Raw genomic sequence first — 57671 nt, forward strand, 5'->3', positions numbered from 1 at the left:
CGCGCTCGACGCGCCGGGTGTCCATGTCGGCCGTGCAGGGTTCGTCCGGGACGTGGACGATGATGCGCGAGCCCCGTTCGGCGGCCAGCGGTTCGGTGAGGCCCACGACGCGTTCGACCACACCGCGCAGGTCGGCCTCCTCCACCTCCAGCACCGCGGCGCCGGCGTCGAAGCGGGAGATCTCCAGCAGGTCCACCAGCAGGCTCTCGAACCGGTCCAGCTGGGTCTGCAGCAGCTCGGCCGAGCGCGCCTGCACCGGCGGCAGGTCGCCGCGGGCGCGGTAGAGCACCTCGGCGGCCATCCGGACCGTGGTCAGCGGGGTCCGCAGCTCGTGGGAGACATCGGAGACGAACCGCTGCTGCATGCGCGAGAGGGCAGCGAGGCGCTCGATCTGATCCTGCAGGCTGGTGGCCATCTCGTTGAAGGAACGCCCGAGCCGGGCGAGTTCGTCGTGGCCACGCACCTGCATGCGTTCGGTGAGGTTCCCGTCGGCCAGCAGCTCGGCCGTGCGGGCCGCCTGCTGCACCGGGTCCAGCACCCGCCGCGTGATGTACCAGGTCATCACCACCAGCAGCAGTGCCAGGGTGACCGCCCCGACGGCGAGCACCCGCTGCAGCAGGTCGAGCTGGGCCTGCTGGGCGGCCAAAGAGTAGACCATGAACAGCTGGTAGTTGCCGGCCACCGGGATCGTGACCGGTGAGCCGACCGCGATCGCCGGGACCTGCTGCTCGCCCTCACCCAGCCCCACCGACTGCCACTGCTGGAAGCTGGACTCGGCAATCGCCTCCTGCAGCTCGTCGTCGATGATGCTGCGCAGCGACTGGTCGGTGGCCGGCGGGAGGATGGCCGCGCCCGCGGACGAGCCCGGCGCAGGCAGCAGCAGCGCGCCCTCGCTGTCGACCGCGGTCGCCTGGATGGACTCGACCATGTCGTTGGCGAGCAGCTGGGCGTCCTGGGCGGTGCTCACGGTCGCGCCGTCGAAGCGCTGCTGCGCCTGTTCGGCCCGGTTGGCCGCGTCGGCGAGCACCTGGTCGCGGCGCTGCTCGAACAACCCATCGCGTACCTGATCCGAGAGCACGGTGGCGAGCAGGGCCAGGGCGATCGTGCCGACCACCACGGTGAAGAACGCCACCCGCAGGCGCAGCGAGCGACCCCAGGCCAGGCGCCAGAACCGGGAGTAGGCGAGCGCCCGGGACCCCCCGCGGTGCCACCAGCGCCTCAGCCTCGATCGCAGGGCGGACCTCGCCGGCGCGCCGCCGGTCACTGGACCGGGGTGCCTGCCCGGTAGCCGACGCCGCGCACGGTCACGACGACCTCCGGGTTCTCCGGGTCACGCTCGACCTTGGCGCGCAGCCGCTGCACGTGCACGTTGACCAGCCGGGTGTCGGCCTGGTGGCGGTAGCCCCACACCTGCTCGAGCAGCACCTCGCGGGAGAAGACCTGCCACGGCTTGCGCGCCAGCGCCACCAGCAGGTCGAACTCCAGCGGGGTGAGGGAGATGATCTCCTCGCCGCGGGTGACCCGGTGCCCGGGCACGTCGACCACGAGATCGCCGATCAGCAGTCGTTCGGAGCCCTCGGTGTCACGGCCCCGTAGCCGGGCCCGGACCCGGGCGACCAGCTCGGTGGGCTTGGCCGGCTTGGTCATGTAGTCGTCGGCGCCCGCCTCCAGGCCCTCCACGACGTCGGCGGTGTCCCCCCGCGCCGTCAGCATGATGATCGGGACGCCGGACTCGACACGGATGCGGCGGCAGATCTCGATGCCGTCCATCCCGGGCAGCATCAGGTCCAGCAGGATCAGGTCCGGCTGGAGGGAGTGGAACGCCTCCAGCGCTGCTGAGCCGTTCGAGCAGAACTCGGTCTCGAACCCCTCCGACTGCAGGACGATGCCGATCATCTCCGCGAGCGCGGCATCGTCGTCGACCACCAGGACGCGTGCGTTCATGTGCCTATGGTGACACCTCCCGCACGAGGATGTCCGAACCGGCGCACGTGCGAAGATGGCAGCAGGGATCCGAAGCAGTGGGAGGAACGCCATGTCGTATCCGGGATCGCCGCCGCCCGAGGGCAGCGGATGGGGCGCACCGGACGCCGGTGGAGGCTGGGGAGCGCCGCGCCCGGGTGGCTATCAGCACCCGGATCACCAGCAGCCCGGCCCGCAGCAACCGGGTCAGCCGAGCCCCCAGCAGCCGAGCCAGTACGGGCAGCCGGCCGGGCCCCCACCGCCCCAGGGCGGGCCCGCGGGGTACGGGCAGTACGGCCAGGGCGCACCGGGCGGGCAGCCCGGCCAGCCTGGGCAGACCGGGCACGGCGGCTACGGCGGATTCGACCCCCACAGCGGCTTCGCCCCCCAGCCCGGAGTCATCCCGCTGCGCCCCCTGACCCTCGGTGAGCTCTACGACGGCGCGATCCGCTCCATCCGCGCCAACCCGGCCGTGATGTTCGCGCTCTCGGCGGTGCTGGTCTCACTCTCGGTGGCCGTTGAAGGGATCGCCACCTGGGGGATCATGGAGGAGCTCAACACCCTCCTGGCCAACCCGGAGGACCCGGCGATGTTCGAGGGGGGCATGTCCAGCCTGTACGCCACCCTCCAGAGCGCGTTGCTGGGCGCCGGTATCTCGGCGGCGGTCTCGTTCCTGGTGACCACGATCCTGACGGGCCTGCTCATCCACTCGGTGAGCCAGTCGGTGATCGGGCGCAAGATGAGCCTCGGTGAGGTCTGGGCGAGCACCCGCGGCCAGATCCCCCGGCTGCTGGGCCTGAGCCTGGTGATCTCGCTGATGCTGATCGCAGTGCTGGCGATCATGATCGGGCTGATCCTGCTGGCCACCCTGAGCCAGGAGGTCGCCGTCGTCGGTGTGGTGGGGCTGCTCTCGGCCCTGTTGGCCCTGGTGGGCGTGATCGTGATTGTCACCTTCACGCTGCTGGCCACCCCGACCCTGGTGCTGGAGCGGGCTGGCATCCTGACGGCGCTGCGCCGCTCCTTCACGCTGACGCGGCGGGCGTTCTGGCGGATCCTGGGCATCTACCTGCTCACCCAGTTGCTCGTGTTCGTGATCGCCTCCGCGGTCAGCTATCCGATCGGCGCGGTCGGGGGCCTCTTCGGCAGTGTCACCGCGATCGGTGTGGCGAGCCTGATCGGCAGCGCGATCACCCTCACCGTGACGACGCCGTTCGTGGCGGCCGTGACGGCGCTGCTCTACATCGACATCCGCATCCGCACCGAGGCCCTCGACGTCGAGCTCGCGCGCGCCGCGCAGGACTCCTGAGGGATGAGCGCGACCATCGTCCGCGAGGTGCCGCTGACGCCCTCCGCCGACGAGGCGCGCCAGTGGGCCGAGGAGGAGCTGCGCAAGGGGGTCTACAGCACCGAGCCGACGCTGCTCGAGCGCGTGCTGGACTGGCTGCGCGAATTGTGGGACCGCATCAACAGCCTGGAGGGGACCCTCGGCCCGGTGCTGATCCCGGTGGTGGTGCTGGTCGCCGTCGGGGCGGTGGTGCTGGTGGCGATGCTGCTCGGGGGCCCGGTGCGGCGACGCCGGGCGGCCGCGGCCGGTGGCGCGAGCATCACCGTGCTCGACGATGACGACCGCACCGCGGCAGACCTGCGCGCCGCCGCCGAGGCCGCACACGCGGCCGGGCAACCAGGGCTGGCGGTGCTCGAGCGGTACCGCGCGATCGTGCGCTCGCTGGACGAGCGGGCCATCCTCACCGACCGTGCCGGCCGCACCGCCCACGAGGCCGCGACCGACGGCGGCGCCCGCCTACCCGAGGTGGCGGACCAGCTGCAGGAGGCCTCCCGCCTCTTCGACGCCGTCGCCTACGGCGAGGCGGCCGCCACCGGTGAGCAGTACCTGTGGGTGCGGTCCGTGGACGAGCAGGTCAGCCGGACCCGCCCGCAGCGCCGCCGGCAGCAGGCGGTGATGAGCGGATGAGCACCATCACCGCGCGCGGGCAGCGGCTGGCCGAACCTCGCAGCGCCGACTCCGGTCGCCGGTCCAACCGCCGCGGCCTGCTCATCGCAGCCTGCGCCGTGGTGGTGCTGCTCGCCGGCACGGTGGTGCTGGGCATCCTGGTCCCGCGCGAGAGCAGCGAACCCCTCGCACCGGCCAATCCCGAACCGGACGGGGCCCGCGCCGCAGCCCAGATCCTCTCCGAGCGCGGTGTCGAGGTCCAGGAGGTCACCACCACCCGCGCGGTGCTGGAGGCGGCCGGCCCGGGCAGCACCCTGCTGATCACCGACCCGCAGGACCTGCGCGAGTCCCAGTTGCGCGCACTACGGGAGGTGGGGGCCGACGTCGTGGTCACGAATCTCGGCTTCTCCCCGATCGAGGCGCTCACCGAGCAGGTCACGGTCTCCGGTGGCGGCGCGCAGGGCACCTACGCCGCCGAGTGCGGCGACGAGCACGCGAGCGCCGCCGAGGAGATCACCACCGCCGGGCCAGGGGTGCTGCCGACCGGGAACGTGGAGGGCTGCTTCCCCCTCGAGGGCGAGGAGGGCGCCTATGCGTTCGCCACCTGGCGCGAGGGCGAGCAGCGCTGGTCCGTCCTGCCCAACCCCTACCCGCTGACCAACGAAGGGCTCGCGCAGGCCGGCAACGCCGCCCTGACGCTGCGCCTGCTCGGCCAGCACGAGCACCTGACCTGGTACGTGCCCGACCCCGCCGACCCGTTCGGAACCTCCTCCGACGGCGCACCCACCCCGGTCATCCCGACGGCGGTGTGGTGGTTCTCCGGCCTGCTCGCCCTGACTCTGGTGCTCTGGCGCGGCCGGCACCTGGGCCGCGTGGTCGTCGAACCGCTGCCCGTGGTGGTCCGGGCCACCGAGACCATCCGCGGCCGCGGCCGGCTCTACCGCCGTGCCCGCGCCTTCGGGCACGCCGGTGCCGCGCTGCGCGCCGGGACAGTGCGCCGGCTGGCCCGGCGCACCGGCCTGGCCCGCACCGCCCAGCCCGGGGAGGTGGTGGACGCGCTCGCCCGGGCGAGCGGACGCCGTCCGGAGGAGATCGACTCCCTGCTCTACGGTCCGCCACCCACCGACGACGCCACTCTGCTCACCCTGACGCACGCCCTGGACACCTTGGAAGGCGAGGTTCACCGCTCATGACCGTTCCTCCGGCAGCACCCGGCTCCGACTCCCCCGACCACCGGCCAGCGCACGAGCAGCCGCAGGACGGGCCGCCTCCGTACGGACAGCCCGCGCAGGGCCGGCCTGACGACGCGCAGCCACAGGAGGGCACGCAGCCGCACGGCTACCAGCAGCCCCAGGGGTACGGCCGGCAGCAGGAGAACAGCCAGCCGCAGGAGTACAGCCAGCCGCAGGGGTACGGACAGCCGCAGTCGTATGCACCGCAGCAGGGCCAGCAGGGCTACGCGCCGGTGGAGCACGAGCGCCGCCGCGAACCCGAACCGGAGTCCGAGGAGCAGCGCCGCATCCGGTCGGCACTGGCGGACGTGCGTACGGAGGTGGCCAAGTCCGTCGTCGGGCAGGACGCCGCCGTCACGGGCCTGGTGATCGCCCTACTGTGCCGCGGGCACGTGCTGCTCGAGGGGGTGCCGGGCGTGGCCAAGACGCTGCTGACCCGCACCCTCGGGGCCACGCTCGAGCTGGAGATGAAGCGCGTCCAGTTCACCCCCGACCTCATGCCCGGTGACGTGACCGGCTCGCTGGTCTACGACGCCCGCACGGCCGAGTTCTCCTTCCGGGAGGGGCCGGTGTTCACGAACCTGATGCTCGCCGACGAGATCAACCGCACCCCGCCGAAGACCCAGGCCTCGCTGCTGGAGGCGATGGAGGAGCGGCAGGTCAGCGTCGACGGTGACCCGCGCCCGCTGCCGGATCCGTTCATGGTGATCGCCACCCAGAACCCGGTCGAGTACGAGGGCACCTACCCGCTGCCCGAGGCGCAGCTGGACCGGTTCCTGCTCAAGCTGCTGCTGCCGCTGCCCGAGCGCACCGACGAGATCGAGGTGCTGAACCGGCACGCGCACAAGTTCGACCCGCGCGACCTCGCCGGCGCCGGCGTAGGCAAGGTGGCCGGCCCCGCCGACCTCGAGGCGGCGCGGGCCGATGTGGCGAACGTGGAGGTGGGGCCGCAGGTGCTGGCCTACATCGTCGATGTCTGCCGGGCGACCAGGACCTCCCCCTCGCTCTCGCTCGGGGTCTCCCCGCGCGGGGCGACGGCGTTGCTCGCCACCGCGCGGGCGTGGGCGTGGATGTCGGGGCGCCGCTACGTCACCCCCGACGACGTCAAGGCGCTCGCGCACCCGACCCTGCGCCACCGGGTGCAGCTGCGCGCGGAGGCCGAGCTCGAGGGCATCACCGCCGAGTCCGTGCTGGACGGCATCCTCGGGTCGGTCCCGGTTCCCCGCTGATGGCGATCACCGGTCGGACCGTCCTGCTGGTCCTGCTCGGCGCGGTGCCGGTGCTGCTGGCGCCCCAGGTCACCACGGTGGCCGTGTGGGCCGGCGCCGTCGCGCTGCTGGTTGCTCTCGATGTGCTGCTCGCCGCCGCGATCGGTCCGCTCGAGGTGGAACGCAGCACGGCCGGAGCGGTGCGCCGTGGTGAGCAGGTCGAATCGGTGCTCACGCTGACGAACCTCGGGCGGCGGACCGCTCGCGGGCTGGTGCGCGACGCGTGGCAACCCAGCGCCGGTGCGACCGGCAACCGGCACCGGCTGCGGATCCCGCCCGAGGACGGTCAGCGGGTACGGACCCCGCTGCGCCCGACCCGGCGCGGCGACGTCCGCGCCGACCGGGTGACGATCCGCACGTACGGACCGCTCGGTCTGGCAGCCCGGCAGGCCTCCCGGGACGTGCCCGGCATCGTGCGGGTGCTGCCCGAGTTCTCCTCGCGTCGTCACCTGCCCTCCCGTCTCGCCCGGCTGCGCGAGATGGACGGCCGGACGGCGGTCAACGTGCGGGGGCAGGGCACCGAGTTCGACTCGCTGCGGGAGTACGTGGTCGGCGACGACGTGCGCGCCATCGACTGGCGCGCGACGGCGCGGCGCTCGGAGGTGGTGGTGCGCACCTGGCGCCCGGAGCGGGACCGCCGAGTGCTGATCGTGCTGGACTCCTCCCGGCTGTCCGCCGCCCGGCTCGGGGATGCTCCCCGGATCGACGCCTCGATCGAGGCGGCGCTGCTGCTGACGGCGCTCGCGACCAAGGCCGGGGACCGGGTGGACCTGCTGGCCATCGACTCCAGCGTGCAGGCGCGGGTGCGCGGCACGCACGGGCCGGCCGTGATGGCTGCCCTGGCCGATGCGCTCTCGCAGGTGACGCCGTCGTTGGTGGAGCCCGACTGGGCGCGGATCACGCAGGAGGTGCGCGACACCCTCTCCCAGCGGGCGCTGGTGGTGCTGCTGACCGGCCTGGAGGCCGGGGCCACCGAGACCGGGATGCTGCCGGCCGTGGCGACCATCGCGCGCGACCACCAGGTGATCCTCGGCTCGGCGACCGACCCGGCCGCCGAGGAGCTGCGCCGCGGCCGGGAGACCTCGGCCGACCTCTTCGACGCCGCCGCCGCCGAGCGTAGCGACCTCGAGCGCGAGGCCCTCGCGGCCCGGATGCAGCGCGGGGGCAGCGAGATCGTCGAGCGGGTGCCCGAGGCGCTGCCGCCGGCGGTCGCCGACACCTATCTGGCGCTGAAGGCGGCCGGCCGGCTCTGAGGCCGGGCGCGCTGGGGACGGGCTCGGGCGCTGGCGTGCGGGCCGGTTCCGTCGCGCGCCGACACAGGTTCCCCGCCCCGACCCGACCTCAGGGCACAGACCCCACCTGCATCCCGCCTCCGTGCCCGGAAGGTGGGTCCGCGCGACTGTGCAGAGGCCCGGGCGCGCAGGGAGCCGGTGGTGGCAGGACCCGCCCCGGCCGGAACGTAGTATCACCGGGCGCAATGAGTTCCCGCGAAGCAGGAGGATGAGTGGCAGGCGAACGGACCGACAGTGCAGGCGGCGCGCGCCTCGCACTCATCGAGACCGGGATCCGGAGTTTCGGCCGGTCCGGATTCGGCGTGGGGCTGCGCGAGGTCGCGCTCGAGGCGGGACTGACGGCGGGTTCGATCACGTATTTCTTCGGGGGGAAGAAAGGGCTGGTCGCCGCCTGCGACGAGCACGTCATGGCCGAGGTGCGGGCACAGCTGCCCGCGATCCTCAGCTCTCGGAAGAAGACCGCACGGCTGCGCGGTGACGCGCAACGGCACCTCGCCAATCTCGAGTACCTGATGCGGGCGTTGCGGGAGTCCCCGGCGGTGCTGGCCGAGATGGAGGAGCTGCTGACCGGCGTCGCCTGCCGCCAGCTCGAGCACGCCTCGACGACGCCTCCGGATCGTGTCGAACTACAGGCGAGAGCGGCGGAGGTGGTCCGGCGATCACTCGGCATCGCCATGCTCGACCATGCGCTCGAGCCACCCCGCACGGCCGCTGACCTCGCCGCCTTCGTCACGAGCAGCCGGGACCTCTCCCAGCAACTCGCCAGTGAACTCGCTACGGATTCACCACCGTGAACGTGACCGAGTACCAGGCTCCCTCGCGGTCGGACTGGAGGTCCACATAGCGCACGGACATCGTGGCCGGCCCTGGCACGTGCGGGCTGCTGACGAAGGTCATCGGGGACCCGGAGGCCTCGTGCACGAAGGATGAGACCTGGTCGTCACGGCGGAACTGCATCCCCCAGCCGACATCGCCGACGGCGGTGACCAGCACGTCATCGAGGTCGCCGTTGCCATTGACGTCACTGGTCTCGAGCGGCACCTGCTGACCGTCGGCGATGTTCGTGATCTGCGGCGCCAGCAGATCGATCGGTGCACTCGTGCCCAGCGCGGAGACCTCGCCGTCGACGATCTGACGTGCTGAGAAGGTCACGCCCTCGGCCACGTCGATGCTCGGCGGCAGCACACTCCAGCTACCGGCGTCGTCGACCTGCGTGGTCGCGATGACCTCTCCCGCGGCCGAGAGGATCTCGACGGCGGCCCCGGGCTCGCCGCTGCCCGCGAGCGTGGGCATCACGCGCGAGACGGTCTCCTGGAACGGGTCGAAGGTGGGCGGGGACGGGGGCTCCGGGTCCTCGGTCGGGTCCTCGGTCGGGTCCTCAGTGGGGTCCTCGGTCGGGTCCTCAGTGGGGTCCTCGGTCGGGTCCTCGGTGGGGTCCTCGGTCGGGTCCTCGGTGGGGTCGTCGGTCGAGTTCTCAGTCGGGTCCGGGGCAGGCACGTCCGGCGCAGGCAGCACCGGCGGCGCAGGCAACTCCATCGCGGGAGGCAGGTCCAGTCCGGGGCTGGGTGCCGGTGCCGGAGCGCGTCCCGGGGCAGGTGCTGGGGCGGGTGCGGTCGAGTCCGGCGGCGGCCCTTCGCCGTCGTCCGGCTCGGCGTCCGGCTCGTCGTCCGAGTCGTCGTCCGGCTCGTCCTGGCCGTCAGGCGCCGACGGCGGTGCCGGAGCCGGTGCGGGAGGCGGCGCCGGAGCCGTGGCAGCAGGCGGCGCCGGCTCCGAGGCCTCGCCGAGCCCGCCCCCGAGCAGGGCGACAGCCGGGATCGCCACGATCACCACGGCCACCGCTGCGGCACCCGCGATCTGGCCGCGCGGCCTGGTCGCCAGCCAGGAGCCCGCGGCCAGATGTCCCACCTGAGGGACGGCACCCGCGAGGAGAAGCAGCATGCCGGCCTCGTGCAGGCGCGAGGACGCGTGGGACAGATCGAGCAGCACCGCCTGACAGTGCGTGCAGTCCTCGACGTGATCCTCGATGCCGCGGGCGCGGCGGTCGCTGACCTTGCCGCGCTGCCACCCGGCCAGACGAGCCACGAAGGGACGGCATTGCGCCGGAGCGCCGGTGCTGTTGAGGTGGGCACCGAGCCATTCGGTGCGCAGGCGCTCGCGGGCGCGATACGCGAGGGCCGAGGTGCTACCCGCGCTCAGCCCCAGATCAGCGCCGACCTCGCGCAGCGAACGCCCCTCGACGTCCACCAGCCAGAGCACCTGCCGCCAGCGCTCGGGCAGGGTCCGGAAGGCCGTCGTGAGCAGCATCCGATCGAGCACCGCCCCCTCGGACCCGGGGGCCGCCTGATCGGACAGGGTCTCGACCTCGAGCGCAGCCGTCTGACCATCCGGCCGGAGGCGGGCGGCCGCCCGCCTGACCGAGGTGGTGATGTAGGCGCGGACGTGCTCCTGCGGCCCGCCCCCCGAGCGCACGGCCTGCAGGACCTGCAGGAAACCCAGCTGGACGGCGTCCTCCGCATCCGTGGAGCTCGTCACGCGCCGGGCCGCCGCGAGCGCCGCCGGGCGGTGACGGCGGTAGATCTCCTCGAAGGCGCCGACGTCGCCGCCGCGGACCCGATCCAGCGCGGCCGAGTCGTCGGCGCTCATGCCGACGTCTGCGTCCTCAATCATCGCCGGCACCGGCTCCGCGGGTGCGTAGGGCATTCACCTGCCCAACATAACCCGGCCGCCGATCACCGCATTGATGATCCCGCCCCGGCGTCACGATTTCGTCAATAGCGCCACGCCCGGCGATCATGACGCGAGAGTGCGATATGTCACAGTCCGATCCCGCGAACTTCACGATCGTTCAGGAATGTCGTCTGACTTTTCCGGCCGTGCCGCCGCGCATTTCCCGAACAGGTACACGGCCGTTCAATTGCGGCTTTCCCCGGATATCCCGTCCGGCCCCACTCACGCTTTCCGAGAGCCCCTAGCCTCGAATTTGCCAGCCAGCCGCGCGGTCGCGGATGGGCACGCGTCGACGGAAAGTTCTCTCACACGATCATGCTGCACTCTGCCCTGCGCCTCCCGCTCGCCGCGGTTGCGACACTCTCCTTGGTCCTGACGCTGCTGGTGGCGCCCTTCGGCCTCGCCCCCGCTCAGGCCGACGGCACACCCGATATCCAGGTCTCGCAGAACACGCCCACCGAAGCCCTCTACGGCGGGCCCGTCCCGGTCACGCTCACCGCGTCCAACGACACCGAGACCGACGCATACAACGTCAGCGTCGTGGACGTCATCCCGGCGGGCGTGAGCATCGGCAACGCCTCCCCGGCGCCTACGCGCACCGTCGAGCGCGAGGACGGCAGCACAGTCGTCATCTGGAGCAACATCTCGGACCTGCTGGCCGGCACCGACGTCACCCTCACCTACGAGCTGGTGCCCGCCGCGGAGTCCTTCGTGATCGGTGACACGCTGACCAACGACGCGACCGTGCTGGCGCACTCCGACGCACGTGCCCTGCCCGCCTTCGACGCCGCCGGCAACCCGGTCGAAGGCAGCTTCACCTCCTTCGCCGGCACCTCCGCCGCCTCCGAACTCGTCCCGTTCCGGATCACCAAGTCCGAGCCCAGCCCCGAGGCCGAGCTGCTGCGCGGCGTGCACGACCAGCAGACCGTCTACACCCTCACCGTCGACAACAACCTCCTCCACGCCAGCGAGCACTTCACCGTGGTCGACTATCTGCCCGCGGGGCTGGAGTTCCTCGGCTGCGGCGAGGTCGACAGCTCCACCGCCGAGACCGAGGAGTACACCGGTTCCGGCCGGCTCGACACGATCACCGCCCCGGCCATGGAGTTCCCGTGCCCGGCCCCGAGCAACGTGCAGACCGTCACCACCGACCCCGACGGCCCGGGCCCGCTCGAGGCCGGCGTCTACACCCGCGTCACCTGGGACGCGGCGAGCCTGGCCGAGGCCCTCGGCTCGGCCTCCCTCGGCGCGGCCGGGTCCTTTTCCTTCCAGTACGTCGCCGCAGTCCCGCTTCGCGAGAACGTCCTGGCCGAGCTCGACGAACCGACCGCCAACCTGGACAACAACACCGGCGACCTGACCACCGACGAACAGGAACTGCGTAACGGCGCCTCCGCGCAGGGCACCACCCTGGGCACCACGGCCGAGGCTTGGGACGACCACGTCGTCACCGCCGAGGACGTGGCGATCGTGAAGTCCGTGGACACCGGCGGCGACGTCGAGCAGGGCTCGACCTCCACCTGGACCCTCGACATCCGCTCCAGCGAGTACGCGCAGGAGACCGGGACCATCACAGTCACCGACACCCTGCCCGCCGCACTAGACCTCACCGGGGCGACCCCCGGCGTCGCCTCCCAGGCCGAGCAGCCCGACGGCACGGTGCTGCTCACGTGGGAGCTGCCCGGGTTCACCGAGCCGAACAGCGACACCCGGATCACCTACACCACCGAGACCCGCCAGAACTACCGCGGCAGCGAGGCTCCGGTGGCAGCCAATGACAGCTGGACCAACACGGTCGACCTGGCCACCGACGCCACGATCATCACCGACAACGACGCGAGCACCGAGGTGCTCGGCATCGTCGATGACTCCGCCGCCGGGCAGAACACCCGCGGCCCCGCACTCAGCAAGGCCGTGGCCGACCGGACCGCCGCGATCGGCGACTGCACCGACGCCGCACTCACCTTCTCCGAGGACCAGGCCGACGGCCAGTTCCGTGCGGGTGACCGGGTGTGCTGGCGGGTCACCGTCGACTACCCCACAAACCTGGACACCCTCTCGCCGCTGGTGCGCGACTTCCTCCCGGAGGGCTTCACGTTCGAGGGCTGGGAGGTCACGGATGCGAACACCCTCTCCACCGACGGGATCGACTTCACCGAGGACGGCTCGGTCCTGACCTGGGACCTCGAGGACGTCGCCTCCACCGGCGAGACGTTCGAGGTGGTCGTCTCGACCATCGTCACCGACCCGAACGCCGCCAGCTCGGCCGACATCGTGGAGAACCTGGCCAAGCTCAGCTACCGCAACAGCGACGGCCGTGCCTTCCAGGACCGCGACATGGCGGACGTGGAGTACCTCGCGCCCACCGTCACCCTCGACAAGTCGGTCGACGTCGAGATCGTGCAGGGCGGTGACGTCGCCACCTACACGGTCGCCGTCAGCAACAGCGACGACCTGGACGCGACCAACGCCTCCGTGCGCGACCTCCTGCCCCCGGGCATCACCTGCGCGGAGGTCACCGACCCCGGGGCGACCACCTGCAGCGATGACGGCGAGACCGCGCAGCTGCAGTGGGACGGCCTCGACCTGCCCGCGGGCGAGACGCTCGAGCTCACCTACCAGGTGGCCTTCCCCGACACCTACGCCCCCGGCACGGCCCTGGACAACCACGCCGGCGTCCGCCAGTTCGAGACCGGAACCAACACCGGCGAGCCGTTCGTGCACGTCCCGGCCGAGAACATCGACCCCGAGCTCACGCCCAACACCACCCCGGCCGACGACCCGGCCACGGTGACCGTGACCGGCGCCGAGACCCTCAAGTCCCAGACCACCGGCCTGGACGAGGAGGGCAACGCCGGCGCCGACGAGGCCACCATCGGCGAGACGATCGACTACACCGTCACCGCCACCGTGCCCGAGGGCACGACCGTCGAGGGCGCCCAGCTGGTCGACACCCTCCCTGCGGGTGTGCGCCTCGAGGGCGGATCGGTCGCCACCCTCAACGGTGAGCCCCTGCCGGACGGCTTCGGCACCGTGGTCGACAGCACCGGGGCGGACGGCACCGTGGTGACCGTGACCTTCCCGGCCACCTACACCAACGCCGAGGGCAGCGGCGAGGACGTCCTCGAGCTGACCTTCACCGTCACCGTCCTCGACGACGCCGCGCTCACCGCCGGCGACGCCCTGACCAACACCGCTCAGCTCACCTGGGACGGCGGTGGGACCTCCCCGGCCGAGGTGACCACCACGATCGTCGAGCCCGACCTCGCAGTCGCCAAGAGCAACGACGTCCCCGACGGCTTCGTCGAGCCCGGGCAGCTCGTCGGCTACACCGTCGAGGTGACCAACGACGGCGCAGCCTCCACCGCGTACGAGGTCGCCGTGACCGACGTGGTGCCCCAGGACGTCACCCCCGTCGACGCCGAGGGCGAGGCGATCACCAGTGGCACCGCCACGCTGCCCGGGGGCGGGGAGTGGAACGCCTCCACCCGCACCATCACCTGGCAGCTGGCCTCGCTCGCCCCCGGCGACTCCGAGACCTACACCTACGACGCGCGCATCTCCGACCCGCTCACCAGCGGCTCCGAGCTGACCAACGCCGTCACGGTCACCGGCACCTCGATGCCCGGGACCACCGCCGACGAGCGGACCCCCGAGGCCGGTGTGCCCGGCTACCAGGACTCCGCCTCCTCCACCCTGGAGGGCCCGGTGGTCACCGTCGCCAAGGCGGTCGACCCGGCCGAGGCCACCGTCGGTGAGAACCTCACCTACACCCTGGACGTGTCCGTGCCGGCGCTGACCCGCGCCTTCGACACGGTCGTGCTCGACGAGCTGCCCTCGGGCGTCACCTTCGACGAGCTCGTCAGCGTGACCTGCGCCGACTGCGAACCGGCCATCGACGCCGATCTCATCGGCACCGACGGGCAGACCGTCGGCTTCTCCCTCGGCGACATCGCACCGGCCCAGACCGACCGCACCCTCACCCTCGTCTACACCGGGTACGTGGACTCGGCGGCCGGCGCCGGGGACACGGTGACCAACACCGCGGCCGCGTACTACAACAGCACCGACGAGGTCACCGGCCCGCCCGCTGAGGTTCCCTCCCCCGAGGACTTCGACTCCTCCACCCCGCCCGGCGAGGCGAGCGTGGACATCGAGGAGCCGGCGCTGAGCCTGGACAAGGACGTGAGCGGTCAGGTCGGCGACTCCGACCAGCGCCGCGCCACCCCGGGCGAGACCCTCACCTACACCGTGGACATCACCAACACCGGCGGTTCGGACGCCTTCGACCTGACCGTCGAGGACAGCCCGGACGAGCGACTGCTCGACCTGGCCGACGAGACCGACCTCAGCCAGGCCGGCGGCGTCACCGTCACCGACGGTGACCACACCGACGGCTCCCTGGCCTGGCAGGTCGCCGGGCCACTGGCCCCCGGGGAGACGCTCACCCTCACCTACTCCCTCACCATCCCGGCCGACTGGGACGAGTCCCAGGAGGTCGATGGTCCCGAGCTGACCAACACCGCCGTCGTGACCTCGGCCTACGGGCTGGACGAGGACACCCGCACCGACAACCCCGGGCGGGAGTACCCGGTGTACGAATCCGAGGAGGACGTCGTCGAGGTCGAGCTGGACCTCGCCTCGATCGGCGACACCCTCTGGTACGACGTGAACGGTGACGGCGTCATCGACGACGGTGAGCCCCGCCTCGGCGGCGTCGACGTGACGATCACCTACCTCGGCGCGGACGGGGTCCCCGGGGGCGGTGACGATGAGACGATCACCGTGACCACGAACGAGAACGGTGAGTACCTGGCCGAGCACCTGCCCGGCGGTGAGTACATCGTCTCGGTCGATACCGAGTCCGAGACCCTCCTCGAGCAGGGCCTGGCCCCGACCTACGACCTCGACGACGGCACGGACGGTGCCGACGCCGTCTGGCAGGGCTCCCTCGGCGAGGCCGAGGCCAAGCGGGACGTCGACTTCGGCTTCCGCGGCTCGGCCGGTATCGGCGACACGGTCTGGTTCGACCAGAACCGCGACGGCGTGAAGGACGCCGGCGAGGCCGGCATCCCCGGCGCCGCGGTCACGGTGACCTGGGCCGGCCCCGACGGCGACCTGTCCACCACCGAGGACAACGTCACCTACACCACCACCACCGACGAGTCCGGCACCTACCGCGTCGGGGCCCTCCCGGCCGGCGAGTTCAGCGTCGAGGTGGACCTACCGGACGGGTACGACAGCTACGTCCAGGTCAGCGGACCCGGCGGTGAGGACGACGCACTCGACTCCTCCTCCCAGGTCACCCTGACCACCGGCGAGGAGAACGAGGACCAGGACTTCGGCTACGCCGGCACCGGCTCCCTCGGTGACACCGTCTGGCTGGACCAGGACGGCGACGGCACCCAGAACGGTGACGAGCCGGGGATCGCCGGCGTCACCGTCGAGGCCGTGCTCACCGGCCCCGGCGGCGAGGAGACGACGCTCACCACCGTGACCGACGAGAACGGCGGGTACCTCTTCGAGAACCTGCCGGCCGGCGACTTCACCGTCACCGTCACCGGGCCGCTGCCCGGCGCCGTGGAGAACACGGGCTACCCCGACGGCGGCGGCGACTCCACCTCCGCCGGCACCCTGGCCGACGGCGAGGACAACCTCGCGCAGGACTTCGGCTACTACGCCGAGGGTCTGCTGGGTGACCGCGTCTGGTGGGACATCGACGCCGACGGCGTCCAGGACGACGACGAGCCGGGCCTGTCCGGTGTCACCGTCACCGCCACCGGCCCGAACGGCCTGTCGTTCACCACGACCACCGGCGAGGACGGGGAGTACCTCTTCGAGAACCTCCCCGACGGTGAGTGGACCGTGACCGTGACCGACGGCGTGGCCGAGGGCTTCGCGCCCACCTTCGACGCCGACTCCGGGACCGAGAACCCGGACGAGACCTCGACCGTGGAGCTGATCGGCTCCGACCTGGAGCAGGACTTCGGCTACACCGGCACCGCCGCCCTCGGCGACACCGTCTGGTTCGACCGCGACGGCGACGGCAACCAGAGCGACGGCGAGCCCGGCCTGCCCGGTGTGGGCATCACCCTCACCTGGGCCGGACCGGACGGTGAGCTGGGCACCGATGACGACCTGGTGCGCACCACCACCACCGATGCCGAGGGCCGGTACGGCTTCGAGAGCCTGCCCGCCGGCGAGTTCACGGTCTCGGTGGACCCGCAGACCCTCCCCGAGGGGATGCGCGCCACGTTCGACCGGGACGACGAGGCCGATGGCACCACCGACGTCTCGCTCGAGACCGGGCAGACGCTGGACGACGTCGACTTCGGCTACCGGGGCGCGTCCGCCATCGGCGACACCGTCTGGCTGGACCAGGACCGCGACGGTGAGCTCGGCCCGGACGAGCAGGGCCTGTCCGGCGTGGACGTCACCGTCACCTGGGCCGGACCGGACGGCCGGTTCGGCACCGGCGACGAGGAGACCTTCTCGACGACGACCGACGCCGACGGGCGCTACCTGGTGGACCACCTGCCCGCCGGTGAGTACCGCGTGGACGTCGACACCGACACCCTCGCCCCCGGCCTGGCCGCCACCTACGACGAGGACGGCGGGCTGGACTCCTCCAGCGAGCTCACCCTCGGGGCGGACGAGGTGCACGACAGCGCCGACTTCGGCTACGCCGGCGAGGGCGTGGTGGGCGACACCGTCTACCTCGACCTCGACGGTGACGGCAGCCAGGGCGGGTCCGAGCCGGGTGTGCCCGGCCAGCCGGTCGAACTCGTCTGGGCCGGCCCCGACGGCGAACCCGGTACGGAGGACGACCTCACCTTCACCACGGTGACCGACGAGGAGGGCCGGTACTCCTTCGAGGGGCTGCCCGACGGCCGGTACCAGGTGTCCGTGCCCGGCGGCATCAGCGAGGCCGCCGAGAACACGGCCGATCCCGACGGCGGAGCTGACTCGGTCGCCGAGCTCACCCTGGGTGAGCAGGAGGGCCGCGAGCGTCTTGACCAGGACTTCGGCTACCAGGGCCTGAACACCCTCGGTGACCGCATCTGGTGGGACGACAACGGCGACGGCGTCCAGGACGAGGGCGAGCCGGGCCTGCCCGGCGTCAGCACCGCCGTCACCTGGTTCGGTCCGGACGGCGAGCCGGGCACCAGCGATGACGTCCTGATCCCCTCCCCGCTCACCGACGCCGAGGGCCAGTACCTGGTCACCGGTCTGCCGGACGGCAGCTACTCGGTCGAGGTGACCGGCGGCGTGCCCGAGGGCCTGCAGATCAGCCACGACGCCGACGGTGGTGAGGATGGCCCGGACGGCATCTCCATCACCACCCTGCAGTCCGAGGAAGGCGTGGGCGTCGAGGACCTGGAGCAGGACTTCGGCTACACCGGCACCGGCGTGATCGGTGACACCGTGTGGCTGGACCTGGACGGCAACGGCGTGCGCGACGAGGGTGAGCCCGGCCTGACCGGGACCACGGTCACGCTGACCTGGGCCGGCCCCAACGGTGACGCCTCCACCACCGAGGACAACCGCACCTGGACCACGCAGGTCGACGCCGAGGGCCACTACTCCTTCGACGGCCTGCCGGCGGGCGAGTTCGGGATCGAGCTCACCGATCTGCCGGCGGGGCTGACCCCGACGGCGGACCCGGACGGCGGGGCGGACTCCTCCTCCGCCCTCACCCTGACCACGGGTGAGGAGAACCTCGACCAGGACTTCGGCTACACCGGCGATGCCAGCGTGGGTGACACGATCTGGCTGGACGTCAACGGCAACGACCAGCAGGACGCCGGTGAGCCCGGTGTTCCCGGGGTCACGGTGACCGTGGCCTCCCCCGGCTCCGACGGCGTGCCCGGCACGGCGGATGACCTGATCATCACCACGGTCACCGATGCCGAGGGTCGTTACCTGGTGGAGAACCTGCCCCCGGGGACCACGATCGTCTCCTACGACGCCGGTGACCTGCCCGAGGGCACCACGCCCTCCTGGGACTCCGACGGCGAGGACCCCACCACCACCACACAGCCGCTGGCCACCGGTGAGGACATCCGCACGGTCGACTTCGCGATCGTCGGCACCGCCACGGTCGAGGGCCTGGTGTGGGAGGACACCGACGGCGACGGCACTCAGAACGGCGACGAGCCGGGGATCGGTGACGTGACCGTCGTCGTGACCTGGCACGGGCCGGACGGGCCGGTCGAGCTCGAGGTGGCCACGGACTCCGACGGTCGCTGGGAGCTGCCGAACGTGCCCAGCGGTGAGTGGAGCGCCGTCGTGGATCCGGGGACCGTACCCGGCGGACTGGTGCCGAGCACGCCGGGCGAGGACTCCGTGACCGTGCCGCCGAACGGCTCAGGCTTCCTGGAGCACGGCTTCGTGCCGACCGGCAGCATCGGCGACCTCGTCTGGCACGACAAGGACGGCGACGGCGAGCGCGATGAGGGTGAGCCGGGCCTGAACGGGGTCACGGTGATCCTCACCGACGCCGAGGGCAACGAGATCGCCAGGACGGTCACCGACGAGAACGGGCACTACCTGTTCGAGGACGTGCCGCCGGGTGACTACACGGTCGAGCTCGACCGCTCGAGCCTGCCGGAGGGCTACGGCCCGACCAACGGGACGCTGAGCATCGACGTCACGGTCGGGCCCGGCGAGGACGTGCTCACGGCGGACTTCCCGCTGGCGCCCGGGTACGACCTGCCCAGCACCGGCGTGAACCCGCTCGGGATCGCGGTCGCAGCACTGCTGCTCCTCGGGCTCGGTGGCTGGCTGGTGACGCGCCGACGCGCTGGTGAGACCGCCGGCGCCTGAGTCACCGATGCGAACGGGCCCGGATCCTCGGCGATCCGGGCCCGTTCGCTTTCGGGTTGCTGTGGTTGCTCAGGCGGCGCAGGGGTGAGCGCTCAGCAGCGGGACGAACTCCTGCTCCCAGGCGGCCCGGACGAAAGCGTGCGCCTCGTCCTTGGTGCGTGGCCGCTTCGCGGTGAAGTCCAGCAGCGTGGCACCGAGCGCGTGGCGAACGATCTGCCGCGCGCGGGAGACGTCCTCGGGTGAGCCGGTGCCGATCAGGTACAGCACATGGGCGCTCAGCCGGGTGACGATCTGGTGGGCCAGCGGCGTGCCCAGAGCCAGGCTCCGGAAGGTGTAGTCCACGAACGGTGCCACCAGCACCGGGTCGTCGCGGTCCATCGCCGCCAGGCGGTCCGGGTGGAAGTGGCGCGGCACGGCCTCGTCGATCACCGTGTAGACCAGCCGGTCGCACTGCTCACGCAGGCCGGCCTTGCCCCCGAAGTGGTACTGCACGAGTCCGACCGCCACACCGGCGCGGGCGGCGATGGTGCGGATGCTTGCCTCGAAGCCGTCGCTACCGAAGGTCTCAACGGCGACGGCCAGGAGGTGCTCCCTGGTCGGGGTGCGGGAGGTCGGGGTCACGGAACTCGCTCGCGTCCTCGTGCCGTGGCACGGTCGGGGTCAGGATGTTCACTCAGACTACCCGCCGTTTACTAGAAATCTAAACTACCTTCGGCCCGCGCCCGGCACGCCTCTCTCCCCGGCCGGATCCGCTGACCGCACCGACATGCATGCGTGGAGTGCGGGGCCATGCCGCCGCAGACCGGCGCAGCCGTGTCTCTCCGGTCAGCGCGGGCGCGGCGGGGTGGCCCGGTCCACAGCGCTCATCGGAGCTCGGGTCTGCCCAGCACGCCGGCCCCGAGGATCAGCGGCAGGAACTCCTTCTCCCAGGCGCGGCGGACGAAGGCGACGGCCTCCTCCGGGCTCTGCGGGCGGGCGATCGCGTAGTCGAGGAGCGTCGCGCCCAGGCCGAACCGGACGGTCTCCCGCGCGTGCTGCAGCACCTGTGGGCCACCCTCGGGGCTCACCCCGGTCAGGCCCTGGACGTGCGCCGCCAGCCGCATGACGACCTGCGGGGCGAGCGGGCCGCCCTCCCCCAGGCTGCGCATCAGGTAGTGGAGGATGTGCCCCAGCAGCGGCAGATCGTCCGGTTCGAGCGCGACGAGGCCGGCGCGGTGGAAGTGGGTGGGCAGGGCGACATCGAGGGCGGCATAGACCTGCCGGTCGCAGGCGGAGCGCAGACCCTCCTTGCCGCCGAAGTGGTACTGCACGAGTCCGACCGCGGAACCGGCCCGGGCGGCGATCGCCCGGATGCCCGCGTCGAATCCCTCGCGGCCGAACAGCTCGATGCCGGCGTCGATCACTCGCTGCTTGGCCGGGGTGGCAGAGCGGGGGTAGGTCACAGTGGGCATTCCGTCTCTCGTCCTCGTGCCGGGGCACGGCGGTCAGGGCACGCCCGTGGGGGAAACGGGCGACTACCTGAAGAGACCTTGTTGAACGCTCGACTATGACGCGGAAATCGGAACTTTTCTCAGTCCGCCATCGCGACGGTGTCCTCGGCGTGCTCGGACCGGACGTCCCCGGTCTCACCGTCGCGCACCGCACGGCGGCCCAGCGCGATCGTGTAGATCCAGTAGCCGGCCAGGACCAGGGCGCCGATCGTGATCTTGACGCCGGTGGGCAGGGCCGAGGGGGTCACGAAACCCTCGACCAGCCCGCTCACGCCGAGCACCACCACCAGGCCGATGGCGACGGTGAAGACCGACCGGCCCTCCTCGGCGAGGGCCCGGCTGCGCGTGCGAGGACCGGCGAAGGCCCAGGCGAAGAACAATCGCAGGCCGGCCCCGGCGGCGATGAAGATGGCCGAGAGCTCCATCAGCCCGTGCGGGAGGATGAGCGCGAAGAACACGTCCAGGTACCCGTGCTCGGCCATCACCGCCCCGGCCATGCCGATCCCGACGGCGTTCTGGACCAGCACGTAGACCGGGAAGACCCCGGTGATCCCCCCGGCGATGCACTGGGCGGCGATCCAGGCGTTGTTGGTCCAGACCTGGGCGGCGAAGTCGGGAGCGGGATAGTTGGAGTAGTAGGCGGCGAAGGCCTCCTCCGCATACTGCTCGCGCTCGCTCGGCGTGCCCATCTGGGCGAGCAGCCCGGGATCGGCGCTCGCGCGCAGACCGGCGATCAGTGCGACCGCGCAGAAGAACACCATCGCGGCGATCGTCAGCCATCGCGCCCGGTAGAAGGCGGCCGGCAGGGAGATCACGACGAACCGGGTGATGTCGCTCCAGGCCGGTTCGTGCGCCCCGGCGACGACCCCGCGGGCCCGCGCCAGGAGGCCGCTGAGCCGGGCGATGATCTCGGGATCGGGTGCGCTCGTGCGGACCTGGGAGAGGTGGGTGGCGGTGAGCCGGTAGAGGTGGACCAGCTCGTCCGCCTCCGCACCGGTACGGCGCCGGGCGCGGGTGAGGCGGTCCAGCCGGTCCCACCGCGCGGCGTTGACCGCGACGAACGCATCCAGATCCATACCGGCTAATCTGCCATAGATGAACTCTTCAGCGACGCCACCGGCGAGCCGGGCCGGCGGGGCGAACCCGTACGCCACCTCCGCCACGCGCGATGCCGGGCCGGGCCAGCCGGGCGAGCCAGCCGCGGCGGATCGGGCTGGTCCGGCTGGCTCCGGTGGCTCAGGTGGCTCAGGCGGTGCAGGGCGCTCAGGCGGTGCCGGGCGCGCGAGCAGTGCGGGCGGAACGACGGCTCCCTCGGACCCGTTCCGCCCGGTCGGGCTGCCGACCGACCTGATCGTCACGGGCGAGGCGGTGGCGCTGGAAGCACGGCCGGCGATGCTGCTCAGCCGAGTCGGGTCCGGGCTGATCGACGTGGCCGTCCAGGGCCTGGGCGGGGCGCTGGTCCTCATCATCGGCCTCTCGCTGGCCTCCAACACGGCCCAGGCCAACACCGCCATGATCCTCGCGCTGGTCACCGCGATCGTCCTCATCCCCACCACCGTGGAGACCATCACCCGGGGCCTGTCGGCCGGCAAGGTCGCCACCGGCGTGCGGATCGTGCGCGAGGACGGCGGGCCGGTGCGTTTCCGGCAGGCGTTCGTCCGGGCCCTGGCCGGGGCGATCGAGATCTGGGTGAGCTTCGGCTCGCTGGCGATCATCACCTCGCTGGTGAATGCCCGCGGCAAGCGCCTCGGCGATCTGCTGGCGGGCACCTACGCCGTGCGCAGCAGGTCCGGAACCGGGGTGCGCGCACCGCTGCTGATGCCGCCGGATCTGGCTGCCTGGGCCGAGCGCGCCGACATCCGCCGGCTACCGGCCGCGCCGGCCCTGCACGCGCGGATCTTCCTCTCCCGCACCAGCTCGATGCGACCGGAACCGCGCCAGCAGGCGGCGCAGGCGCTCGCGGCGGCGATCGAGCCCTACGTCGCTCCCCCGCCCCCCTGGGGCACGCACCCGGAGCGGTTCCTGGCCGCTGTGCTCGTGGCCCGCCGGGACCGGGAGTACGCCGCCGCCACGCGCCGCCAAGCCACCGAGCACGAGGAAGCCGAGCGGATGCGCCACCTCCCCTACGGCATCGCCGACTGGTCCTGACGGGGCCGGTCCAGCTCGTCCAGCAGTTCCAGCAGTTCCAGCAATTCCGGCAGGTCCCACCCCGCACCGACTACCCCAGCCCCCGCCGCGCCCCCGCTGACCGGAACGACACGGCTGCGTCAGTCTGCGGCACCATGGTCCCGCACCCCACGCATGCGTGTCGGTGCGGTCAGCCAGACCCGGGCAGGGAGGAGCCGATGATGTCGGAGCAGGCCGGCACCTCCTCTCGACTGCCCTGGATCGACATCGCCAAGGCGGCCGCCATCGTGCTCGTGGTCCACTACCACGTCAGCGTCGCCGGTGCCCCTCAGCTGCTACCGGACTCGACCAGTGCGGTGGTGGCCTGGTGGCGCGATCTGAGCCTGGCGATGATTCCGCTGCGGATGCCGCTGTTCTTCCTGACCGCGGGGCTGCTCGCCGGCGGCGCGATCCAGCGCCCCTGGTCGGCGCTGTGGCGGCCGCGGATCGGCAACCTGCTCTGGCCGTTCCTGCTGTGGAGCGTGCTGTTCGCCGTCCTCTGCGCCCCGCGGTACGACCCCGAGGAGCCGGTCCGCTACATGCGGCGGAGCCTGGAGGCGATCCCGTTCGGCGGCACCGCCTACTGGTTCCTCTCGGTCCTGGTGGTCTACTTCGTCATCGCCCGGCTGCTACGACGATTCCCTCACCTCCTGCTGCTGGGCGCCGTGGCGGCCGTGGGACTGGCTCCCCTGGTGGGCTCGTTCCTGACCGACGCCCTGGGCGCCCCGGACGCGCTTGCCACGAACGCCTCCCGGGCCGCCTCGTTCGCAGTGTGGTACTTCCTCGGGTGCTTCGCCCGGCCGGTGGTCACGCAGATCGCCACCCGCGCCACGTGGGCCGGCGCGGCCACGGCGACGGCCCTGTACGTGGTGATCGCCTGGGCGCTCTACTTCGCCGGGATGGCCGCGAGCATCACCGACCTGCTGAATCTCGCGCTGAACGTGCTCGGCCTCGTCGCCGCCCTCCAGCTCGCCGTCCTGGCCTCCCGTGCCGGCCCGGCCCGGCGCCTGGGCCACTATCTGGCCGGGCGCACGCTGGCGATCTACGTACTGCACCCGATCCTGCTCAGCGGGGTCATCGTGGCGGTCCGCCGCGGCGACGGCACGGCCGTGCTGCCCCTGACGAGTCCGATCCTGAACGTGCTGCTGTTCCCGCTCCTCACGGTCGCACTCGTGGCCGCCTCCACCGCCCTCTACGACCTCGCCCGGCGGGTCGGTGCGCCGTGGTTGTTCGCACTACCCGGGGGCCGCACGCGCGAGCCGCGCTGACCCGATCGACACGGCTGCGCCGATCTGCGGCAGCATCGCTGCGCACCCCACGCATCCGTGCCTGTCCGGTCATCCACAACCCCCACCCGGGCCGCCGACGCCCCCGCCTCCGGATCACCAGGCTGACCGGCATGACCACCTCACCCTCACTCGATGTCGGGCTCTACTCCCCCGCCCAGCTGCGGGCACGCGGGATCGACCGGCGCCGGCTCCGCCATCTGCTCGCCCATGGGCGGCTGCTGCACGTCGCCCGCGGCTGGTACGCCCGGCCCGATGCCGATACCGCCGCGGTCGCCGCCGTCAGCGCCGGCGCCCGCCTGACCTGCCTCTCCGCGGCCCGCCTGCATGACCTGTGGCTGCCCGAGCACTCCCGCTCTCACGTCCACGCCCGCCGCGGCAATGTCCCGGCCGGCTGGGTCCCGCACGGCCCGCGTCTGGATGCCTGGCCCGGACCCGACCCGGTGGCCGGCCTACCGCTGTGCCTGGACCATGCCGCACGCTGCCTGATCCCCGAGAGCGCCGCGATCCTGTTCGAGTCCGCGCTCACCCGGGGCAGGATCACCCCCACCGACGCGGACGTGATCCTGGCCGGGTTGCCGGTGCGCGTCACGTCGGCGATCGGCAACGTCACCGCCTTGAGCCAGTCCGGCTCGGAGACCCGGATCGCCCGCTGGCTACGACGGCGGGGCGTGCGGTTCGCCCAGCAGGTCGCCATCCCCGGGGTGGGCACGGTGGACTTCCTGGTCGGGCGGTGGATCATCGAGGCCGACAGCGCCGCCCACCACCGCTCGCGGCAGGAGTACGAGAACGACCGCCGCCGGGACATGGCAGCGAGGATGCAGGGGCTGGACACGAGCCGGCTGAGCTTCTCCCAGATCTGGCAGCACTGGCCCACGACCACCGCTCACCTCGCCGCGATCCTGGCCACCCGCCGGCACCTGGCCCGGCCCCGGCCCATCCCCTACTGAGGGCCCGCCGACCGGCCGGACTCACCCAGCCGTCAGCGCCACCAGCCGGCCGTCGATCTCACGCACGTCCACCGCCATGTCGTAGACCGACTCCAGCACGGCCGGGTCCATCACCTCGGCCGCCGGCCCGTCGCAGACCACTCGCCCCTCCCGCATCGCCACGATCCGGTCGGAGTAGCGGGCGGCGACGTTGATGTCGTGCAGCACCACCACCACCCGCTTGTCGAGCTCGTCGGCCATCCGCCGCAGCAGCCGCATGATCTCAACCGCGTGCTTGAGGTCGAGGTTGTTCAGCGGCTCGTCCAGCAGCACGTACCGCGTGTCCTGGGCGAGGACCATCGCCACGAACGCCCGCTGGCGCTGCCCGCCGGAGAGCTGGTCCAGGAACCGGGTGCGGAAGGGCTGCAGGTCGAGGTAGTCCAGCGCCCGCTCCACGTGCTCGCGGTCCTCGGCGGTGGTCCGCCCGCGCGAGTGGGGGAACCGGCCGAACTCCACCAGGTCCTCCACCGTGAGACGGGCGGCGATGTGGTTGTCCTGGCGCAGCACCGCCAGCCGGGTGGCCAGGGTGCGCGAGGGTGCGGTGGCCACGTCGAGGTCATCGATGCTCACCCGCCCCTCCTCGGCCTGGATCAGCCGTCCGATCACGCCGAACAGGGTGGATTTGCCGGCCCCATTGGGGCCGATGAGCGCGGTCACGCCCTCGCCGCCGAAGGTCAGCGAGACGTGGTCGAGCACCGTGGCCGGGCCGTAGCGCTTGGTGGCGCCCTCGAGCACGATCATCGTGCCCCCTTTCGCAACACGAGGTAGAGGAAGAACAGGCCGCCGGCGAACTCGATGATCATCGCCAGCGCGCCGCCGAAGCCGAAGATCCGCTCGAGCACCAGCTGCCCGCCCACCAGGCAGACCATGCCCAGCCCGACGGCGGCCGGCAGCGTGAACCGGTGCCGGAAGCTGCCCACGTAGGAGTAGGCGAGATTGGCCACGATCAGACCGAAGAACAGGATCGGGCCCACCATCGAGGTGGAGGCGGCCACCATCACCGAGACGATCGCGAACAGCCCCATCACCACCCGCCGATGATCGATCCCGAGCCCGACCGCCATCGACTCCCCGAGCGTGAGCACGTCCAGGATCCGCAGCAGCGGGATCAGCGCCACCACGCCGGCCACCACGAGAGCGCCGGTGAGCATCAGCAACGTCTCGTCGGGCCGGCTGAGCGAGGCGAACATCGCATCGGTGACCACCTGGAAGTCCAGCGGGTCCAGCATCCGCTGCATCCACTCCGCCAGCGCCCGCAGCAGGGTGCCCAGCACGATCCCCACCAGCAGCATCAGGTGCAGGGAGCGCCGCTTGCCCCCGAACAGCCAGGTGAACAGCAGCACGCTGAAGGCCACCATCACCACCACCTGGCCGATCCAGAGCGTGACCGCGTCGGCGTTCAGGAACGCCGCGGACCCGAGGAAGAACACCATCGCGGTGGCGGTCAGGCCGTAGAACGCGTCGAAGCCCATGATCGAGGGCGTGAGGATGCGGTTGGCGGTGATCGTGTGGAACACCACGGTGGAGGTGCCCACCGCGATCGAGACCACCAGCATCGCCAGCACCGTCATGCCCCGGATCTTGACGGCGAACGCCAGCGATCCGGGCACGTCGGTGAGCAGGTAGGTGGCCACGAGGAGCACGACGGCGCAGCCCAGGACCGCCAGTCGCACCCCAGGCCTGTGCCACAGCTGCCACAGGTGGCGCAGACCTCGTGGTGGCGTGCCACGACCGGCCGCCGGCCGGCGCGGCGCCGATACCGCCGTGGGTGGGGTTGCGGTCTCGCGGTCAGTGAGCACGGGACCCCTTCCGCAGCAGCAGCCAGAGGAAGATGCCGGCGCCGAGGATGCCCACGATCACCGAGAGCGGGATCTCGTAGGGGAACCGCACGACGCGGGCGAGGATGTCGCAGGCGAGGATGAACACGGCGCCGAGCCCGGCCACCCACGGGATGGCCCGGCGGCAGTTGTCACCGATGATCAGGCTCACGACGTTCGGCACCACCAGCCCGAGGAACGGCACGATCCCGGCGGTGGCCAGCACCGTGGCGGTGATGACGGCGATCACCACCATCCCCACGGCCATCACCCGGCGGTAGTTCAGCCCGAGGTTGGTGGCGAAGTCCTCGCCGAGCCCGATCACGGAGAACCGGTCGGCGGCCACCCAGGCCACCACCACCATCGCGCCGGCGAGCCAGAGCAGCTCGTAGCGCCCGGCCATCACCGAGGCGAAGCTGCCCTGGGCCCACTGCCCGAGCGACTGCAACAGGTCCATCCGGTAGGCGATGAACGTGGTGAAGGCGCCCACCACTCCCCCGAGCATGATGCCCACCAGCGGCACCAGCACGAGCTGGCGCACCGGTATGGCCTTGATCACCTGCAGGAACACCCAGGTGCCGACCAGCCCGAACACGGCCGCCACACCGGCCTTGCCGACCACCGGCAGCGCCGGGGCGAAGATGATGCAGCCGAGCATGCCGAGGGTGGCGAACTCGGTGACGCCGGTGGTGCTGGGCTCGACGAACCGGTTGCGCACCATCATCTGCATGATCAGCCCCGCGATCCCGAGCGAGGCGCCCACGAGCAGCACCGCCACGGTCCGCGGGATGCGGCTGACCAACAGCAGGAACTGCGCGTGGGAGTCGGCGTCGGCCCGCAGCAGCGAGGCGGGGGTGACGTCGGAGACACCGGTGAACACGCTCGCCACGGCCAGCAGCACCAGCGCCGCCCCGATGACGACGCCCACCCCGGTCCGCGCGGAGCGGACCGGGGTGGGCGCGTAAGTGGTCGGAGTCGACACAGGAGGTGGCTCGCTGGTCCTTACAGCGCGGCCGAGATGTCGTCGATCATGACCTGCGTGGTGTCCAGGCCGCCGTAGACGATGTACCAGGCCACCGGGTTGAGGTAGTGGATCCGGTCGTTCTGGGCTGCCGCGGTCTCGTTGATGATGTCGTTGTCGAGCACCTCGGCGGCGGCCTGCGCGTCCTCGGTGCCGACGGCCTGGTCGCGATCGATGACGAACAGGTGGTCGGGGTTCTCCTCGAGCACGAACTCGAAGGAGACGGGCTCGCCGTGGGTGGCGCCCTGGATGTCGTCGATCACCGGCTCCACGCCGAAGACGTCGTACATGATGCCGCTGCGGTAGGTGAACCCGCCCTCGGTGCCGCCGCTGGCGGCGAGTGCGCTGAGGCTGCCGCCGGAGACCATCAGACCCAGGCCGGTGCCGAGCTCGGCGGTCTGGGCGCGCACGTCCTCGATCTGGGCGTTGAGACTCTCGACCGCCTCGGCAGCCTCGTCCTCGGCCTCGAGCACCTCACCGAGGAAGGTGGTGTTGCGCTCGAGGGTCTCGAGGTAGCTGCCGGCGGGGCTGAGGTCGACCGTGGGGGCGATCTCGTTGAGGTCCTCCCACAGCGCCGAGGAGCGGCCCGAGACGAGGATCAGGTCGGGCTGCTGGGCCTCGATCGCGACGAGGTCGGCCTCGAAGAGGGTGCCGGCGTTGAAGGCATCCTCGGCGAGGTAGTCGGCCAGGTAGTCCGGCACGTTGTCCAGCGGCGCACCGGCGATCTCGCCACCGAGGGCACCGACGGTGTCCAGGCTCGCGATGTCGAAGGCCACGATGGTCTCCGGGTTCACCGGCGCCTCGACACTGGTCTCCTCGTACTGCGGGTCCTCGTCCTCACCGGCGGTGTTGCGGTCCCAGGTGAAGGTGACCGTCTCGGTCGACTCCCCGTCGGATCCGGCGGCGGTCTCGGGGCCACCGCAGGCCGCCACGGCGAGCGACGTCGCCGCCGCGAGCGAGATGAGGGCCACAGGGCGCTTCACTGACATGCAGGTTCTCCTCGGTTAGGTCGGTATTAGCCGAGCCTAACCTAGCGAAGGCGAGCCTAACCTCACCCGGGCCGGAGAGTGATTGGGATCACGCCGCGCTTCTCAGTAGCGGTAGTGATCGGACTTGTAGGGGCCGGAGACGTCGACGTCGATGTACTCGGCCTGGTCCTTGGTCAGTTCGGTCAGCTCCACGCCGAGAGCGTCCAGGTGCAGGCGGGCGACCTTCTCGTCGAGCACCTTCGGCAGCCGGTGCACGCTCAGGTCGTAGTCGGCGGTGGGGTCGTGCAGCTCGATCTGGGCGATCACCTGGTTCGCGAAGGAGTTGCTCATCACGAACGAGGGGTGGCCGGTGGCGTTGCCGAGGTTGAGCAGCCGGCCCTCGGAGAGCACGATGATCGACTTCGCCTCCTGGCCCTCATCGCCCGGAATCACCCACTCGTGCACCTGCGGCTTGATCTCCTCGCGCCGCACCCCGGGCACCCGGGCCAGGCCCGCGATGTCGATCTCGTTGTCGAAGTGGCCGATGTTGCCCACCACGGCCTTGTCCTTCATCCCGACCAGGTGATCAGCGGTGATGACGTCGACGTTGCCGGTGGTGGTGATGAAGAAGTCACCTTGATCGAGCACCGACTCCAGGCGGGCCACCTGGTAGCCGTCCATAGCCGCCTGCAGCGCGCAGATGGGGTCGATCTCGGTGACGATCACCCGGGCGCCCTGCCCGCGCAGCGCCTCGGCCGCCCCCTTGCCGACGTCGCCGTAGCCACACACCACCGCGACCTTGCCGCCGATGAGGATGTCGGTGGCGCGGTTGATGCCGTCGGGCAGGGAGTGGCGGATGCCGTAGCGGTTGTCGAACTTGGACTTGGTGACCGAGTCGTTGACGTTGATCGCCGGGAACAGCAGCTCGCCGGCCGCGGCGAGCTGGTAGAGCCGGTGCACGCCGGTGGTGGTCTCCTCGCTGACGCCACGGATGCGGCCGGCGATGGTGGTCCAGCGCCGGGGGTCGGCCGCGAGGGAGCGGCGGACCACGTTGCGGAAGACGATCAGTTCCTCGGAGTGGCCGGGCTCACCGGGCTCGGGGTCGGAGGGGACGGCCCCGGTCTGCTCGAACCGGCGCCCCTCGTGCACGAGCATGGTGGCGTCGCCGCCGTCGTCGAGGATGAGGTTGGGGCCCTCCTCGGGCCAGAGCAGGATCTGCTCGGTGCAGTCCCAGTACTCGCTCAGGCTCTCGCCCTTCCACGCGAACACCGGCACCCCGCGCGGGTCCTCGGGAGTGCCGTGCGGTCCGACCGCCACAGCGGCGGCGGCCTCGTCCTGGGTGGAGAAGATGTTGCAGCTGGCCCAGCGCACCTGGGCACCGAGGGCGGTGAGGGTCTCGATCAGCACGGCGGTCTGCACGGTCATGTGCAGCGATCCGGCGATCCGGGCTCCCCGCAGCGGCTGGGACTCGCCGAACTCCTCCCGCAACGCCATCAGCCCGGGCATCTCGTGCTCGGCGAGGCGGATCTGGTGGCGGCCGGCGGCCGCGAGGGACAGATCGCGGACCTTGTACTGACCGGGGAGCTCGGAGAAAGTCATGGAGTCAGGGTATCCGCCGGCACCGCCCCGGACGCCCGCACCCGCAGCGCCCCCACCAGCAGCACCACCGCCGGCACCAGCAGCACCGCCCCGGCGATGTTCACCGCCGTGAACCCTCCCCAGGCGAGGATCGGGCCGGCGAGGGCGGCCGCGAGCGCCCCGGCGCCGTTCATCCCGGCGTCGGTGGCGCCCTGCAGCGGCACCCGCACGTGCTCGGCGGTACTCGCCAGCAGCGCGGAGGCACCGATCACGCAGGCCGACCAGCCCACCCCGAGCACCGTCAGCGCCACGGCGGTCATCGCTCCCCCGGCCGAGTCCTGGGCCGCGACCACGCCGAGCACCAGCGCCACCACCAGCCCGGCCATCCCCCCGGCGCCGGTGCGCACGCCCCCGAACCGGTCGGCGCACCACCCGAACACCGGGCTGAGGCCGAACATGCCGAGGATGTGCAGGCTGATCACCACCCCCACCACCGTCAGTGACATGCCGTGGTGGGCCAGGTGCACCGGCGTCATCACCATCACCATGACCATCACCGAGTGCGCGCAGGCGATCAGCCCGACGGCGTAGCGCGCCACCGCATGCCGGCCCGCCCACCGCAGGGCTGCCAGGGTGCCGACCGGTTCGGCCGACCGTTCCGGCTCCCCGGCCCCCGCCACGGCGGGGGCGGGCTGCGCCGTCGGGACTCGTGGGTAGAGCACGGCGATGACGATCCCGGCGAGGGCGAAGGCGACTACGGAGAACAAATACGGCCCGGCGAGCGAAGGGAGGCCGGCGGCGATGCCGACGGCGTTGCCCGGGTCGGTGAGGTTCGGCCCGGCGACCGAGCCGATGGTGGTGGCCCAGATGACGATCGCCATGGTGCGCCCACGGGCGCCGGCCCCGGCGTTCTCCCCGGCCGCGTAGCGCGACTGCAGGTTGACCGCCTGGGCCACCCCGAACAGGCCCAGGCCGAGCAGGAGCACCACGAGCTGATTGACGACGGCGGCCGTCAGGATGGTCAGGGCCCCCGCCGTGGCGAGGGCGTATCCCAGGGCGAGGGACCGCCGTCGGCCCGCTCGTGCTGCCAGCCGGGCCAGTGGCACGGCGGCGATGGCCGCCCCGAGCACGCTGGCGGCCTGACCGAGGCCGGCCACGGAGGTGCCGCCGAGGCGTTCGGCGAGCAGCCCGCCCACGGCGACACCGGAGGCCACACCCACTCCGCCGAGCAGGTTGCTGGCGATGAGCACGCCGACGGCGCGGCGGGCGGTCGAGTGCTCGACGGCTGCGGTCACCGGCAGATTCTCGCATCCGGTGCACCCGGCCCTGCGGGTGCTGCGGTCTGGCACGCGTCCTGGGAGAGGATGGGGCCATGGATGCCCACCAGATGCAGTCCCTGGACGAGCTCACCATCGAGCAGCTGCGCGCCGCCGGCAGCGTGAAGTGGACCGCGTTCCCCGGCAAGATTGGGGCTTTCGTGGCCGAGATGGACTTCGGCACGGCCGAGCCGATCACCCGGGCGCTGCACGAGGCCGTGGACGCCGGCGTCTTCGGATACCTGCCGGCGGCGATGTCGGATCGGATGAGCGAGGCGTACACCGACTGGGCGGGCCGGCGCTACGGCTGGACGGTGGATCCGGGCGATGTGCACCCGGTCGCGGACGTGCTCGCCGCGCTGGAGCTGACGATCGACTTCTTCTGCGAGCCGGATTCGGCGGTGGTGCTGCCCACGCCCGCCTACATGCCGTTCCTGACGGTGCCGCTGCTGCACGGCCGGCGGATCATCCAGGTGCCGATGGCACGCGAGGGCGGGCGCTACGTCTACGACCTGGCGGCCCTTGATGCGGCGTTCGCCGACGGCGGCGGGCTGCTCGTGCTGTGCAACCCGCACAACCCGATCGGCCGGGTGCTCGAGACCGAGGAGATGGTGGCCATCAGTGAGGTGGTCCAGCGGCACGGGGCGCGGGTGTTCTCCGACGAGATCCACGCACCGCTGGTCTACTCCCCCGGGCGGCACGTGCCGTACGCCTCGGTGAACGAGGCGGCCGCCGGGCACACGCTCACGGCGACCTCGGCCTCGAAAGCGTGGAACCTGCCGGGCCTGAAGTGTGCGCAGGTGGTGGCCTCCAACGATGCGGACCGGGCGCTGTGGCGCGAGCACGGCAAGTCCTTCGAGCACGGCGCGGCGAATCTAGGGGTGGTGGCCAACACCGCCGCCTACACCGCCGGTGAGCCCTGGCTGGCCGGGGTGCTCGAGTACCTGGACGGCAACCGCCGGCGGTTGGCGGAGCTCGTCGCCGAGCACCTGCCCGGCGTTCGCTACACCCCGCCCGAGGGGACGTACCTGGCGTGGCTGGACTTCCGCGGCGTCGAGGTCGGGGGTGCTGCCAGCGCGACGGCGTTCCTCGCCTCCCGCGCGGGCGTGGCCACCACCGACGGCGCCCAGTGCGGGCAGGCCGGTGAGGGTTTCGTGCGCTACAACCTGGCCACGCCGCGGCCGATCATGGAGGAGACGGTCGCCGCGATGGGCCGGGCGGTGCGGGAGATTCGCTAGCGGCTCCCCCGCGGGCACCCATGCCCCCTAGGGTGCTGCTGTCAGACCTTCGGCCTCAAGGAGCCAGCCGTGAAGATCGCCGTTGTCGGTACCGGATACGTCGGCCTGTCCATCGCGGCGCTGCTGGCCCAGCACCACGAGGTGGTCGCGCTCGACATCGATGCTTCGCGCGTGGACCAGGTCAACGCCGGCGGGTCGCCGATCACCGATACCGAGCTGGAGGACTACCTGGCCTCGGGGAACCTGCGGTTGCGCGCCACCCTCGACCAGCGTGAGGCCTACGAGGGCGCCGAGTTCGTGGTGGTGGCCACCCCCACGAACTACGAGGAGGAGACCAACTCCTTCGACACCTCCACGGTGGAATCGGTGATCGCCGATGTCGCGCGGATCAATCCGGACGCGGTCACCGTGGTCAAGTCCACGATCCCGGTGGGCTTCATCGACACGATCCGGGCCGCCCACCCCGACGTCCACGTACTCTTCTCCCCCGAGTTCCTGCGCGAGGGCCGCGCCCTGGCCGACAACCTGCACCCCACCCGGATCGTGGTGGGCGACCGCTCCGAGGCCGGCCGGCGGTTCGCCGACCTGCTGCTGGAGGGCTCGCTGGACGAGGACGTGCCCGTGCTGCTCACCGACGCCACCGAGGCCGAGGCGATCAAGCTGTTCGCCAACACCTTCCTGGCGCTGCGGGTGGCCTACTTCAACGAGCTCGACACCTTTGCCGCCACCCGTGGGCTCGACCCCGAGCAGATCATCCGGGGGGTGGGCCTGGATCCGCGGATCGGCACCCACTACAACAACCCCTCCTTCGGCTACGGCGGCTACTGCCTGCCCAAGGACACCAAGCAGCTCCTGGCCAACTACCAGGAGGTGCCACAGAACCTGATCCGCGCCGTGGTGGACGCCAACACCACCCGCAAGGACTTCATCGCTGCCGACGTGCTACGCCGCGGCCCCGAGGTGGTGGGCGTCTACCGGCTGGTGATGAAGGCAGGCTCGGACAACTTCCGCACCTCGGCGATCCAGGGGATCATGAAGCGCATCAAGGCCAAGGGCGTCGAGGTGATCGTGTTCGAGCCGAACCTGGAGGAGGAGCACTTCTTCCGCTCCCCGGTGGTGCGCAACCTCGACGAGTTCAAGGCGCGGGCCGATGTCATCCTCTCCAACCGGGTGCACGAGGATCTCGCCGACGTTCCGCACAAGGTGTACACGCGGGACCTGTACGGGCGTGACTGAGGCCGGCCCACCGCCGCCGGCGGTCAGCTGGTCGTGCGGCCTGCTCCGCTCATGGCGTCGATCAGCATGCCCGCCACGTCGCGCTCCTGGCCCTCCCACGGGAAGTGGTGGCCGGAGATCATCGGGCTGGAGTTGATCTCGAGGATGGAGGGAGCACTCCCCCGGCCGCCCCGAGGCAGCAGCATGTCCAACCCGGCCAGCCGCAGGCCGGGGATGGCTCGCACCGCACGTTCGGCCAGCTCGATCTCATCGGGCAACAGCTCGTCGGTGGCGTCGACGCCGTCACCGCCGCTGTGCACATTGGAGTTGGAGCGCAGCCAGACCCGCTCGCCGGCCGGTGGGACCGACTCCAGCGTCAGCTGCTGCCGAGCGAGCTCGCGGTGGGTGAGCTCGTCGATGACGAGCTCGAAGTGGGTCGGGTTCTTCGAGCGCACCCGCGCGCGGTTCTTCGCGGTGATGAGGTGCTCGACGGTGTGCCTGCCGTCGCCAATCACGTTCGCCGGCAATCGGCGAGCCGCAGCGGCCACCTTGCCGTAGACCATCAGCACGCGGTGCTCCTCGCCGTCCACGAACTGTTCGACGAGCACCTCCCGCGCCTGGTCCGAGACCGCCGTGAAGGCCGCGTGGAAGGCATCCCGATCGTCGATGTTCAGGTGCACCAGCTCCCCGGACCCGCCGCTGTTGGGCTTGACGACGACCGGGGCGATCGCCTCCGCCCAGGCCCAGGCGCGCTCGGCCTCGCCGGCCGAGAAGACCGCATTCTCGGGAGCCCGCAGCCCGTAGGAGCGCAGCAGCCGGCTCGTGATGTCCTTGTGCAGCGCGCACCGGCGGGCCAGTGCGCCGTTGAGGTTGGTCTGGGCGCCGTTGAACCGGCGCAGCGTGCCGCCCAGGGTCATGGTCAGTCGCTGCTGGGAGTCCGGGTGCAGCTCGATGCCCCGCGCCATCGCCCGATCGGCGAGAAGGGAGTTGGTCAGACCGGTGTGGATCCCGCGCTTGCGCAGGTAGTTGCGCGCGGACCGCAAGCTCGCCGGCTTCGAGCCGGAACTCTCTCGTGGCATGCGTCTCAGAGTACGTCAGCCGCAGCTCCCGCCCGGGAGTCGGCGCCCGGTGCCACGCGTATGCTGGGCGGGCCCGCTGGACGAGAAGGAGCACACGTGAGCGCAGATGTCGTCATCGTCGGAATGGGCTACGTCGGCCTTCCCCTGGCGCAGGAGGCGGCTCGGCAGGGCCTGTCCGTGATCGGGTTCGACATCAAGCAGGACGTGGTGGACGGACTCAACGCCGGCCGCTCCCACATCGACGATCTCGCAGAGTCCGACATCCAACGGATGCTGGAGGCCGGATTCCGGGCCAGCACCGACGAGTCGGTCCTGGCCGAGGCTCCCGCCGTGGTGGTCTGTGTGCCGACGCCGCTGGCGCGCGACGGCGCACCGGACCTGGGCGCCGTGACCGGAGCGGTAAGCACGATCGCGCGCAACCTGCGCCCGGGCATGCTCGTGGTGCTGGAATCGACCACCTGGCCGGGCACCACCGAGGAGATCGTGCGCCCGGTGCTGGAGGAGGGGGGCCTGACCGTGGGTTCCGACATCTCCCTCGCCTTCTCCCCCGAGCGCATCGACCCGGGCAACCGCACCTACGGCGTGCGCAACACTCCCAAGGTGGTGGGCGGCGTGACCCCTGCCTGCACCGAGCGAGCGACGGCGTTCTACCAGCGGTTCATCGACACCGTGGTGCCCGCGAAGGGCAGCCGGGAGGCGGAGACAGCGAAGCTGCTGGAGAACACCTACCGTCACATCAACATCGCGCTGGTCAACGAGATGGCCCGGTTCTGCCACGAGCTCGGGATCGACCTGTGGAACGTGATCGACCTGGCCGCGACGAAGCCGTTCGGGTTCCAGGCCTTCTATCCCGGCCCCGGTGTGGGCGGGCACTGCATCCCCATCGATCCGAACTACCTGAGCTACACGGTGCGCACGCGCCTTGGCTACCCGTTCCGGTTCGTGGAGCTGGCGCAGGAGGTCAACTCCAGCATGCCGGCCTACGTCGCGCGCCGCGCCCAGGACATCCTGAACGAGGATGCGAAGGCACTGCGTGGCTCGCGGGTGCTGCTGCTCGGTGTGACGTACAAGCGCAACATCGCCGACCAGCGTGAGTCCCCGGCCGTCCCCCTCGCGGAGTACCTGCAGGAGTGGGGAGCCGAGGTCAGCTTCCACGATCCGGCCGTGGCCACCTGGAACCTGCCCGACGGGCCGTTGGAGCGCGTGCCGGATCTGGCCGAGGCCGTTGCCGGGGCGGACCTGGTCATCCTGGTGCAGAACCATGACGCCTACGACGTCGAGGCGTTGGCCGAGAGCGCGCGGTCGTTCTTCGACACGCGAGGCGTGACCACGTCCTCGCAGACCCACCGCTTGTGAGCTGACCGGCCATCTTCCGAGAACACTGTGCGTATCCGCTGAGCCTCCGCCGACCTACTTCCAGGCCCGGGATCTGCCGCCAGGTCAATCGCGGCGGGTCTCAATCGGCGCCGTAGCGACGGGCGGGTCACCCTGAGTCGCTCATGTACCCTCAGAATAGTTCGTCGAGCCTCCACAGGAAGAAGTCATGCGCGTCGCAACTCTGGTTGAAGTGATCGGATCACGCAGCGACGTCCACTACCGCGGCGACCCGGAAGCACAGTTCCGAGGAGTAAGTTATCGCTTGCGCCGCAGCATGCGCCCCGGGCAGTTCATCGTCCTGGTCGACTCGGCCTGGGGACGTGGGGCAATCGAGAAGTATGGAATCGACCAGGAAAAGACTCCCGAGTACGTGCAACGCTGCATCGAAGCAGGTGTCGCCGGATTCATCTGCAACAAAGAGACTGCTCAACTGGACCACCTGGCACGCCAGAATGTCATTCAAGCCGACAACACCATGGATGCCGTCTACCGAATGGCAGAGGCGATCAGAGATGCGCGCGGCAGCCGACGCATCGCCACCATCACGGGCTCGGCCGGCAAATCTTCCACCAAAGCTATGCTGACCCATGCTCTGACGGCGACCGGAGACTCGGCACGCGTCTTTTCCCCGCCGAGTTCTCAGAACATTGCGACGTCAATACTCAGCCACTACTGTCGCATCGATCAAGCTGGTCACAACGTGATCGAGGTCGCTGGCTCCGCCTTCCGCTCGTTCCAGCGAAACGACTTCGCGCTGGGTTCGGACGTCAGCATCGTGACGAACATCTCCGAGGCACATCTCGACTATCTGGGCGATCTGCGCGGCGTTGCCGAGCAGAAGTCGCACATCTTCGACGGGACACCGGTCGGCGGCGTAGCGATCATCAACGCCGACACACCCCATGCGGACCTCTTGATTGAGCATGCAGTGTCAGAAGGTCGTCAGCTCGTGACCTACGGCGAGCACTCGTCCGCGACCTTTCGCCTCATCGATTACGATCCCGATTCAGGTCGGGTCGTGGCGCGAGTGGGGAGAGAAGAGGTGTCGTATCGCCTCGGCGCACCGGGACTCCACATGGCTCTCAACAGCCTCGCGGTCCTCGCAACCCTTCGTTGCTACCGTATTCGTGACTGGCGACGAGGCATCGACTCGTTGGCAGACTTCCTGCCACTCTCGGGCCGGGGAGAGACGAGTGAATTGACGCTCGCCAACGGCGCCACGGTCTCGTTGATCGATGACGCGTACAACGCGAACCCGTCTTCGATGCGAGCCGCCTTGACCGCACTTCTCCAGCGCGTGGACGGTGACCGCCGCAGCGTTGCGATCCTTGGCGACATGTTGGAATTGGGAAGCGAACCCCAGCGATACCACGACGACCTGGTTCACTACCTCCGAGACAACCCTCCCGCCGTCGTGCATCTCTATGGCGACTACATGCGTGGCGTCTACACCGAACTCTCCAAGCACCGCCGGGATATCCAGTTCTGGGAAAGCGTTGCCGAGCTGGAGGCGAGCATCTCAACAAACAGCAAGTCCGGCGACGTCATTCTCGTGAAGAGCTCCAACGGAACCGGGCTACATGAGCTGGTCGCGGGTCTCAAATCGAGCGCCACAGCCTGACCTACATGCCGGAATGCGCGCCCGTCAGTGGGCGCAGCACCACCAGCATGACGCTCTGCTGCTCGACATCCCCATCGAGAAGCTCGTTCGTCAGTCGTGCGATCAAGCCTGCCTCACCGGAGAAGCGCCCTTCGACCAGTCCGCCGAGCGTATCGATCCGGGTGATCTCGCTCGCGAGACCGATAGCAGTTGCTGCCGCCGCGATGGCCTCACCGCCCCGGTCCGGGTCAGGCAGCGAATGAGCCTCGAAGGCGACGTCCACCTCACCGATGGGCTCAGCCACCGTCCAGCCAGAGGCTGAGGCATACCGGTGGACAACCTCCTCGCTCAGGCGCTCCGCGAGGGCAGGGTCGACCTTTGCCTGGACCGACAGACCGGCCCGCTCAGAGAACTCGACGACGCCCACGGTGCTCTCCTCGAAGGGAGCCGTGACGTCGGGGACCACCATGTCGATCGAGCACAGGCCAAGACCGGGCAGGCCAGCACTCGCGCGCAGTGCGAGGCCACGGACGTCCTCGTGGGCGTCCTCGGTCACGTCCTCACCGCCGGTCATGCTGCCGTCGCTGGGCGCACCGTGGCACCGCACGATCGACCGCACCTCACCGTCACTGACCAGGATCCGCAGGTACTCCCCCTCGAGCTGCTTCTCCACCATGAACATGTAGCCGGGCGGCACGACGATCCGGCCGTTCTCCTCACCGGGCTCGCGGAGCTCGGTCAGCCCGTAGGCGGAGCGATTGAACCCCTCACGCTCACTCGTCGGGTTGCGCAGGTACTCCAGCGCCGCATCGATTCCAGCATCGTCGTGGATGTCACGGAACGTCTCGATGCCGTTGTCACCCACGGCCGGCTTGACCACCACCGGGTAGCCCAAGATCGAGGCGGTGCGCTTGGCCGCCTTCACTCCCTTGCCGATCGTGAACGTTGCGCTCGAGGGAACCGGCACCCCATTGCGCTCCAGCAGTCCGCGGCGCATGCGCTTGTCCTGGGCGAAGGTCACCGGGCCGAGGCCACTGGTTCCCGGCAGGCCGTGGACGAACGATAGCTCGGCGCCATCTCCGGCCGGCACGTAGCAGACCTGCCGAGGGTAGACCTCGGCATCGAGGCCGGCACGCAGTACTGCCCGCAGTGCGAGGACGCCGTCCAGTTCCGCGGCGGGGACCGATGAGAGTGCGTGGGTATCAGCGGACACTGGTCAACTCCTGGGGTGCGCGGCGGACCGCTCGGAAGTCGGTGACGTCGGGCGGCTGAACGTGCTCTGTGGTGACCGATGTCGGGCGGGACCGCGGCGAGCCCAGCACCGCCGCGGCGGCGAGAGCACTGACCGCGATGGTCTCTCCGACCAGCACCACCTCCACCCGTCTGCGGCTGATGTTGCGGACCCACCCGGTCAGTCCGAACTCGACCGCCTGACGCCGCATCCAGCGGCGGTAACCCACACCGGTGACGCGGCCGCGCACCACCAGGCGCAGCGACAGCTGCTCGGCGTGCTGAGGCGCTACCTGGAGGTCATAACGCGCCACCGCCTCGTTCATGAACGTGCGGGCCACCTCACGGGGCGTGCCGTAGGTCGGGTACTCGCAGTTGCCGATGGCGGCGTGCGCGTTCAGCTCGCAGATGCCGGCTTCCTGCTCGCTGAGCGGCTTGTGGTGGTCCTCCAGCAGGAAGTCGACGCCGCAGAAGGCGAGCCCCGGCACAGCCTTCACGGCGGCCACGGAGGCCTCCTTGATGCTGGGGTGCAGCTCATCGAGCACGTCGACCGAGTCACCACCCTGCGAAAGGCTGCAGGTGTTGGACAGAATCACCCGGTCCCCGGCCTCCGGCACGCTCTCCAGCGTCAGCCCCGCGCGTGAGAGCTGATAGCGCGCAGCCGCCCCGTAGAGGATCGGGCGCCCCCACAGGTGCGGGTTGAGGCGACGAGTGGCGTTCTTGCGGATGATCAACTCGGCCACGTTGTGGACCCCATCGCCCACCACCGAGGCCGGATCACGCAGGATCGCCGCGATCACCTGATCACCGATCACCACGATCCGGTAGTCCTTGCCGGGAATGTGCTTCTCGACGATGAAGTCCTGGCTGCCCAGCTTGCTCTCGCGCAGCTGGTCGAACGCGCTCTCGAGCTCGGTGCGGTTGCTGATCCCGGCCACCACGCCGATCCCGCGCACACCCATGGCCGGCTTGACCACCACGGGATAGCCGAGCAGGTCGGCGAACTCTCGCGCGGTCGCGAAGTCACCATTGCGGAACGTACGCCCACGCGGCACCGGCACCCCGGCCCGGCCCAGGCGCAGCCGGGTGGCTTCCTTGTGCGTGGCGAGCGCCAGCGACGATGCGCTCGACATCGGCGAGCGGCTCCACTTGAACAGCAGCGGCTCGTGGACGCCGTCGGAGGCGTAGAACGCGCCCTTGGAGAACCGGACGGTCGACATGCCCAGCGCGAGCGCCTGCCGCTCGAGCAGGTGCCCCTTGGTGCCGTTGGGCCCCAGCGGCTGCAGGAAAGGTACCTCGCGGTAGACGTTGGGCTGTGGCCCGATCGTGGTCTCGGGCACGTCGGGCACGGTGATGCGATCGGTCACCGCATCGACGATCTCTTCCCAGGGCACGCCGACACCCAGGCCGGTACTACCGCGGGCCCCGTCCTGTCCCTCGGGCGGCTGAGCGACCACGCCCGCGACGCCGGGCACGGTCGCGGCGAGCTGACGCAGCGCCGCCGAGGCCACCGCCCCACCCGCTTCGGAGTCGACGATGTACAAGCGCCCTGATCCTTGGGCCGTCTCGCGGACCGCCACCTCGCGAGCGGTGAGGATCCCCCCCACCGCTGCCGGGCGGAGGGCCGCGACGCGGGTCAGGCGAGAACGCCCGTGGCGCATGACTGCCCGGCCGCCTGCGGAGAGGTCGGTGGCGACGGTGAGGCTCACCCGGTCGGCACGTTCGACGATGTGCTGGATCTCCCGCAGCAGTGCCGGGCGATGGTGGAGATCCTGCAGGCGCAACGCTCGGCGAAGCACGAGGTTCGGACTGATCTCACCGCGACCGGCGGCGGCGACCAGTGCTCGCACACGCTCCAGCACCGCGTCGTAGCGGAGAGAACGTTCGAAGTCGAGCCAGATCGGGTGCTCGGAGTCGGACTCGTCGTGGTGCGCCTGCAACTCGTGGATCAGTTCCTCGGTGCCCATGCCACCCGCTGCCACGGGGGCCAGCACGGGGACGTCGCGCACCTGCGTCGAGAGCAGTTCGGAGATCGACAGCCCCATCGCCTGGGCGCACACATCGAGCAGCGCGGTCTCGATGCCGAACAATGTGCCCGCGTAGGCGGGGACGTCCTCCAGGACACCGACGCGCTGCCCGGCCACGCGGGCCAGGCGCTTGGCGGAGCGGAGATCGAGCCGCCAGGAGGAGGCCAGCTGACGGTCCGTCTGACGAGCGAGGATTCGCAGCTCGTCCATGATCGCCCGGATCGAGTGCAGCGCGGTCGACCTGTCCCTGCAGTCGATCGAGCGGGTACCGAGCACACCGAGAGCCTGCTGGAGAAACTCCCAGGAGTGTCGGTTACGATCGCCGGTCTCGCTTCCGCGGAACTGCGCCTCGCCGACCCCGCGGAGCGGAGACGCCTCACGGGCCGCGCCCTCGATCACCACGATCGCGTTGGTGAATCGACGGCGCTTGCTGCCGCGGCCAATGGCTTCCGAGCGATAGCTCAGGGCTTGCAGACGCTCGAGGGTGACCGTTCTGGTCGCCGGCGTCACTTCAGACTGCACCATGCCCGTTCTCTCCTGGTCCTGTCTTCCTGCCGCTGAGCGCAGCACGCTCGTGCCGGTCACGAATGTACGCGACGCTGGCCTCCGCCAGCGCATCCGCCGAGTCCCACACCGGCATCGCGATACCGGCCGGCGCGGGGCCCAGCACGGCCGAGATGTCGGTGCAGCCGTAGATGATCCCCTGCGCGCCCCGCTCGGCCAGCACGCGCGCGCCTTCGGTCAGCACTACGCGCGCTCCGTCCAGGTCGCCGGCCTTGACCGCCCGGATGCCGGACATCACCGGGCTCGCCGGGCCCAGGTCGGTCAGGTCCAGGAGCTCCAGCCCATGGTCGGCCAGCCGGGAGTACACCCCGGAGCGTGCGGTGCCGTCGGTGGACATCAGGCCCAGCCGGGTCACGTCGGCACCGCTGCGCCGGATCTGTTCCGCCACCGCGTCCACGATGTGCACTACCGGCACGGACGCCTCGTCCTGCATCGCCTCGAACCAGTAGTGGGCCGAGTTGCAGGGCACGGCGATGACACGGGCACCGGCCTCGCTCAGGAACCGGATCCCCCGGCGCAGCGCGGGCTCGGGGTCGGGCCCGCTACCGATCATCGCGTCGGAGCGGTCCGGGGTGGAGGGGTCGGAGTAGACCAGCGTGGCGATGTGGTCCTGATCGCGGTTGGCGGGCGTGCGCGCTGCGAGCTTCGCCAGGAAGTCCGCGGTGGCGGCCGGGCCCATCCCACCCAGGACGCCGAGCATCGGCCCGGCGGACGCGGGCATCACGTCAGTGGTCACGTCACACCGGTTCCTCGACGACAACGGCGGGTGGTTCGGATCCCAGCTCGGTGTGGACGCCGCGCTCGGCGTAGTAGGCACGTACCCGCGGGTCGGCGAACAGCGGCTGGTGCGACTGCAGCACGTTGACGCCGGTGTTGATGTTGGCTTCCAGCACCAGCGGTCCCTCGGGACCGATCACGATGTCCCAGCCCACGTACTCCATGAAGGACAGCACCCGGGCGGCGTGCATCACCAGGTCCCGGGTCTCCTGCCAGTACGGCAACACCACGCCCTCGATCTGCGCGCCGGTGTCCGGGTGCGCGTCGAACCACTCCTTGACGTTGCTGTCCGGCAGCCGGGTGGCCGGCCCCAGCTCCCCGGTCTCCAGATCGATCCGCGAGCTGAGGCCGCCGCGGCTCCAGTTGTCGGAGGGCTCGGCCCGCCGGCACCCGATCCGCTGGACCGCGAGCGCGATGAACGGCTCGTACCCGTTGTTCACATCGAGCATCGTCAGCACCCGGACCGTGTTGACCGTGTTCGGGTACAGCCCGCCCACCACCTCGTGCTGGGCCAGGCCGCGCTCGACGATGAACGGCCGGTCATGGGTGCCCAGCAGCTGCTTCATCTGCTCCGGTGCCATCGCCTCACCGTTGGCCCGCACGGTGGTGGCATCGACCTTCTCGACCGCGACGATGTTCTTGCCCTCGGCGCCCGCGAGCACCTTGAAGAACACCTTCTCGCCCTCGGTCATCCGGCCCAGGAACTCCTCGATGGGCACCCGGCCCTCCGCGGGGAAGGGGTGCACGGCCCCGCGGGAGTAGAGACCGAGCAACTCCGGTGAGCGCACGTCCATGGCACGCAGGAGCAGGTGGGTGGTCAGCTTGTTGTTGATGACGTCCTGCAGCCGGGCGTGCACCATGTACTTGGTGCGGAAGAGCCGCTGCAGGTCGGAGACGTACTGGCCGTGGTCGGTGTGCTGCAGGTCGTAGAGCACCGCGCTGCGGGAGAGGAACCCCTTGAACCAGAACCGGGGGTGGCGCATCGCGAGCGGCACCTGCCACTGGCGCTCTTTGCGAGCGAGCTTGCGCAGCTCCTTGAGCAGCACCCGCGCGGCACGCACCTTGCGCCGCACCCGCCCCAGCACGCCACGTACCGGCCGGACGACGGCACCTACTGCACTACCTGCACTCACGTTCGCGATCCCCTCCTCGTTCAGGTACTCCGTTGCGCACTCAGACTCTCAGCGATGTCGAGTGCTTCATCGAGCGAGCACGACGGCACTGATGGCACAGACGGCTCGAACGTGAGGCTCACGGCGGCGGCCGGCTGGAACGCGTGGACGACTTCGATGAGGCGGCGGCGGAAGTACCCTGACCAGCCAGAAGTATACGCGGCGGCGATCGCGTCCTTCGGTGTCAGCGTCTCGATCGCCAGCCCGCTGCGATGCGCGGCCTCGATCCACACCGGCGGGGCCAGCAGCACCGGCCGGAAGGCGTTGCTCAGCACCGCCCGTTCGGCGATGGCGGCCACCGCTCCCTCGGCGGGCGGGCCGGCGGCGGTGACGACGAACAGGGCCGTCGGGCGTTCCTCGCCGACGGGTGAGGGCGGGGTGCTCAGCGCGGGCACCTCGGTGCTACGCAGGCGCAGCACGCCGGCCGGCATGAGCCGGCCCACCGCTTGCCCGTGCGCGGTGCGCGCCGCGCGCTTGGCCCGCACCCCCAGCCCGACGACGGGGCGTGGGGCCCGCTGGCGCAGCAGGTTCGCGCCGCGGCGGGCCAGGTCCTGCGGGGTGCGCCGGGCGGGAGCCTGCGCCGGCGCGGACGGTTGCTCAACCAGCGTCCACGGTGACGGTCGCTCGCCGGCCGGTGCGGCGCCGTCGGCCGTGCTGCGCACGGCGACCACCTCGATCGCGGGATCGAGTGCGCGCCGCACCCAGACGGCATCGCCGACCACGGCCACCCGCCCGATGGCGCAGGTGGCCACCAGACCGGTGACGCGGGCGGTCAGGTAGCGCGCCCGCTCCCCCGCGGCGAGCTGCTCGGCCACGGCCGGGATCGTCTCCACCTGATGCTCGGGCAGGTGGCCGGCCTCGCTCGCCGGCAGCAGCACGATCAGGGCCTCGGCGTGGTCGTCGGCCGGGCCGGCCACGGCCCCCAGCAGCGCCGCATCCGGCATCGTGCCGGCCTGCGGCAGGAGCAACAGGGTCCGGGGCGAGGGCTGCGCCGCATCGGCGCCGGGCGCGGCCGGAGCGGTGGCTTCCTCGGGCGGCCCGATCAGGTCGGCGAGCCGGCGGGCATGCGCCTCGTAACTGAAACGCTCGCGTACGAGCGCCACTCCGAGGGCGGATTGACGGCGGTAGGCCTCACCCTCGGGGGGCAGGCTCTCGATCGCGGCGCGCGCCTCCCGCACTCCGGCGTAGACGCAGGCGGGGCCGAAGGTGGGCTCGAAGGAGGGGTCGACCACGGCCACCGCTCCGGAGGCCAGGCCCTCGAGGACCGTGCGGCCGAAGGCCTCGATCAGGGAGGGGTGGTGGTAGTAGACGAGGAAGTCGATCGAGGCGAGGAACTGCGCCGGCGTGACGGAGTTGAAGGGCAGGTCCACCCAGTTGGCCGGCAGGTGGCCGAGGATGTCCCGCGGGGCCTCGGTCCCGCCGAGCACCCGCACCGTGACGCGTGGGTCGTCCGGGTAGGCGGCCAGCACGTCCTCCCGGGTGGCCGGCCACTTGCTCCAGTGCCCGCGGCTGTGGCGGCCGATCACTGGCCGGTCGGAGACGCCACCTCCACGCGGCTGGTACCAGGCGTCGACGTCGACGATGTTGGTCCAGTCCTCGGCCAGGACCGGAACCTGGCCGGCCCAGGGCGCCAGGGCCTCGCGCACGGTCGGCCCGATGGGGGCCCACACCGGCTCGCGGCGCCCGAACGCCCGGGCCGCCTGCTGGGTGGCGAGCACGTCGTAGTAGGGGGCGCGAGCGCGCGGGTCGACCGGGACCTGGTTGGCCACGATGAGCACGTGCTCGGCCTGTACCTGCGGCAGCCACGACGGCGGTGCGCCCAGCACGCTCGGGTGACGGATCACGAGCACCTTCGCGTGCACCGGACCGTCCAGGACCAGCTCGGCTGCACCGGACTCCACCAGGGAGCGGATCCTCGGTGCGAACGGGTCCCCGGGCCGCTGGATCGGCGAGGGCAGGTGCAGCAATCCGGTGCGGTAGCCGGCCCGGTGCTGGGCCAGGCACTCCTCCACCACGCTCGCCGTGGTCCCCCCCGGGAACCGGAGATCGGTCGCCATCAGCACGTCGACGGTGCGCGGCGCCTCAGTCATCGCTCAAGTCTGCCATCTGCCCCACCGCGCCTGGCGACTGCGCGCACGGCTCGGCGCGCACGCCGGCGCACGCGCTGCAGCGCTGCCTGCGTGCGGCGGGCCGCGGTCCGCGAGGCCGGCACCGGCAGCCGGCGCAGCACGGCATCGACGTCGGCCGGTGCCAGGGAATCGACGGCCCGCACCTGGGCGCTGCCCCAGATCGCGCGGGCCTGCGCCAGGACCTGCTCGTCCGCGGCGAGGACATAGCGGCAGATCGCTGCGACCGAGGTGGTCAGGTCCGCGGGAGCGGCGGCCACGAGCACCGTGTGCAACCCGCGGCGCTCGATGTCGATCAGCACCTCGATCAACGACTCGTCGAGGTGGGCAGGCCCTCCCGCCGAGGCGCCCGGCACCACGACCGTGCGCACCGCGCGCGGCGCCGACAGATGGTCGGCGGCGAGGGTCACCACGCTGGGGAACGAGGTCCGGCTCATCGCGTGAGCTCCCTCGGGTCGGTCGCCGTCAGGGTGCCCTCGTACTCCCGGCACCACCGGCTCAGCACCGCCAGCCCGCGGATCAGGTGCTGCCCGCCGGTGGTGGAGAGCACCTGCTCCCACACCGCCGGTCCGCCCTCGGCCAGGCGGCGGGAGACGAGCGGGCGCACGGCGTCGGTGAGCACGAGGTCGCGGAGCCCGACGATGGCCTCCCGGGAGGTGATCCGCCGAGGATGGGGGCGCGGCCACGGCACGAGCTCCTGCGCGGTGGGCATGGCACCGAGGCGTGGATCGAGCCTGCTGGTGAACTGGGGGTAAAGGCGACCCTCGGCGTGCTCGCGCGGCGGCAACGCCAGGGCGGTGGCGACCACGGCCTCGCTCAGGAACGGCGTCGCCACCGGGCCGGTGCGGGCCATGAGCCCATGCGGGGCGAGGCTGATACCCGGCAGCGTGCGGCTGACATAGGCGGTGAAGGTGTGACCGAAGGGGTGGTCGAGATAACGCTGCACCACCGGTTCGGCGCCGGCGATCATCCGCTCCCGCAGCCGTGCAGTGAGGCCGGGGGCCAGGACGTCCTCGGCTGCGGCCAGGTAGCGGGTCACCCCCGCGAGCCGGCGCTCGGCGAGCGGGGTGTCGGAGGAGTCGTCGGCGAACGCCCCGCCGACGAACAGCCCTCCGCCGAGGCCGTCCAGCACCGCGGCCGGTGCGGATGGCGGCAGGCTCTGACCGGTCTCGTGCAGGGCGCGTGCCAACGGGACGAGCCAGACATGGAAGGCGGTCTGGTGGTCCACCGACTCGGCGAAGTAGTCGAGGTCGGAAGCGAACCGGTCCCGGCGGGGCATGACGATCGTGTGCGGGAGGCCCCGGGTGGCCGCGACGCGGGCGGCGACGAGCTCCTCCATGGCGGTACCGGTGTCGGAGGACGTCGTGTACGCCCTCACCCCGTGCGGAGCGCCGGCATCCAGCGCACCGGCGAGCAGCAGCCGCGAGTCCCAGCCCCCGCTGAGCAGGGAGATCAGCGGGCCGGACCGGGCCAGGTCGGCCAGCGTCTCGCGCAGCGCCGCCAGCACATCCTCGGAGGTGGCAGAGCCGATCGAGACCTCCGGCCAGCTCCACTCCTGCCGCACGGAGATCGTGCCGGCGGCGCTGCGGTGGACGACCTCGCCCGGCTGCAGCCTGCGGATCTCGCGCACGAGGGTGCGCCCGCCGATCGGCCCGCTCGCGGCCACCATCTGCGCCACGGCGTCCCAGTCCGGGCTCGCCGGGGTGGTCCGGGTGCGGATCAGGGCATCGAGGCTCGAGGCGAAAGCGAGGGTGGTCTCGCCGAGCTCGACGTAGAGCGGAAGCGCACCCGAGGTGCTGCCGCGTAGCTCGACGCCGTCATCGGTGGTCCGGACCGTCACCTCGTCGTGGCCCCCGGCACCCGATGCGGGCCAGTGGCTCCACGCGATCCCCCGCGCGGCCTGACGTGCGCCCCGGCCCGAGGCCACGGCGTCGCCGGTGTCCAGCAGCACCGGGAGGCCACCGCACCAGCTCGCCAGCGCCCGCGCGCGCTCGCCGCGGTCACCGATCGAGCCGACGATCACCGGCGCCGCCTCCGCGCTGCGACCGGACTCAGCTGCTGGCACGGAGTCCAGGGGACGCCTCCTGTGGTTGACTACGGCGCGTACAGACGCGCAGTCTACGCCGCCGCCACGAACGGGCCGGCGGTCTGCTGCGCCGTCGCGCACGCCCCGTCGGGAGGTTCCGGTGACCGTTGGCCGCCACGACGCTCCGACGCCCGGGCACGGCGTCGAGTCGCTCCTGCCGGCTGCCCTGGCACTGTTGGGCGAGCCTCGCCCGAACGGCTACGAACGCCGGCACGAGGTGCTCAAACGCGAGCTCGACGTCGTCCGCCTCGAGGAGGCAGCGCTGCGCCGCGGCCTGGAGAGCATCCGGATGGACCCGCTCGTGCGGGTTTTCCACGACGGCGCCTCCGCGCTGGGTTTCGTGAAGAACATGTCCTCCACCCTGCTCTACCTCGATCGCGCGACCACGAACCGCAAACCGCTCACGCGGCGGATTCTGCAGCGGGGCGGCGTCCCTGTGGCTCGTGGTGCCGAAACCGGCGACCCGGACGAGCTGGCGAGAGCCGTCGAGTCGATCGGGTGCCCGGTGGTGGTCAAACCCGTCACCGGAAGCGGTGGGAAGGGCGTGGTCACCGATCTGGCCTCGGTCGAGGAGGCGCAGGAGGCCGCCGCGGAGATCTTCGCGGCGGGCAAGCGGGTGCTGGTCGAGGAGATGGTGCACGGCGTCGACCTGCGGGTCAGCGTGGTGGCGGGGACGGCCGTCGCCTCGACCCTGCGGGTACCGGCGAGCGTGATCGGGGACGGCTCATCCACGATCGCCGAGCTCGCGGAGGCCAAGAACGAGCTCCGCGCCCGCAGCGACTACCTGCGCCACCAGCCGATCGTGCTCGGCCCCGACAAGGAGCGGTTCCTCGCCGCACGCGGGCTGAGCGCGGAGTCCGTACCGCCTGCGGGCCGGCCGGTGCTGCTGCACCACGTGGCGAACCTCTCTGCCGGAGGCGACAGCTACGAGGTTCTCCCCGTGCTCCATCCCGAGGTTGCCGCACTGGCCGAGCGTGCCGCGTCCTTCTTCCCCACCTCCCTGCACGCCGGGGTCGACATCCTCCTCGAGCGCCTGGATGCCCCGCTCGCCGAGCAGCACGCCGTGGTGTGCGAGGTCAACCTCAACAACGAGATGCCGATGCACGTCTACCCCATGTACGGCACACCCGTCGCACTCGACGAGCTGGAGATCGCCGCCCACTGGCAGGCCGAGGCCGTGATCCCGTCCGCGTCGCTAAACGCCGAGACCGCCCCGGGCCCGGTCAGCGTGACGCTGGACGAACTGTGCGAGGACACCCGGATCTGCGCCACGGCTCCCCCGCCACAGCGGGAACCGGCACCTTCGGCCACGCTCCAGAGCCTCGACGACAAGCACCTGCTCGCCGCGCTCGACCCCCTCCTCGACAAGGGGTGCGGGGCAAGGATCCCGGATGACGGACTGGTGCACCTGACCGGCAGCGGGGAGCGGGTCGCCGACCGATACGGTCGCACCGTGCTCGCCGGCGAGGTGGGCCGCACCCCCGGGGCAGTGCACCGCTACGCCCGGACGTCGGGCATCGACGTGGCGGACCACCACGAGCGGGCCGAGACCCCGGTCGATCCCGCGTGCGTCCTGCTCATGGACGGCACCACTCTCCTGGCGGCCCAGTTATGGGTTCCACTGACGGTGGCCGGGGACGGCGTCACCGCGCTGGGCGAGCTGGTGGAGCAGCAGCTCGCCACCCGCCGGTTTCATGCTCCGCTGGCCCGGTTCGCGGCCGGGCTGGAGGCGGCGGATCTACTCCTCACGCGCGGTCTCGAGCCCGCCACGGTCCCGGAGGATGGCGCGCTCGTGCAGGTGGGGCGCTCCCCCATGCTCTCCGACGGCGCCGCCACCCTCGGCCTGAGCGAACTGCCGTGGCCGGGCCTGACCGAGCTGGCGGCGCGGCTGGTCACCGCCATCGGCAGTCACGGCATCGTCACCGTGGCCTTCGTCCCGCGGCGGCGGGACGGCAACCACGCGACATGGGCGTTGTGGCGCTACCACTGCGAGCCACCGCTGGCGCCGTTCCACTCCCCGCTGCACGGTCCCGGGTTCGACCCCTACCCCGCCATGGCGCGCCGCATCCTGACCGGCCCCACCCGGGAGCTCGTCACCTAGGTCACACCGAACACAACGGACACGATGACGCGTCCGCGTATGCTGTCCCGAGTCGTCAGCCCTGAGGAGTCCCCGAGTGCCTTGTCGTTCCGACCTCATCGGAGCCACCGCGTAATGGCGCGCGAGAACATCGGCCCCGGCAGCTCCGAGCTGGCGCAACTGGCGTACGAGCACGGCCTCACCAAGGTCGGGGACCGGCCCCGCCTCGGGCAGTACCTGCGCGATCTGTGGTCCCGGCGCAGCTTCCTGTGGACCCTCTCCCACGCCCGCTCCTACGCCCGCAACCAGAACAACTACCTCGGTCAGCTCTGGGTGGTGCTGAGCCCGCTCACGCTCGCCGTCGTGTACTACCTGGTGTTCGGCGTCGTCCTGGACACCACGAACGGGCTGGACAACTTCCCGGCGTTCCTGATCGTCGGCATCTTCATCTTCCTGTCGCTCTCGGCCGCCATCAACTCCGGTGCGACGTCGATCATCAACAACATCGATCTGGTCCGTGCCCTCACCTTCCCGCGGGCGGTGCTGCCGATCTCGGTGGCGATCTCGGAGATGCTCACGCTGCTGCCGGCCGTCGGGGTGATGCTCGCGATCGTGCTCGTCACCGGCGAACCGCTGACCTGGAACTGGCTGCTGCTGCCGGTGGCCCTGGCGGTCATCCTCGTCTTCACCGCCGGCGCCTGCCTGATCGTGGCCCGCGTGGTCGTCGCAGCACGTGACCTGCGCAACCTCATCCCCGTCGCCACCCGGCTGCTGCGCTACGTCTCCGGGGTGTTCTTCTCCATCCAGGCCTACGTCTCCGGCACGATCGGGACCATCCTCGAATACCAGCCGTTCGCGGTGTACCTGACCCTCGTGCGGGCCTGTGTGATGGAGGAGTTCGCGATGACCTGGGCGCTGTGGGGGGCCGCCGTCGGATGGGCGGTGCTCTTCGCCGTCGTGGGCCTGCTGGTGTTCTGGAGTGCGGAGGACCAATATGGCCGTGACTGATCCCGACTCCTTCGACGAGCGCGACTACGACGAGGTCGACCACGACCCCGCCGAGGGTCTGGGCGGCGAGTCCGAGACCGCTCCGCCCGCGCACCTGGGCACCCCCTCGGTGGTCGTGGACGACGTGCACGTGAAGTACCGCGTGTTCGGCGGACGCCGGCAGGCGGGCCCCGACACGGGCCGCATCCGGTCCCTGCTCAATCGCAGCCGCCGCCACGTCGGCGCCGTCAGCGAGGTGCACGCCGTGCGCGGGGTCTCCTTCACCGCCCACCACGGGGAGTCGATCGGGCTCGTCGGACTGAACGGGGCCGGCAAGAGCACCCTGCTGCGCGCCGTCGCCGGCCTGATGCCCGTCAGTGCCGGTTCGGTCTACGTCGGCGGCACCTCCGCCCTGCTCGGGGTCAACGCGGCGCTCGTGCGCTCGCTGACCGGGGAGCGCAACATCATGCTCGGCGGGCTCGCCCTGGGGCTGACGAAGAAGCAGGTGGAGGAGAGGTTCGACGAGATCGTCGAGTTCGCCGGCCTCGAGAAGTTCGTCCACCTGCCGATGAAGGCCTACTCCTCCGGGATGGCGGCACGATTGCGGTTCGCGATCTCCACCGCCGCCGTGCCCGACATCCTGATGATCGACGAGGCCCTGGCCACCGGTGACGCGGCGTTCCGGGCCCGCAGCCAGAAGCGGATCGAACAGATCCGCGACAGCGCCGGCACGGTCTTCCTCGTCAGCCACTCCATGGGCGCCATCCGCAACACCTGCACCCGCACGATCTGGCTGGATCAGGGCGCGATCGTCGACGACGGCCCCACCGACGAGGTCATGACCCGCTACGCCGAGGAGCTCAAGCGCCGCCGATAGGCGAGGCTTGTCCGTATGCACAGTCGACAGCCCCGGGTCCTGGTCGTGACCGTCGTGCACGATCCCGAGGACGCGCGCATCCGCCACCGGCAGATCCCCGCGCTCCTCGCCGCGGGGATGCGCGTGACCTATGCGGCGCCCTTCGCCGCGTTCGGACGCACTCCCCCGCCCGGAGTGCGCGGGGTCGATCTGCCACGGGCGCACGGCCGTGACCGGTTGCGCGCTGTGCGGCGCGCCCGCGCGGTGATCGCACGGGTGGGCAGGAGCGCCGACGTGGTGCTGCTGCACGATCCCGACCTGCTGCTGGCGGCGGCCGGGCTGGGCAGGGGCGTGGGGCAGATCGTCTGGGACGTCCACGAGGACACCGCCGCGGCGATCGGCATGCGCCAGTGGGTCCCGCCGCTCCTGCGCCGGCCCCTGCAGTGGTCGGTCCGGCTCGCCGAGCGGATCGCCGAGGCCCGGTTCTCCCTCCTGCTGGCCGAGCACAGCTACGCGGATCGGTTCCGGCGGGCCCACCCGGTGGTCCCGAACTCGAACTGGGTGCCCGACCGGCCGCCACCGCCCCCGGGCAGCACCCGCGTGGTCTACCTGGGCAGCATCACCGTTCCCCGGGGCGGCCGGGAGATGATCGCCGTGGCCCGGGCCGCCCGTGAGCTCGACATGGTGCTCATCGGCCCGGCGGATGCCACGATGCGGCCCGAGCTCGAGGCGGCACAGGCTGCCGGTGAGCTGACCTGGCTGGGATTCGTGCCCAACGACGAGGCCACCCGGATGCTGGAGGGTTCTCTCGCCGGCCTGGCCCTGCTGCACGACCAGCCCAACTACGCGCGCTCGCTGCCGACGAAGCTCGCCGAGTACATGGCCCGCGGCATCCCGGTGGTGACCACCCCGAATCAGAGCTCGGCGGAGCTGGTCCGGGCCTCCGGCGGCGGGGTGGTGGTCGGCTTCGGTGACGTCGAGGCGACGGTCGCTGCCCTGCGCGAACTGGCCCGGGACGAGTCCCAGCGCCGCGCGCTGGCGCGCTCGGGCTACCGCCACGTGCAGGCCGAGGTGAACTGGCACCGCGACGGCCAGGAGTTCGCGCGGATCATCGCCGGCCTCGCCGGGGCCGCTCGGCGCTGAGGGTCAGGCCGGCCGGTCCAGGGCGGTGGCCTCATGGGCGAGCAGCACCGGCACGCCCGACCGGATCGGATAGCCGAGCGGCCGGTCGGGACTGTCGTTGACGAGCAGGCCTTCGTCAGCACCCGTGCCCTGCCGCAGCGCCGTCCCGGTCACCGGGCAGCGCAGCACGGTCATCAGGTCCGCCGGGATCGTCACCGGTTGCTGCTCACTCATCGTCGTCCTGCCCCTCGCGCACGACGGCCAGGACGCCGTCGGTGATCTTGGTGAGAATGTCCTCGTCGTGCGCCTCCACGTTCAGCCGCAGCAGCGGCTCGGTGTTGGAGGGCCGCAGGTTGAACCACCAGCGCGGCATCGCGTCCCAGTGGCTGAAGGTGACGCCGTCGAACTCCTCCACCGCGACCACGCCCGCGGCGATGTCGTCGGCGAAGGCCTCCCGCACACGCTGCAGCGCAGCCTCGGGATCGGCGACGGTGGAGTTGATCTCGCCGGAGCCGTAGTACGGGGTGTAGATCTCGGAGAGCTCCGAGAGCGCGGCGGCGCCGGAGCCGAGTGCCTGCAGCACGTGCATCGCGGCCAGCATCCCGGTGTCGGCGAACCAGAAGTCGCGGAAGTAGTAGTGCGCGCTGTGCTCGCCACCGAAGACGGCGTCCTCCTCGGCCATCCTGGCCTTGATGAAGGAGTGCCCCACCCGGGTGCGCACCGCACGCCCGCCGGCGGCCTCGACGAGCTCGGGGACGGCGCGGGAGGTGATGAGGTTGTGGATCACCGTCGCCTGGCGTCCGGCGGCCTTCTCCTTCTCCAGCTCGCGCAGCCCCACCAGCGCCGTCACGGCGGAGGGGCTGACGGAGACGCCGCGTTCGTCGATCACGAAGCAGCGGTCGGCGTCACCGTCGAAGGCGAGGCCGATATCGGCCTGCTCGGCGATCACCGCCGTCTGCAGATCGATGAGGTTGGCCGGATCGAGGGGGTTCGCCTCATGGTTGGGGAACGTACCGTCGAGCTCGAAGTACATCGGCACGATCTCCAGGCCCAGATCGGCGAGCCCGGCGTCGGTGCCGAGCACGGCTCCGGCGGTCAGCCCCGCCATCCCGTTGCCCGCATCGACGACCACCTTCAGCGGGCGCACCCCCTCCAGCCCGACGAGCGAGCGCAGGTGCTCGGCGTAGTCGGCGAGGGTGTCCTCCTCGCGCAGCTCCCCCTGCCGCTCGGCGGCGGGGATCCCCTCGTCCAGGTACTGCTCGGCCAGATGCTGGACCTGCTCCAGTCCCGCCTCGCGCCCCACGGGGCGCGCACCGGGGTGGCACATCTTGATCCCGTTGTACCGGGCGGGGTTGTGGCTCGCCGTGAACATCGCGCCGGCGATGCCCCGGGAACCGGAGACGTAGTAGAGCCCGTCGGTCGAGCACAGGCCGATCATCGTCACGTCCATACCGCGCCAGGCGGCCCCCTCGGCGAACGCCTGCGCCAGGCCCGGCGAGGAGTCTCGCATGTCGTGCCCGACCGCCACCGTGCGCGCCCCGACCGGGGCGGCGGCCACGTCCGCGAAAGCGGCTCCCAGCGCGCGGGCGGACTCCTCGTCCAGCTCGTCGGGGACGACGCCGCGCACGTCGTAGGCCTTGACGATCGCACTCAGGTCTGACACCAGAGGAGCCTATCGCCTGCACGCAGCACGGACGACGCGCTACTCCTCCTCGCCGCGGATGACCCGCAGGTGTCCCCGCCGGCTCGCCTCGGTCATCGGACGGCTCTGCGTCACCGGCGCCGGCACCACGGGTCCACGCGCGGCCGGCACGCTGCTCGGCGGCGGGGTGCGGGAGGCCTCACGCACGGCGTCGGCGAGCGCCAGCAGGTCGTCCGAGCTGGGCGGTGCGGGCTCGAACTCGGTGGCCAGGCGCACCACGTCCCAGCCGCGCGGCACCGTCAGCCGCTCGGCGTGCTGGGCGCACAGGTCGTAGGTGTGGGGTTCGGCGTGCGTGGCCAGCGGGCCCAGCACGGCGGTGGAGTCCGAGTACACGTACGTGAGCGTGGCCACGGCTGGTTCCGTGCACGCTGAACGGCTGCATCCTCGGGTGGGTCTCACCCCTCCACGGTACCGCCCCGGGGGCCGCCGATCCGGCCGGGCCACGCCGGGCCACGCCGGGCAGGACCAGGCTCAGCAGGTCTGGCAGGCTGGGCCCATGTCCGCATCGTTCCGCCCGCTGGTGCCGCACGGGTCCGCCTACGCGAACCCGCCCCGCCGCCGGGACCGGCACGGCCGCGGGGTGCGCGGGCCGCTGATCCCGCCGGCGCTGCCGGGGTGGCGTACCCGGTCCGAGCGCTTCGACGAGTCGGTGCTGACCATCCTGGAGCACGTGGAGCGTCACCTCGGCGATGCCCTCGACGGGCTGGAAATCGGCGTGGAGGAGGTGCCGCCGAGCAACCCGGCCCCGTGGGAGAGCGGAGCGGTGCCGCTGGGCCGGTACTTCGCCGCCGACCCCGCCGCCGGGCTCCCCCACCGGATCGTGGTCTATCGCCGCCCGGTGGTGGCCCGGGCCGAGGACGAGCTCGAGCTCACCGCGCTGGTCCACGACGTGCTGGTCGAGCAGATCGCGCAGATGCTGGGTCGCTCTCCGGAGGACATCGACCCGGACTTCCGCGGCTGACTCAGCTCGCGCCCACGTGCACCGCGACGCTCTGGTCCGAGTGCGCGTCCGGGGTTATCGGCACCAGCCCGATCAACGTGCCCTCCTCGGTGCCGGCGCTCAGCGTCAGGCTCGCCAGCACCGGGGCACCGGAGATCTCGACGGCGACCGCGCCCGCCAGGCCGAGGTCCTCCGGGCTCGAGGTGCTCAGGGCGGGGATCCTGACCTCGACCGGTTCCCCGCGCGCCCCCTCGGGATCCACCGTGCGCACCGTGACCGTGCGGTCCTGCTCGCCCGGATTCGTCAGGGCCAGCGCCGCCTCGTCCACCAGCGCATCATCGGCGGGCAGGGCGAACAGGCCGTGCTCGCTCGGTTCGGCGGCCGGCAACCACGCCCGATCGCTCAGCGTCCGGTCCGGGTCGAGCTCGCTCGGGGCGCCCTCGCGCTTGATCCGCACGGCACCGGTGACGGGCTGGTCACTGGTGACGCGCACGCTCGCCGCACCGGCATCGATGCCGTCGAGGGCGATGTCGCTCGCGGTGCCTGCCTCCACCACGAGCGCCTCGGCGCCGGGCAACGTGCTCGCGCCCTCCCCGAGCACCTCGATGGTCACCTCCGCCGTCTCCTGGCCGGGGTTGACCAGCCGGAGCATCGCCGTCCCGGACTCGTCCACCACCGGGAAGGGCCCCACGTACAGCTCGGTCGCCGGGTCCGCCGCCGGGCCGATGACGGCGCTGCCCTGGGAGACCAGCCCGTCCAGCACGGTCTCCTGCAGGGAGGCGGTCACGCGCCCACCCTCGGCGGCGATGTGCAGTCCCAGCCGCGACTCCAGGGTCAGCGCCTCCAGCAGCACGCTGGTCACGTCCCCCGGCGCGATCGCCGACGTGAACGGCTCCACCGCACCCACGCTCCCCCAGCCGCGCACCGTCACGGTCACCGGCGTCTGGCCCGGGTTGGTCAACGTCAGCCTCGAGCTGGACCCGGGCTCGGTCTGCCCGCCCACGAGCCACGCCGAGGAAGCCGGGCTCGTGCAGGAGGCGGCGGTGAGGCCGCGCAGGTCACCGGCACCGGTGCGCGCGAGCGAGAGGCCGGCCGCCAGCGCCGCCTGCTCGGAGGGCTGGGCCTGCAGCAACAGCGGCTCCGGGCTCTCGGACTCGACGAGGCGCACGGATCCGGCCGCGGGGATCTCGCTGCCGGCCGATCCCAGCTCCCCGGCACTCGCCGTGGCCGGCTCCTGCCCGTCCCGGCCGAGCACCACCCCGACGTCGGCGAGCTCGCTCTCCCCGCCGGTCTCGAACTGCTCGTCGTAGTCCAGGTCGCCGCCGTCCCCGGTGGGCAGCAGCGGCACCGGCGGGCACACCAGCGTCACCGGGGCCGCACCCACGTCGATCTGCGCGGGTTCCAGCCCGGGTGACTCGGCGGGTGGGCGCAGGGTCGCGGCTGCCACGAGGCCGCCGGCGAGCGCCAGCACGCCCGCGCCGGTGAGCACTCGCCCGACGCCGCTCAGCACCTGGCGCACACGGGATGCGGATGAGTCACTCATGCGTCCTCCCCTCGTCGGCGGCGGGTGGGCAGGGCGAGCAGGGCGGTCAGCGCCAGCACCA

Annotated in this window: 44 protein-coding genes (2 of these 44 only partly in view); 19 read left to right on the forward strand and 25 right to left on the reverse strand. The window is 71.4% G+C overall.

Annotation, left to right across the window (positions count from 1 at the left end; translation table 11 throughout):
* On the reverse strand, positions 1-1264 hold the 5' portion of the coding sequence (gene mtrB / locus LQF12_RS11750) for an MtrAB system histidine kinase MtrB (RefSeq protein ID WP_231053120.1). 497 nt of this gene lie to the left of the window's left edge; only the first 1264 of its 1761 coding nucleotides appear in the window; the start codon lies at positions 1262-1264; its stop codon lies off the left edge, out of view.
* On the reverse strand, positions 1261-1944 hold the full coding sequence (mtrA, locus tag LQF12_RS11755; RefSeq protein ID WP_231053121.1) for an MtrAB system response regulator MtrA: 684 nt from the start codon (positions 1942-1944) through the stop codon (positions 1261-1263). The genes mtrB and mtrA overlap by 4 nt, the downstream gene beginning before the upstream one ends.
* A gap of 91 nt (positions 1945-2035) precedes the next feature.
* On the opposite strand from mtrA, the gene LQF12_RS11760 reads away from it, so the two are divergent.
* From LQF12_RS11760 to LQF12_RS11785, 6 genes are all read left to right on the forward strand, one after another.
* A complete protein-coding gene (locus LQF12_RS11760; protein ID WP_231053122.1) occupies positions 2036-3268 on the forward strand; it encodes a DUF7847 domain-containing protein in 1233 nt (410 codons plus the stop codon).
* 3 nt (positions 3269-3271) lie between these two features.
* Positions 3272-3934 carry a DUF4129 domain-containing protein gene (locus tag LQF12_RS11765; RefSeq protein WP_231053123.1) on the forward strand — a complete coding sequence of 221 codons (663 nt, stop codon included), beginning with the start codon at positions 3272-3274 and terminating at the stop codon, positions 3932-3934.
* The gene (locus LQF12_RS11770) at positions 3931-5106 is read left to right on the forward strand and encodes a DUF4350 domain-containing protein (RefSeq protein ID WP_231053124.1); all 1176 of its coding nucleotides are present in this window, start codon (positions 3931-3933) and stop codon (positions 5104-5106) included. The genes LQF12_RS11765 and LQF12_RS11770 overlap by 4 nt, the downstream gene beginning before the upstream one ends.
* Positions 5103-6374 carry an AAA family ATPase gene (locus tag LQF12_RS11775; protein ID WP_231053125.1) on the forward strand — a complete coding sequence of 424 codons (1272 nt, stop codon included), beginning with the start codon at positions 5103-5105 and terminating at the stop codon, positions 6372-6374. Before LQF12_RS11770 ends, LQF12_RS11775 begins: the two co-directional genes overlap by 4 nt.
* On the forward strand, positions 6374-7666 hold the full coding sequence (locus LQF12_RS11780; protein WP_231053126.1) for a DUF58 domain-containing protein: 1293 nt from the start codon (positions 6374-6376) through the stop codon (positions 7664-7666). Before LQF12_RS11775 ends, LQF12_RS11780 begins: the two co-directional genes overlap by 1 nt.
* Before the next feature lie 251 nt (positions 7667-7917).
* Positions 7918-8499 (forward strand): TetR/AcrR family transcriptional regulator, encoded by a 582-nt coding sequence (locus LQF12_RS11785; RefSeq protein WP_231053127.1) that lies wholly within the window; start codon positions 7918-7920, stop codon positions 8497-8499.
* On the opposite strand, the gene LQF12_RS16435 is transcribed toward LQF12_RS11785, so the two are convergent.
* Entirely contained in the window at positions 8480-10405 is a 1926-nt protein-coding gene (locus LQF12_RS16435; RefSeq protein ID WP_290370689.1) for a sigma-70 family RNA polymerase sigma factor, read from the reverse strand. The two genes, LQF12_RS11785 and LQF12_RS16435, sit on opposite strands and share 20 nt — an antisense overlap.
* 342 nt (positions 10406-10747) lie before the next feature.
* On the opposite strand from LQF12_RS16435, the gene LQF12_RS11800 reads away from it, so the two are divergent.
* A complete protein-coding gene (locus LQF12_RS11800) occupies positions 10748-19258 on the forward strand; it encodes an SdrD B-like domain-containing protein (RefSeq protein ID WP_231053128.1) in 8511 nt (2836 codons plus the stop codon).
* A gap of 69 nt (positions 19259-19327) precedes the next feature.
* Here the strand turns inward: LQF12_RS11800 and LQF12_RS11805 are convergent, their stop codons facing one another.
* The 3 genes from LQF12_RS11805 to LQF12_RS11815 form a co-directional block, all read right to left on the reverse strand.
* The gene (locus LQF12_RS11805; RefSeq protein ID WP_231053129.1) at positions 19328-19879 is read right to left on the reverse strand and encodes a TetR/AcrR family transcriptional regulator; all 552 of its coding nucleotides are present in this window, start codon (positions 19877-19879) and stop codon (positions 19328-19330) included.
* A gap of 242 nt (positions 19880-20121) precedes the next feature.
* The gene (locus tag LQF12_RS11810; protein ID WP_231053130.1) at positions 20122-20709 is read right to left on the reverse strand and encodes a TetR family transcriptional regulator; all 588 of its coding nucleotides are present in this window, start codon (positions 20707-20709) and stop codon (positions 20122-20124) included.
* A gap of 119 nt (positions 20710-20828) precedes the next feature.
* Complete coding sequence (locus LQF12_RS11815; protein WP_231053131.1) at positions 20829-21824, reverse strand: stage II sporulation protein M; 996 nt, start codon at positions 21822-21824, stop codon at positions 20829-20831.
* 19 nt (positions 21825-21843) lie between these two features.
* On the opposite strand from LQF12_RS11815, the gene LQF12_RS11820 reads away from it, so the two are divergent.
* From LQF12_RS11820 to LQF12_RS11830, 3 genes are all read left to right on the forward strand, one after another.
* Positions 21844-22896: an RDD family protein gene (locus tag LQF12_RS11820; protein WP_231053132.1), complete on the forward strand. Its 1053-nt coding sequence runs from the start codon at positions 21844-21846 to the stop codon at positions 22894-22896.
* Positions 22897-23093: 197 nt separating this feature from the next.
* Positions 23094-24182: an acyltransferase family protein gene (locus LQF12_RS11825; protein ID WP_231053133.1), complete on the forward strand. Its 1089-nt coding sequence runs from the start codon at positions 23094-23096 to the stop codon at positions 24180-24182.
* Between the two features lie 131 nt (positions 24183-24313).
* Positions 24314-25150, forward strand: coding sequence for a type IV toxin-antitoxin system AbiEi family antitoxin domain-containing protein (locus tag LQF12_RS11830; protein WP_231053134.1), 837 nt, complete (start codon positions 24314-24316; stop codon positions 25148-25150).
* A 21-nt stretch (positions 25151-25171) separates the two neighbouring features.
* Here the strand turns inward: LQF12_RS11830 and LQF12_RS11835 are convergent, their stop codons facing one another.
* From LQF12_RS11835 to LQF12_RS11860, 6 genes are all read right to left on the reverse strand, one after another.
* Entirely contained in the window at positions 25172-25930 is a 759-nt protein-coding gene (locus LQF12_RS11835; RefSeq protein WP_231053135.1) for an iron ABC transporter ATP-binding protein, read from the reverse strand.
* Positions 25927-26862, reverse strand: a complete 936-nt coding sequence (locus LQF12_RS11840) for an iron chelate uptake ABC transporter family permease subunit (protein ID WP_231053136.1) — start codon at positions 26860-26862, stop codon at positions 25927-25929. Before LQF12_RS11840 ends, LQF12_RS11835 begins: the two co-directional genes overlap by 4 nt.
* 115 nt (positions 26863-26977) lie before the next feature.
* Entirely contained in the window at positions 26978-27988 is a 1011-nt protein-coding gene (locus LQF12_RS11845; protein WP_231053137.1) for an ABC transporter permease, read from the reverse strand.
* 20 nt (positions 27989-28008) lie between these two features.
* The gene (locus LQF12_RS11850) at positions 28009-29016 is read right to left on the reverse strand and encodes a siderophore ABC transporter substrate-binding protein (RefSeq protein WP_231053138.1); all 1008 of its coding nucleotides are present in this window, start codon (positions 29014-29016) and stop codon (positions 28009-28011) included.
* Between the two features lie 102 nt (positions 29017-29118).
* Entirely contained in the window at positions 29119-30594 is a 1476-nt protein-coding gene (ahcY, locus tag LQF12_RS11855; protein WP_231053139.1) for an adenosylhomocysteinase, read from the reverse strand.
* Positions 30591-31868, reverse strand: coding sequence for an MFS transporter (locus tag LQF12_RS11860; protein WP_231053140.1), 1278 nt, complete (start codon positions 31866-31868; stop codon positions 30591-30593). Before LQF12_RS11860 ends, ahcY begins: the two co-directional genes overlap by 4 nt.
* Positions 31869-31945: 77 nt before the next feature.
* Between LQF12_RS11860 and LQF12_RS11865 the strand changes: the two genes are divergently transcribed.
* Both LQF12_RS11865 and LQF12_RS11870 read left to right on the forward strand, forming a co-directional pair.
* The gene (locus LQF12_RS11865) at positions 31946-33127 is read left to right on the forward strand and encodes a MalY/PatB family protein (protein WP_231053141.1); all 1182 of its coding nucleotides are present in this window, start codon (positions 31946-31948) and stop codon (positions 33125-33127) included.
* A 69-nt stretch (positions 33128-33196) separates the two neighbouring features.
* Positions 33197-34363 (forward strand): nucleotide sugar dehydrogenase, encoded by a 1167-nt coding sequence (locus tag LQF12_RS11870; protein ID WP_231053142.1) that lies wholly within the window; start codon positions 33197-33199, stop codon positions 34361-34363.
* A 23-nt stretch (positions 34364-34386) separates the two neighbouring features.
* Here LQF12_RS11870 and LQF12_RS11875 read toward each other — a convergent pair whose 3' ends face one another.
* Positions 34387-35421 (reverse strand): ATP-grasp domain-containing protein, encoded by a 1035-nt coding sequence (locus LQF12_RS11875; RefSeq protein ID WP_231053143.1) that lies wholly within the window; start codon positions 35419-35421, stop codon positions 34387-34389.
* Between the two features lie 96 nt (positions 35422-35517).
* Between LQF12_RS11875 and LQF12_RS11880 the strand changes: the two genes are divergently transcribed.
* Positions 35518-36777: a nucleotide sugar dehydrogenase gene (locus LQF12_RS11880; protein ID WP_231053144.1), complete on the forward strand. Its 1260-nt coding sequence runs from the start codon at positions 35518-35520 to the stop codon at positions 36775-36777.
* A gap of 187 nt (positions 36778-36964) precedes the next feature.
* Positions 36965-38419: a UDP-N-acetylmuramoyl-tripeptide--D-alanyl-D-alanine ligase gene (locus tag LQF12_RS11885; RefSeq protein WP_231053145.1), complete on the forward strand. Its 1455-nt coding sequence runs from the start codon at positions 36965-36967 to the stop codon at positions 38417-38419.
* Position 38420: 1 nt separating this feature from the next.
* Here the strand turns inward: LQF12_RS11885 and LQF12_RS11890 are convergent, their stop codons facing one another.
* From LQF12_RS11890 to LQF12_RS11920, 7 genes are read right to left on the reverse strand one after another with little or no spacing between them, the layout of a single operon-like run.
* Positions 38421-39611 (reverse strand): hypothetical protein, encoded by a 1191-nt coding sequence (locus LQF12_RS11890; protein ID WP_231053146.1) that lies wholly within the window; start codon positions 39609-39611, stop codon positions 38421-38423.
* Entirely contained in the window at positions 39601-42180 is a 2580-nt protein-coding gene (locus tag LQF12_RS11895; protein ID WP_231053147.1) for an acylphosphatase, read from the reverse strand. Before LQF12_RS11895 ends, LQF12_RS11890 begins: the two co-directional genes overlap by 11 nt.
* Positions 42167-42955, reverse strand: a complete 789-nt coding sequence (cuyB, locus tag LQF12_RS11900; RefSeq protein WP_231053148.1) for a cysteate racemase — start codon at positions 42953-42955, stop codon at positions 42167-42169. Before cuyB ends, LQF12_RS11895 begins: the two co-directional genes overlap by 14 nt.
* A gap of 1 nt (position 42956) precedes the next feature.
* Positions 42957-44129: a sugar-transfer associated ATP-grasp domain-containing protein gene (locus LQF12_RS11905; RefSeq protein ID WP_231053149.1), complete on the reverse strand. Its 1173-nt coding sequence runs from the start codon at positions 44127-44129 to the stop codon at positions 42957-42959.
* Between the two features lie 20 nt (positions 44130-44149).
* Positions 44150-46258 carry a hypothetical protein gene (locus tag LQF12_RS11910; protein ID WP_231053150.1) on the reverse strand — a complete coding sequence of 703 codons (2109 nt, stop codon included), beginning with the start codon at positions 46256-46258 and terminating at the stop codon, positions 44150-44152.
* The gene (locus LQF12_RS11915; RefSeq protein WP_231053151.1) at positions 46255-46731 is read right to left on the reverse strand and encodes a hypothetical protein; all 477 of its coding nucleotides are present in this window, start codon (positions 46729-46731) and stop codon (positions 46255-46257) included. The genes LQF12_RS11910 and LQF12_RS11915 overlap by 4 nt, the downstream gene beginning before the upstream one ends.
* Positions 46728-48359, reverse strand: a complete 1632-nt coding sequence (locus LQF12_RS11920; RefSeq protein WP_231053152.1) for an asparagine synthase-related protein — start codon at positions 48357-48359, stop codon at positions 46728-46730. Before LQF12_RS11920 ends, LQF12_RS11915 begins: the two co-directional genes overlap by 4 nt.
* Before the next feature lie 121 nt (positions 48360-48480).
* Between LQF12_RS11920 and LQF12_RS11925 the strand changes: the two genes are divergently transcribed.
* From LQF12_RS11925 to LQF12_RS11940, 4 genes are all read left to right on the forward strand, one after another.
* The gene (locus LQF12_RS11925; protein ID WP_231053153.1) at positions 48481-50481 is read left to right on the forward strand and encodes an ATP-grasp domain-containing protein; all 2001 of its coding nucleotides are present in this window, start codon (positions 48481-48483) and stop codon (positions 50479-50481) included.
* Positions 50482-50595: 114 nt separating this feature from the next.
* Complete coding sequence (locus LQF12_RS11930; RefSeq protein ID WP_231053154.1) at positions 50596-51468, forward strand: ABC transporter permease; 873 nt, start codon at positions 50596-50598, stop codon at positions 51466-51468.
* Positions 51455-52324 (forward strand): ABC transporter ATP-binding protein, encoded by an 870-nt coding sequence (locus LQF12_RS11935; RefSeq protein WP_231053155.1) that lies wholly within the window; start codon positions 51455-51457, stop codon positions 52322-52324. Before LQF12_RS11930 ends, LQF12_RS11935 begins: the two co-directional genes overlap by 14 nt.
* A 15-nt stretch (positions 52325-52339) precedes the next feature.
* Positions 52340-53446, forward strand: coding sequence for a glycosyltransferase family protein (locus LQF12_RS11940; RefSeq protein WP_231053156.1), 1107 nt, complete (start codon positions 52340-52342; stop codon positions 53444-53446).
* Positions 53447-53449: 3 nt separating this feature from the next.
* Here the strand turns inward: LQF12_RS11940 and LQF12_RS11945 are convergent, their stop codons facing one another.
* Genes LQF12_RS11945 through LQF12_RS11955 form a run of 3 tightly spaced genes read right to left on the reverse strand, consistent with a single transcriptional unit; the run spans position 53450 to position 55526 of the window.
* Positions 53450-53659 (reverse strand): Trm112 family protein, encoded by a 210-nt coding sequence (locus tag LQF12_RS11945; protein WP_231053157.1) that lies wholly within the window; start codon positions 53657-53659, stop codon positions 53450-53452.
* The gene (locus LQF12_RS11950; RefSeq protein WP_231055595.1) at positions 53652-55091 is read right to left on the reverse strand and encodes a phosphomannomutase/phosphoglucomutase; all 1440 of its coding nucleotides are present in this window, start codon (positions 55089-55091) and stop codon (positions 53652-53654) included. The genes LQF12_RS11945 and LQF12_RS11950 overlap by 8 nt, the downstream gene beginning before the upstream one ends.
* A gap of 36 nt (positions 55092-55127) precedes the next feature.
* A complete protein-coding gene (locus tag LQF12_RS11955) occupies positions 55128-55526 on the reverse strand; it encodes a DUF3499 domain-containing protein (protein ID WP_231053158.1) in 399 nt (132 codons plus the stop codon).
* 97 nt (positions 55527-55623) lie between these two features.
* On the opposite strand from LQF12_RS11955, the gene LQF12_RS11960 reads away from it, so the two are divergent.
* Complete coding sequence (locus tag LQF12_RS11960; RefSeq protein WP_231053159.1) at positions 55624-56088, forward strand: metallopeptidase family protein; 465 nt, start codon at positions 55624-55626, stop codon at positions 56086-56088.
* A 1-nt stretch (position 56089) separates the two neighbouring features.
* On the opposite strand, the gene LQF12_RS11965 is transcribed toward LQF12_RS11960, so the two are convergent.
* Positions 56090-57610 (reverse strand): DUF5719 family protein, encoded by a 1521-nt coding sequence (locus tag LQF12_RS11965; protein WP_231053160.1) that lies wholly within the window; start codon positions 57608-57610, stop codon positions 56090-56092.
* A protein-coding gene (locus tag LQF12_RS11970; protein WP_231053161.1) for a glycosyltransferase crosses the window boundary here: on the reverse strand, positions 57607-57671 show its final stretch. The gene runs 3469 nt beyond the window's last position; only the last 65 of its 3534 coding nucleotides appear in the window; its start codon lies beyond the right edge, outside the window — the gene reads right to left on this strand; the stop codon is at positions 57607-57609. The genes LQF12_RS11965 and LQF12_RS11970 overlap by 4 nt, the downstream gene beginning before the upstream one ends.

Source organism: Ruania suaedae (assembly GCF_021049265.1).
Lineage (GTDB): Bacteria > Actinomycetota > Actinomycetes > Actinomycetales > Beutenbergiaceae > Ruania > Ruania suaedae.

Coding starts and splice junctions, on each gene's coding strand:
- LQF12_RS11770 (WP_231053124.1), top strand. CDS start 3,931: ATGAGCACCATCACCGCGCGCGGGCAGCGGCTGGCCGAACCTCGCAGC.
- LQF12_RS11930 (WP_231053154.1), top strand. CDS start 50,596: ATGGCGCGCGAGAACATCGGCCCCGGCAGCTCCGAGCTGGCGCAACTG.
- LQF12_RS11765 (WP_231053123.1), top strand. CDS start 3,272: ATGAGCGCGACCATCGTCCGCGAGGTGCCGCTGACGCCCTCCGCCGAC.
- LQF12_RS11935 (WP_231053155.1), top strand. CDS start 51,455: ATGGCCGTGACTGATCCCGACTCCTTCGACGAGCGCGACTACGACGAG.
- LQF12_RS11940 (WP_231053156.1), top strand. CDS start 52,340: ATGCACAGTCGACAGCCCCGGGTCCTGGTCGTGACCGTCGTGCACGAT.
- LQF12_RS11910 (WP_231053150.1), bottom strand. CDS start 46,258: ATGACTGAGGCGCCGCGCACCGTCGACGTGCTGATGGCGACCGATCTC.
- LQF12_RS11825 (WP_231053133.1), top strand. CDS start 23,094: ATGATGTCGGAGCAGGCCGGCACCTCCTCTCGACTGCCCTGGATCGAC.
- LQF12_RS11885 (WP_231053145.1), top strand. CDS start 36,965: ATGCGCGTCGCAACTCTGGTTGAAGTGATCGGATCACGCAGCGACGTC.
- LQF12_RS11830 (WP_231053134.1), top strand. CDS start 24,314: ATGACCACCTCACCCTCACTCGATGTCGGGCTCTACTCCCCCGCCCAG.
- LQF12_RS11965 (WP_231053160.1), bottom strand. CDS start 57,610: ATGAGTGACTCATCCGCATCCCGTGTGCGCCAGGTGCTGAGCGGCGTC.
- LQF12_RS11800 (WP_231053128.1), top strand. CDS start 10,748: ATGCTGCACTCTGCCCTGCGCCTCCCGCTCGCCGCGGTTGCGACACTC.
- LQF12_RS11850 (WP_231053138.1), bottom strand. CDS start 29,016: ATGTCAGTGAAGCGCCCTGTGGCCCTCATCTCGCTCGCGGCGGCGACG.
- mtrA (WP_231053121.1), bottom strand. CDS start 1,944: ATGAACGCACGCGTCCTGGTGGTCGACGACGATGCCGCGCTCGCGGAG.
- LQF12_RS11815 (WP_231053131.1), bottom strand. CDS start 21,824: ATGGATCTGGATGCGTTCGTCGCGGTCAACGCCGCGCGGTGGGACCGG.
- LQF12_RS11820 (WP_231053132.1), top strand. CDS start 21,844: ATGAACTCTTCAGCGACGCCACCGGCGAGCCGGGCCGGCGGGGCGAAC.
- LQF12_RS11760 (WP_231053122.1), top strand. CDS start 2,036: ATGTCGTATCCGGGATCGCCGCCGCCCGAGGGCAGCGGATGGGGCGCA.
- LQF12_RS11835 (WP_231053135.1), bottom strand. CDS start 25,930: ATGATCGTGCTCGAGGGCGCCACCAAGCGCTACGGCCCGGCCACGGTG.
- LQF12_RS11875 (WP_231053143.1), bottom strand. CDS start 35,421: ATGCCACGAGAGAGTTCCGGCTCGAAGCCGGCGAGCTTGCGGTCCGCG.
- LQF12_RS16435 (WP_290370689.1), bottom strand. CDS start 10,405: ATGCCCTACGCACCCGCGGAGCCGGTGCCGGCGATGATTGAGGACGCA.
- LQF12_RS11775 (WP_231053125.1), top strand. CDS start 5,103: ATGACCGTTCCTCCGGCAGCACCCGGCTCCGACTCCCCCGACCACCGG.
- LQF12_RS11780 (WP_231053126.1), top strand. CDS start 6,374: ATGGCGATCACCGGTCGGACCGTCCTGCTGGTCCTGCTCGGCGCGGTG.
- ahcY (WP_231053139.1), bottom strand. CDS start 30,594: ATGACTTTCTCCGAGCTCCCCGGTCAGTACAAGGTCCGCGATCTGTCC.
- LQF12_RS11810 (WP_231053130.1), bottom strand. CDS start 20,709: ATGCCCACTGTGACCTACCCCCGCTCTGCCACCCCGGCCAAGCAGCGA.
- LQF12_RS11960 (WP_231053159.1), top strand. CDS start 55,624: ATGTCCGCATCGTTCCGCCCGCTGGTGCCGCACGGGTCCGCCTACGCG.
- LQF12_RS11865 (WP_231053141.1), top strand. CDS start 31,946: ATGGATGCCCACCAGATGCAGTCCCTGGACGAGCTCACCATCGAGCAG.
- LQF12_RS11945 (WP_231053157.1), bottom strand. CDS start 53,659: ATGAGTGAGCAGCAACCGGTGACGATCCCGGCGGACCTGATGACCGTG.
- LQF12_RS11915 (WP_231053151.1), bottom strand. CDS start 46,731: ATGAGCCGGACCTCGTTCCCCAGCGTGGTGACCCTCGCCGCCGACCAT.
- LQF12_RS11895 (WP_231053147.1), bottom strand. CDS start 42,180: ATGGTGCAGTCTGAAGTGACGCCGGCGACCAGAACGGTCACCCTCGAG.